Consider the following 57067-nt stretch of genomic DNA (forward strand, 5'->3'; position numbering starts at 1 on the left):
GCCGTCGACATGAAGAAGCTGCTGGTGTTCGTCGTACTGCTGGCCGCGGGGGCCGGGGCGGCGTACCACTTCGGCTACCTCGACCGCCTGCTCCCGGGCGTGTTCGGCGCGAGGCTCATCCCCAAGGACTCGAAGCTGCTGGCCTACTTCGGGCCGGACACCCACGAGCTGGGCATCCTTCAGATGACGGAGGTGAACTTCCCGCTCTCCGACGAGGCGCGCCAGAAGCTCGAGAAGGATGGGCGCGAGCTCTACGACAAGACGGGCATCAACGTGCGCCAGGACGTGGACGCGATCGCCGGAGTGGACGGGCTCGCCGTCGCCCGCGGCCGCTTCGACTGGAGCAGGCTGGGGCCCTACCTTCAATCCGAGGGCTACACCCTCGCCGAGCTGGATGGGGTGCCCGCGGCGATCAAGCCGCACGCGGCGGACCTGGCGCTCGATGGGAACTACCTGCTGATGGGCCCGAGCACGGAGCTGAAGAAGGCGCTCGCTCGCAAGCGGGAGGGTCACGGCCTCGAGAGTGGCAGCCCGATCGTGAAGGCCATCGACGAGCTCGGCTGGAAGCACGCCCTGGTGGGCGGAGTGGTGTCCGGCTCGCGCTTCTCCTCGGAGGCCCCGGGAAACCTCCAGGCACAGGCTGTCGTGGGAGCCATTGACTCGGCTCCGGAAGGCTTCGAGCTGCGCGCGGTGGCGCTCACCGGAAGCAAGGAGCAGGCAGAGGCGATGCAAACGTGGCTGGAGGCGCTCCGCAAGACCGCCCTCCTCCAGATGGCCGTCATCCCGAAGCCCGAGCTCCGCACGGTGCGCGACTCCCTGGAGCGCGCCACGATCGAGACCGACTCGCAGGGGCGCCTGCGCGGCGCCATCCGCTTCCCGTACGCGCTGGTGGATCAGGCCTCCGCGAACCTCTCTCAGGCGCAGCTCCCGTCGGCGCTCCAGTCGATGCAGCTCGCGGATGAGGGCGAAGAGGCCGAGACCACTCCGGCTCCCGCTGTCGCCGCTCAGCCGCCCACGAAGGACTCCTCCGCTCCGGCGGCGGCCGCGGTGTCCCACCGGCTGGACTGGAAGCCGCCCGTGTTCGGTGTGGTGCTGCTGGTGCTCACCCTGCTGACCATGGGCGCCAAGGCGCGTCCAGGCCTGTTCAACGTGCTGCTCCACCCGCTCTACCTGCTGCCGTTCCTGGTCGCGACGCTGGGCGTGTTCGTGTTCCGGTGGACGGGGTACTCCGGCGGCGTGTTCGAGCTGCTGCAACTGCCGATGCCCGAGTGGCACCGTTTCCTCTCCGTGCCGCTGGCCCAGCCCGTGGCCCTGAGCGCGGCGATCCCCATGGTGCTCGCCATCCTCTCGGGCCCCGTGAAGCTGCTGAGGCGGTTCGCGGCGGGGCTCGCGGTGGGCTTCAGCGGCTACCTCGTGACGGAGGCACTCACAGGAGCGAGCGTCGCGCTGATTCCTCCCGCGTACACGCTGCTCTGGTTCGCCGGGAACGCGCTGGCCGCGCTGCTGCTGGCCCGGCTGACGATCCCGCCCCGGGTGAGCAAGAAGTAGCCCCGCAAAGAGTACTGCCCTCGTCGCCGGTCGGGGAGCAACGAGGGCAGCAGGTGGTGTTGATGCGAGAGGGAGAACGCTCCCGAGAACCCGGCCAATCGGGCACTCAGGTCTCCTTCTCATTTGGATTGTCGAGGATCGCTCCAAAGAGTTGCGTCGCAGAGAAAACCCCAGGTGCTCCGCGGCTTTACTCCAGGGCCTGCACTACGGGTCGACACTCCAGGCCTGCTCCACGAGCGCCTCCAGGCCGGCGGATGACTCCTGCCAGCCACGCATGACGGCGTTGCCCATGGAGCGCTTCCAGATGAAGGTCCGCAGCACATCTCGGACCCGTTTGACGTCCGGCCCGTGGGCTCCTTGATCGGCCCGGCGGGCGCGCTCCCGGAGGCGCTCCCACGCCTCATCCGGCAGACGCGGTGGATCCTCGGGGCCGTCCGGGCGCAGGAGGATCCGCAGCTCGTAGGCCAGCTCGATCAAGCCCGCGCGTCCATCGCTCGCCACATCCGAGGCAGGCAGCCGGGCCTCGGGCACGAACTCGACGGCACAGAGCCACCACGCCACCTTGATGCGCTCCGAGGCCGTGGGCTCGATGGGGCGTACGCGCGTGCGGACCAGCAGCTCCAGGTGCTTGCGCACCAACGTGCGCCAGTACTCGGCATGCAGCAGGTGCTCGGGGCCATTGCGTGGAGGCTGCAACGGGGCTCGCTCGGCGCGCTTGCGGAGCTCCCCCACCAGCCCACCCGTCCGATCCACCCTGGAGAGCCGAGACCATGCCGACGCCAGGGCCGCCTCTCCGGGTGACCACCGTCTGCGCAGCACGCCCAGCTCGTCGACTCGGAACGGAAGCCGGGCCTCTGGATCGAAGGGCCTCACGAAGAGGGAGGCCAGGAACCTGCCGAACGCGGAGACCTCCTGGAGCAAGGGGAGCTCCTCCGGGAGCAGTTCGAGGGCCGTGGCCCAACGTTGCTCGGGGGCAAGCTCACGCGGAGCGGTCAACGCCTGCTCTTCCAGCTCCTTCAACAGCCCGACGAGCGACTTCTCCGAGCCCCGAGCGGCACGCTGGGCGACGCTGAGAACCAGCTTCTCGCGGAGCACCTGCACGTCTCGCAGGAGCTGAACGGTCGGACTGGGCGAGGGCCAGGCCTCAGCCTGGGCCCGGCGGAGGGCGGCGGTGAGCACCTCGTCCACGCGGGCCTGATCCTCCGCGACCTCTCGGAGCAGCGCGACGTTCCTCCGAAGCCGCTCCTCCCACATCTTCGCGCTCAGATCCTCGAGCAGGGTCCGGTAGCGGAGCCGGGCGGACTCCAGCAGCTCCGCCCGGCCCTCCAAGCGCAGCCGATACTCGTCCGCGACGGGCCGTCCCATGACTGGCGACTATATGCCGCACCGGTCCGCCTCTTCGCGCTCACGCTGGAGCGGCTCGATGAGCTGGCGTAGCACGGCAGCGGGAAGCCCCCAGTGCTTCTTCCCGCCCGGCCCTCTTGATGGCCTCAGTGCAGCGTCCGCTTGAGCCGGCTCAGCCGCTCGTGGGTGCGCTTCTGGGCCGGCAGCAGCTCCATGCGGACAAGGCGGCGAGCGTCTCCATGCACCTGAGCCGCATCCCGCTGGTAGTCCGCCAGGCCATGGTCCTCGCCCTCTTCGAGCGCCTGGACGGCTGCCTTCTCTCCAATCAAATCCGCGCCGCCCTGCACCAGCTTCGCGAACACTCCCCAGGGGCCTGAGCCCTCGGCTGGCATCCCCCCGAGCTTCTCGATGCGCTCCCGGATCGCCGCCACGCGCTGCTCATGGTCCTTCTGGCATTCCTCCAGCTGCGTGCGCAGCCGGTCATCCGAGATGCGGCCAATCGCCTGACGATAGGTCTCCACGGCGGAGATCTCTCCGCGCAGAAACGAATTGAGCGTCTCGACGTCGTTCTGGGCCATGGGAATCCTCCTCGTGCGGGTATCCGCGCAAAAGTGAGGCATTCCCCTGTTCCGGCAACGAGCGCTCCCTCCACCCCTACGCCCTGCGAGCAACGCCCAAGGCGTCCGCCCGCCCGCCTCCACTCACGGCTTGCCCAGCAGCTCCAGGGCCGCGCTCACCAGCGTCGTCACCCCCGTGCGAATCGTCCGCTCCCGGTCCGGCGCGAACACTCCCGAGTGGAGCGAAGGCAGCGTCTCCCCCGCCTTCTGCGCCGCCTGGAACCGCGCCGGCTCCACCGTGCCGATCCACAGCATCACCGCCGGCACCCCCGCGCGGCCGTACTCCGAGAAGTCCTCCCCTCCCATGGTGGGCGTGCCCTCGCGGACGTTCTCCGCTCCCAGGCTCCGGCTCACCGCGGGCACCACCCGCTTCATGAGCTCCGGATCGTTGTAGGTGGCCGGCGTACCCTCGGTGATGGCGATGGAGGGCGGGCGCGGCGAGCCCGCGGCAATGGACTCGCCCTTGGCGATGCGCTCGATGGCGTCGAGGATCTGCTGGCGGACCTCGGGCTTGTAGCTGCGCACGGTGAGCTGGAGCTTCACCTCATCGGGGATGATGTTGTGCTTCGTGCCTCCGTGGATGGAGCCCACGGTCAGCACCGCGGGCTCCAGCGGATTGCGCTCGCGGCTGATGATGGTCTGGAACGCGAGCACCGTCCGAGCCGCGAGCAGCACCGGATCCACCGTGGTGTGCGGATAAGCCCCGTGCCCACCCTTGCCATAGAGGGTGACGTCGACGGAGTCCACGCTCGCGAGGGCATAGCCTGGCACGTACTCCACCGTCCCGGACGCGCCGTTGGCCAGGTTGTGCACGGCCACGGCGAAGTCCGGCCTGGGGAAGCGCTTGAAGAGGCCGTCCTCGAGCATCTTCCGGGCCCCCGAGCCCGACTCCTCGGCGGGCTGCGCCACCATCATCACCGTGCCCCGCCAGCGGTCCTTCGAGCGGGCCAGGAGCGTGGCGGTGCCCACCCAGGCCGTCATGTGCACGTCATGCCCGCAGGCGTGCATCACCGGCACCGTCTGCCCCGCCGCGTCCTTCGTCGTCACCTTACTGGCATAGGGCAGCCCCGTCTTCTCCTCCACTGGCAGCGCGTCCAGCTCGGTGCGGATCATCACCGTGGGGCCTTTGCCGTTGCGCAGCAGGCCCACCACCCCCGTGCCGCCCACCTTCTCCGTCACCTCGAAGCCCAGGGCGCGAAGGCGCTCGGCCATCTTCGCGGCCGTCTGCTCCTCGTGGCTGGAGAGCTCCGGGGACTGGTGGAGGTCCCGGTAGAGCGTGTCGAGCTGGGGGTAGAGGGCCTCCAGGCCTGGGAGCGGCTGGGGCGCGGAGCGGGCAGGCTCGGCGGCGAGCGCACTCCCTCCGAGCGCAAGAAGGGAAACCACCCACCGAGTCGAACGTCGCAGCACGCTTCCTCCCATGGCTGAATGCGCGCGGAGGATTACACCACACCCTTGTCCAGGGTTCGGCCTGCCTCCACTCGCCAGGTCGCCTATTTTCCGCGTAACCGGGATGCAGTAGGGTCCCTGCCCCATGCGCCACTGGTGGTTGTTGTGCCTGCTGCCTGCTCTGTGTTGGGCCGATCCGCTCAAGCTCGCCGTTCCGGGTCTGTCCGTCGTGGACGTGGACCCGCAGCGGACCTCTTTCCTTGCCGAGCACCTCGCCCAGCAGCTCTCCGACGAGGGGGCGCAAGTCGTGAGCGCCCAGGATCTCGCCGTCATGCTCGGCCTCGACCGCCAGCGGCAGCTGATGGGCTGCACCGGCGGCAAGTGCGTCACCGAGCTGGCCAGCTCGCTCGGCGTGGACGCCCTGGTCACCGGAGACGTGGCCCGGCTGTCCGGTGAGCGCTACCAGCTCAACCTGCGCATGCTCGACGCGACCACGGGCTTCCGCGTGAAGACCCACACCAAGCGGGTGACCGGCTTCGAGGCGCTGCTCGACGAGATGTCGAAAGCGGCGCGGAGCCTGGTGCTCGCGGGCAACAAGAAGTTCGGGCGCAATTCGTCCTCGCAGGCGCCGGCGCCGGCTCCGCGCGTGGAGACCCCTGCCCCGCAGCAGCCCACGCCCGCCCCGGTCGCTGAGGCGGCGCCGCCCCCTCCCGCCCCGGAGGCCACGGCACCGGAGCCCGCGCCCGCGCCCGCGCCCGAGTCGACCTTGACGCGAGCCCACGCGCAGCCCCAGGGAAACTCGCTGCGCAAGTGGGCGTGGCTCCCGGCCGCCGCGGGCGGCGTGACCGCGGGAGCGGGCGTCTACTTCTTCCTCGGCTCCGAGAAGAAGTACAAGGAGCTGTCCGATGGGACTACCCGTACGGAGGGGGCTGCGAAGCAGCTCTCGAGTGACGGCAAGAGCCAGCAGAATCTGGCTCGGGTCTGCCTGGGGGCGGGGACGGCCTTGCTCGTGGCGGGGGGGGCGATGGCCTTGTTCGGCTCGTCGCCCGTGGAGCCCCAGGTGTCCTTGAGTCAGGATCATGTCGCGGTCGGCTTCGCGGGAGAACTGCCATGGTGAAACCCGATGTCTTGAAGCACGGCTTGTGGCTGGGGGCCGTAGCCCTCGTGGTGGCGTTCATCGGCTGCCGGGACTTCGACGCGGCGCTCGAAAAGTGCCAGACCGACCACACGTGCTCGTTGGACGGTGGCTTGCCGGATGGTGGCTTGCCGGATGGTGGCTCGCCGGATGCTGGCCCGCCAGCAGACCCGTTCGAGGGCGAGCCCCCGGGCACGTGCTCCCTGGATGCGGGCCTGTGCCTGCGCAGCTCCAAGGAGCTGCTCTACAACAACGGGCCCACCTTCACCTTCCGCGGCCTGTGGGGCAGCAGGCCGGATGACGTCTTCCTGGCCACCGACGATGGCAAGAACGTGATGCGCTTCGATGGAGGCTTTCCGAACATCGACAGCGTGGCCTATCTGAACATCTACGTCCAACGGCTCCACGGCACGGACGCCACCAATGTCTGGGCCATCAGCAACCAGTCCTACTACGGCCCCTGTGGAGGCATGCCCCTCATGCCAGTGCCCAACCCCAGCGGAGGCACCTGCCCCACTCCCGTCGCGCGGTACGATGGGCAGGGCTGGCTCCAGCTCACGCAAGCCGATGATGCAGGCGTCTCCATCACCCCTCCCGCCCTCTACACCACCGGGCCCAACTCCACCTGGGTCGCGACGAGCAACTCGGGCGCCCTGCGCTGGGATGGCCAGACCTGGGTCGAGGAGCCTGCTTCCACCTCCTCGTATTACTCCACGATCAAGGCCTTCTGGGGTCCGCCCGCCAGCGCGCCCACCTTCGCCGTGGGTGGCGGCTACAACTACGGTGAATACGGGGACTACTGGCGCCGTGGCAGCGACGGCGGCTGGGACGGGCCGAATCAGATCAACGTGGCCTCCAACATCCTCGTCGCCATCGCGGGCCCCAACGAGCAGAACCTCTATGCGGTGGGCGGCCAGAACCTCGTGCTGCAGTGGGATTCGCGCAACAACGCCTGGCGCGCCGAGACCCTGCCCACGCTCCCCCCGCTCAACCCTCCTCAGAGCAACCGTCAGGCGCAGGATGTGTGGGTGAGCGCGGACGGCACCGACGTCTGGGTGACGCTCGACACCAACTACGTGCTGCGCAAGCACAATGGCTCCTGGTCCGTGGTGACGCTGCCCGTGCCGCCCGACTTCCAGGCCGTCCAGGTGACCGGCTTCGAGAACGGAGATCTGTGGTTCACGGGTGTCCGGAACAGCTCGGGCATCGAGAACGGGACCACCGCGTACCGCTTCCGTCGCCTCAAGTAGCGGCAGTCTGGCGAGATCGGGGGCTCTGCCCCCGGCACATCCGCTAGCATGTCCCCCACCGCAGTGGCTCCGCCCGCCGCGGCCATGCTCACCTGGGGGACTGCGCTGATGCTCACCGGACGGATGATGGATTTCCCGCTCACCCTCACCCACTTCCTGGAGAGGAGCCGGACCTTCCACGGCAGCACGGAGATCATCAGCCGGCGGCCGGACCGCTCGTTTCACCGCTATACCTACGCGGACTTCTACCGCCGCACGTGCCGGCTGGCGGGAGCCCTGCGGCGGCTCGGAGTGAAGCCGGGCGATCGCGTCGCCTCGCTCTGCTGGAACCACCACCAGCACCTGGAGCTCTACCTCGCCGTGCCCGCCATGGGCGCGGTGCTCCACACGCTCAACCTGCGCCTGCACCCGAACGATCTCGGCTACATCGCGCGCCATGCCGAGGATCGAGTCCTCGTGGTGGACCGCTCGCTGCTGCCGCTGTTCGAGAAGTTCGCCGGCGCCGTGCCCTCCATCGAGCGAGTCATCGTCATCCCGGATGACGGCCCCACGCCGAGCGGCCGGCTCGACTACGAGCAGCTGCTGGAGCCCGAGCCGGACACCTTCGACTTCCCCATGCTGGAGGAGCGCGCCGCGGCGATGCTCTGCTACACCTCCGGCACCACCGGCAACCCGAAGGGCGTGCTCTTCAGCCACCGCTCCACCGTGCTGCACACGCTGGCCATATGCATGGCGGACGTGTTCGGCATCCGCGAGGCAGACACGGTGCTGCCCGTCGTGCCCATGTTCCACGCGGCCGCCTGGGGCCTGCCCTACGCCGCGGTGGCCACCGGCGCGAAGCTCGTCATGCCCGGGCCGCACCTGGATCCCACCTCGCTGCTGGATCTGATGGCCCAGGAGCGAGTGACGATCGCGGGCGGAGTGCCCACCATCTGGCTCGGCATCCTGGCGCTGCTGGATCAAGAGCCGAAGCGGTGGGATCTCAGCTCGATGCGCACCATGGCCATCGGCGGCTCGGCGGCGCCGCCCGCGCTCATCGAGGGCTTCCAGGAGCGGCATGGGCTGACGGTGGCGCACGCCTGGGGCATGAGCGAGCTCAACCCGGTGGGGACGCTCGCGCGCCTGAAGCAGCACCACGCGCAGGCGGACGAGGCGACGAAGCTGTCGTTGCGAGCCACCCAGGGCTTCCCGGTGCCCTTCGTCGAGCAGCGCCACGTGAGCGACACGGGCCAGGTGCTCCCCTGGGATGGGTCGACGATGGGCGAGCTGGAGGTGCGAGGGCCGTGGGTGGCCTCGTCGTACTACGGCGGCGAGGGCAAGGATCGCTTCACCAAGGACGGCTGGTTCAAGACGGGGGACATCGTCACGATCGATCCCGAGGGCTACCTGCGAATCACGGATCGCTCCAAGGACGTGATCAAGTCAGGCGGAGAGTGGATCAGCTCGGTGGCGCTGGAGAACGCGCTGATGGCGCACCCGGCGGTGCTCGAGGCGGCGGTGTTCGCGGGGCGCCACGCGAAGTGGGACGAGCGCCCGCTGGCGGCGGTGGTGCTCAAGCCGGGCCAGAGCGTGGCGAAGGAGGAGCTGGCGGCCCACCTGGAGAAGCACTTCGCCAAGTACTGGCTGCCGGACGCGTACCTCTTCGTGCCGCAGATCCCCCGCACGTCCACCGGCAAGTTCCTCAAGTCGAAGCTGCGCGAGGAGTACGGCGACTATCTGCTCAAGCATCCCCAGGAGTAGCCTGCGAGCCAGGCCCAGGGTGACGGCTCACGCGGGGTTCAGTTGTTGAGCGCGTTCGCGAGGATCCACGAGCGGATGCGCGTGATGAGCCCCGGGTTGTCGGCGAAGTACTGAGTGTCGTTCTGCGGCATCCGCGTGCCGCAGCTGCCTTCGATCTTCTTCACCAGCAGGGAGCTATCGGGCAGGCCGGGTCTCACGCGGCGAAGCGCCGTGGTCGCGCCGCACTTGTTGTTGCCGGTGATGTTGACGAGGCTGGCATAGGACTGCCCCTGCGACAGGTCCATCCCTCCACTCGGCGACGCGCCGCTGTGGCAGGTCGTGCACTTCTGGGTCCAGATGCTCTGGATGTCCGCGGCATACGTGGGCACATTGGCCTTCACGGTGACCGAGCGCGAGACAGAAGCCACTCCGTCGGACACGGTGACCTGCAGGGTGTAGTTGGTGGCAGCCGCGATGTCCGGCGAGCGCCAACCCGTGGAGGCTCCACTCGTGCTGGAGAAGGTCCCTCCGTTCGTCGTGGGATTCGTCGTCTTCCACGTATAGGTGAGCGGATCCCCATCCGGATCCGTGGCCCCGATGGACAGCGTCGCGGTGTCGCCGGCGAGCACCGAGGTGGCGGACGCGGTGATGGCGGCATCCACGGTGGGAGCACGGTTGGCGGACGCCACATTGGCCACCTGTACATCCACCGTGCGCTGGGTCGTTCCTCCCTTGCCATCCGAGACCGTGACTCGCAGCGTGAAGGTCGTCGTCGCCGACAGCAGGGGCGCCTTCCACGTCGGCGTCGCGGTGTCCCCGTTGGTGAAGGCCCCCACCGGAGCAGCAGGCGACTCCTGGGTCCAGGAGTAGGTGAGCACATCTCCCGTCTGATCGCTCGCGGTCACCGAGAGGGACGTGCTCTGTCCCTCGTTGATGTTGGTGGAGGTGGCGCTCAGCGTGGAGATCGTCGGCGGCACGTTCACGCCGATGAAGAAGGGAACGGGCTGGGAGATGGAGGTGTTGCCGGCGGCGTCCTCCGCCACGGCGACGAGCTGATAGCTCCCTTCGGGGGCGTTGCCCGTGCTCCAGGTGCAGGAGAAGGTAGAGCCCGAGTCCCGCGGGGTCTTGTCCACGCAGGCCAGCTTGTTCGACACCAGGAAGGTCACCTTGGCCACCTGCCCAGAGTCGTCCTCCGCGACGGCCTCCAGCGTCGTCTGACCCGAGAACGTCGTCCCCGCCTTGATGCCGCCGGTGATCTCGATGCGGCTGGGAGCCATCTCGTCCACGCTCACGGGAGGCGGCTCCTCCTCCGAGCCGCAGCTCATCGCGCTCAATCCCAGCAGCGCTACCGTACAGGACAGCGCCTGCCATCTACCGCGGGGCCAAAGACGGAACTCGCGCATAATTGCTCCTCCCCGAAAGCGAGGACCGCTGTAGCACGCCAGCCCCCGTACACGCGAGCCAGTGCTCCGGGTTTCCAGTGCTTTGAGATCCACCAGCCCTTGGTCGTGACATGTCGCGTCAACAAGCGAGCTGCCAGCGGGGCTCCTGTCTCCAGGAGCCGTAACTCGGCCTTGCATCCGACCGGCTTTACGTATTGGAAGAGGCGGCATGAACAACACCACCGCCCTGACATCCTCCGATGCCATCTGGGAGAAGGAGATCCTCCCCCAGATCGAGCGCTACATCCGCATCCCCAACAAGTCCCCCGCGTTCGAGCCGGACTGGGTGAAGAAGGGGCACATGGAGCAGGCGGTGAAGCTCATCGCCGACTGGGCCCAGTCGCAGGCGGCTCACATCCCGGGCCTCAAGGTCGAGGTGGTGCGGCTGAACAACGACAAGGGCGAGCCGCGCACCCCCGTCATCTTCATGGAGATCCCCGGCGAGGGGAAGGACACCGTCCTGCTCTACGGCCACCTGGACAAGCAGCCGGAGATGACGGGCTGGCGCCAGGGGCTGAGCCCGTGGGAGCCGGTGCGCGAGGGCGACAAGCTCTTCGGCCGTGGCGGCGCGGATGACGGGTACTCCTCCTTCGCGTCGCTGGCGGCCATCCGCCTGCTGAAGGAGCAGCAGCAGTCCCACGCCCGCTGCGTGGTGCTCATCGAGGCGTGCGAGGAGAGCGGCTCGTACGATCTGCCGGCCTACATCGAGGCCCTGGCGCCGCGCATCGGCCAGCCGTCCCTGGTGGTGTGCCTGGACTCGGGCTGCGCCAACTACGATCAGCTCTGGATGACCACGAGCCTGCGCGGCCTGGTCTCGGGCAACCTGCGCGTGGACATCCTCACCGAGGGCGTGCACTCGGGTGACGCGAGCGGCCTGGTCCCCTCCTCGTTCCGCATCCTGCGCCAGCTGCTGGATCGCGTGGATGACGTGGCCACGGGCCGCGTGCGCATCGAGGGCCTGCACGTGCAGGTTCCGCCCGCCCGTCTGGAGCAGGCCAAGGCGGTGGCGCAGGTGCTGGGCCAGGAGGTGTACAACCGCTTCCCGTGGGTGCCCGGCGCTCGGCCGGTGGCCAATGACGGCACGGAGCTGATCCTCAACCGGACGTGGCGTCCGGCGCTCTCCGTCACCGGCGCCGAGGGCATGCCGGCGCTGGGGAGCGCGGGCAACGTGCTGCGGCCGTACACCTCGCTGAAGCTGAGCATGCGGATTCCCCCGCGCCTGGATCCGGCGGCGGCCACCAAGGCGCTCAAGGAGGCGCTGGAGAGCAACCCGCCCTACGGCGCCAAGGTGACGTTCGAGGGTGAGAAGGCGAGCGCGGGCTGGGACGCGCCAGCGCTGGCGCCGTGGCTGGAGAAGGCCACCGCCGAGGCCAGTCAGGCCTTCTTCGGCAAGCCCTTCATGGCCATGGGCGAGGGCGGCACCATCCCCTTCATGGAGATGCTGGGCAAGCGCTTCCCCGAGGCGCAGTTCCTGATCACCGGCGTGCTCGGGCCGGGCTCCAACGCGCACGGGCCCAACGAGTTCCTCCACATCCCCACCGGCAAGAGGCTCACCGCCTGCGTGGCCAGCGTGGTGGCCGCGCACTTCAAGCGGTAGCGCGCGAGAGGCCCGGCTCGGGACGCTTCACCGCTCCGGAGCAGTCATCACAACCCCACGTAGAAGCGATCCCAAGCCCGGCTGGAGTTGCCCTTCCCATCCGACAGCTCCAGCATCCAGGTATAGGTCCTGTACTTGCCGAGATCGCTCGTCTGCCCGTTGAGGTAGGTGGCTGAGCTCTGGGACACGGGCATGTCATAGAGCCACTTCCCAACATTGATGCGCAGCGAGAAGGCCAGAGAGTCCACCACGCTGGTGGCGCGCACCTGGGCCTTCCCCTCTTGAGGGGGCGCGGTGTACAGGCCCTCGCCGTCCACCGTGCCCTCGCCGGAAGTCACCTCCCAGCTCAAGCGCGTGTCGGAGGTTCCCTTCACCGTGGCTTGGAGGCGGACGCTGTCCCCGGGAGCCACTTCCACCATCACCGGATCCACCGTCACTTCGATGACGTCTTGCTCATTCTTGGAGCAGGCCAGCGCCAGCATCAGCACCGCCGGCACCAGCACAGGAGAGACAAGGACAGCGCGCGATGGGACTCGGAAGGGAGACGGAGCAGCCATGAGAGCGAAGTCTGCCCAAGGGCTGTGGCCTCGTCATCGTCCTCCGCTCACCGCAGCAGCAAGGCGCAAAGACTTCCAAAACCTACAGCTCCAACGGTGAGCCAGGCCACATAGTCTCCCACGTGACCACTGTGAAGTTCTCGCAAAGGGTACAGCCCTGAATCGACGAGCTGCGCCACGGGCCGCCGCACGGCTTCCGGGAGGGACTTGCGGAACAGCGTCAGCGCCGCCAGCAGCGCCGCGCCCAGCGTGACGAGCACCCCGCGCACGGCCGAGGCCCTCAACGGCTCGGGAGGCGCCAAGATCGGCGGTGCGAGCGTCGTGCCCTCGAGTACCCGAGCCGCGAGGCCCGCCGTGTCTCGCATGCGCTCGGCCTGAGCGTCCGCCTTGTGGCGCAGCCCAGGCCAGGCCGCCATCACCAGCCCCAGCAGCAGGAGCGCCGCGGCCGGAGCCACCATGGAGACAGGGAGCCCCTTGTGAGGACCGGCCGTCTCGGGTTTCTCGCTCGTCTCGCCGCCCACGCCCGGCACCTCCTCCTCGGGGGGGCCCAGTCCCAGGAAGATGCGCCCAGCGGCGCGCAGGACCGCGCCGCCCGTGAGAATGGCCGAGACGGCGAAGACCCAGGAGAGCCAGGAGTATCCAAGCTTCTCGGCGGCCTCCTCCATCGAGCTCTCCCCCAGGAAGGTGCCAAAGGGCGGCAGGCCCGAGAGCCCCAGGCCACCGAGGGTGAGCAGCAGTCCCAGCGTCGGCAGCTTCTTCCCACGCCCGCGAAGGGGAATCTCATCCACGGTCTTGAAGCGGTGCAGCAGCAGGCCCACGCACAGGAACAGCGAGGCCTTGATCAGTCCGTGCCCCAGGGCATAGACGGCGGCGCCCGCGAGCCCTCCCTGCGAGCCCAGGCCGAAGCCCATCACCATCAACCCCATGTGACTGATGGTGGAGAAGGCGAGCAACCGCTTGAGGTGGCGCTGCGCGAAGCACATCGCGCCCCCGACGAGCGCGGTGGCCACGCCCAGGCCAATGAAGAGCGCCCGCACCTTCGCCTCGTGCGGGCTCAGCGGCCCGGCGAACAGAGAGCCATAGACCCGGGCGACGGCGTACAGGCCCGCCTCCACCATCACTCCCGAGAAGAGGATGCACACCGGCGTGGGCGCCACCGCGTGCGCGTCCGCCAGCCAGAAGTGGAAGGGAATCACCGCCGCCTTCACGAAGAAGCCGCAGACCACGAAGGCGAAGGCGACCAGCACCAGCCCGTCGTGCGCCGTGCCCAGCCCCCGGGACATCTGGGCGAGGTTGAGCGCTCCGGTCCGTCCGTAGATCAGCGCGATGCCAGTCAGCACCAGGAAGGCGCCAATGGTGTTGGTGACACCAAAGTTGATGGCTCCCTGCAGGGGGCTGGGCTCCTCGCTCTTGTAGCCGCAGAGCGCGAAGGCCGAGGCGCTCATCAGCTCGAAGAAGACGAACAGGTTGAAGATGTCCCCGGTCAGCCCGAAGCCGCACAGCGCCGCCAGGAAGACCAGCATCAGCACGTGGAACATCGCCCCCAGCGCGTCGAAGTAGCGCACCGAGAAGATGAAGGCCGCCGTCACCAGCACCCCGGTGAGCGCTCCCAGGCCCGCGCCGATGGGATCGATCACGAAGGAGATGCCCACGGCCACGCCCTTGCGCGGAAACCAGCCTCCGAACCAGTAGACGATGGGGTTGTCCACCGACTCCTGCATCAGCCGGATGCAGAGGGCCGTCACCGCGGCAGAGGTCAGCACGGCCAGCGCGTCCGACACGCGGCGGGGAATGAACCTCCCCACCGCCGCGAGGAAGGCGGCCATCAGCAAGGGAATCGCCACGGGCAAAGGAGGCAGGTTCACCGCGTCACCCCTTCATGATCCGCATCTCTTCGGGATCCAGCGAGCCTGTCCGCTTGTGCGCCTGGACCGCGAGCGCCAGCAGCAGCGCCATCACGGTGGCCTCCACCACTACGTCCGTCAGCATGAGCGCCTGCACCACGGGATCGACGGCCGGTGTCCCCGTGGGGATGTCCGAGAAGATGGGCGCCACGGCGCCAACCTGGTAGCCGATCGCCAGCAGCAGGACGTAGGTGGAGGACTGGAGGATCGCCACACAGATCACCAGGTGCACCAGGTTCCGGCTGGTCGTCACTCCATACAGCCCCCAGAAGAACAGCCAGATCGCCACCATGTAGGGCGCATGATCCAAGAGGAGCTTCAGCATCACTTCTCCTCACGCTCGTGCTTGAGCCGCTTCTGGAGGGTCTGCTCGAGGAAGACCGACAGCAGGAGCACGAACCCCGCCGCGACCTCCAGCCCCGTGGTCGCGCTGATGAGCGGGATGGTCCCCCCCGAGGTGATCTTCCCGTCGGGAGGCCCGAGCGGCACGACGTTCTGCAGGAAGGCCGCGGCCCGGAGCAGCCCCAGCAACCCCAGCAGCACGAAGCCGGTAGCACCACAGGACTCCGCCACCTCCACCAACGTATGGGGGACAATGCGCAGGAACCGCCGGGGATCGCCCGCGAGGTACACCAGCAGCGGAGCCGTGGCGAGGATCACCCCCCCCTGGAAGCCTCCACCCGGGCTGACCTGCCCGTGGGTGATGATGTAGAGCCCGAAGACTACGTTGATCCCCACCAGCCCCACTCCCAGCGTCCGGACCGCGTCGCTGGGAGGAGGCGGGCGGCGGCTCGCGGCCTTGTCCTCGCCAGAGTCCTTCGAGTCCTCCCCCTGCTCCGCTTCATCCTTCTGCTTGCGCAGCAGCAGGGCCGCCCCGATCACCGAGGCGAAGAGGATGAACTCCTCTCCCAGGGTGTCGAAACCCCGGTAGTCGAAGTTCACCGAGGTGACGATGTCCGTGGAGTGACGCTCGGTGACGGCCACCTGGTTGAGCACGATGCCGTAGGGTCCATGGTACACGCCGGCCGGCGGTAGCCCGCTTGCGCCCCACAGGTAGAGCGCCGCGAGGCCCAGGCCTCCCGCGATCACGGCCACCTTTCGGCCCCGAGCGCTCATGGCTCCGCGGGCTCCTTGCCGCTCTTCTCGCCTTTCTGCTCCTCCGTGTTCCGGCGGATGCGGGCCATGGCCAGCAGCAGCATCAGCGGCAGCGCCACCGCTCCCACGGTGAGCTGTGAGAGCGCCACGTCCGGGGCCTGGAAGAGGAAGAACATCAACGCCACCAGCAACCCGTACAGGCTGACTCCGATGGACTGCGGCACAGGATCGCGGGTGAGCACCACCCCCGCCCCCATGCCCGCCACGAAGATCAAGATGCCCAGCTGCATGAGCTGCACGACGAGGGGCTCCGTGCTCATGCCTCTCCTCCGGGCCGGGAGTCCTCTGCCTGGCCCACGAAGCCCTGCTGGCCCACCAGGGGGATCCGCTCGCTCGGCTCCACGGACAACCGGCCCAGCTCGCGGATACGGGCAGCCCGGGCGGTGGCGTGGGTGATGACACCATTCATGGTGATCAACACCACGGTGGTCAGCAGCATCTTCAGCCCTGCAACCTTCTGCGGCTCATCCAGGAACACCGCCAGGTTGATCAGGATGGCGCCCACGGTGGTGGGCGGCCCGATGTAGTGCAGCCGCTGGTACGGATCCTTCATGACCAGCACGCCCACCGAGGACAGCAAGGTGATCAGCACCGCGAGGCCCAGCAGCAGCGCCACGCTCCACTGGTGCACGCTCATAGCCACCGCTCCAGGAAGCGCGCGAACACCAGCCCACTGCCAAACGAGAGCAGCGCCAACGTCAACGCCAGATCGTAGAAGGGAATCCGGTGAAACCCCTGCGCGAGCAGCACGAGCAGCAGCGTCGTGACGACCCCTGCCATCTCCAGACTCGCCAGTCGATCAACCGGCTTGCCACGCAGACAGGCGATCACGCAGGGCACCAGCGACAGCATCATCCCCGCGGCGGCCAGCAACCAGAGGTTCATGGCTTCGCCCCCAGCTTCCGGGTCATCTCCGTGAGCTCGCCCTCGTTCAACCGGTGGAAGAGCATCAACCGCTTCTCCCGATCGATATCCACCACCACGAAGCTCGGGGTGATGTTGGTATAGGTGATGGCGAGCGCCCTCATGGCGGCTGCATCATCGGAGGAGCCGCAGGCCTCGTAAGGAACAGCGCGCAGCAGGGACTCGGCCTTGTGGCGGGTGAAGAGGTGGCGCAGCAGGATCCCGAGCACCTCGCAGGTGTCCGTGACCATGTAGAGGGGCAGGCGCCACCCCTGGGCGACCCATGAGAGGTGAGCACCAAAGCGTGCCAGGTCGGTAGCCCAGGCAATGGATGAACCGGTGGCAGCCATCGCCGCGGCCACGCTCCCGGCGAGCAGCTCCGCCAGCTCCAGCTTGCCCACGAAGAGCAGCCAAGCCCCGAAGAAGAGGACCCATTGGGTCACCCAGAGCAGCACTGCCTTCCAGCGTGGTGTCCTCTGCTTGTCCTGCTCAGACCTGATCATAGGGGACTGGCGCGCGGGAGTTCAAACCTCTACGCCAGGCCGCTAGGTAAGCACTCGCCCCGGGATTGGAAAGCCCTCCTGGATCCATTGACCGGGCCACACCGCCGAGCAACCGAACGTCAGCGGACGGACGCACTGGACCTGGGTACAAGCCGAGCGCCTCAACCTCGCGGCGCCGAGTGACCATCCTTACCTTTGGCAGGCATCCAACCTGGGAGGTTACCTTGGGACTCTTCGACATGCTCGCCCGCTGGCCCGTCCTCCGGCAGCTGAAGGAGGGAGATCTCAAGGGGCTGGGCGAGACGTCCATGAGCGAGCGCAGCCGCACCCTCGAGCCGCGCACCGTCCAGGCCGACAAGGTCGTCAAGTCCGTCTGCCCCTACTGCGCCGTGGGCTGCGGCCAGGATGTCTACGTCAAGAACGGGCGCATCCTCGACATCGAGGGCGATCCGGACTCGCCCATCTCCCGCGGGCGGCTGTGCCCCAAGGGCGCCGCCACCTTCCAGCTCGTCACCGGCAGCCACCGCGTCCAGGACGTGCTCTACCGCCGCCCCGGCGGCACCGAGTGGGAGGTGATCTCGCTCGAGAAGGCCATGGACATGGTGGCCGAGCGCGTGAAGCGCACCCGGGACGCCACCTGGGAGGAGAAGGACTGCAACGGCCTCGCCGTCAACCGCACGCTGGGCATCGCGCACCTGGGCGGTGCCACCCTGGACAACGAGGAGAACTACCTCATCAAGAAGCTCTTCACCGCGCTGGGCATCGTGCAGGTGGAGAACCAGGCCCGAATATGACACTCGTCCACGGTGCCCGGTCTGGGCATCTCGTTCGGGCGAGGTGGGGCCACCACCTTCCAGCAGGATCTGCAGCACTCGGACTGCATCCTCATCATGGGTTCGAACATGGCCGAGTGTCACCCGGTGGGCTTCCAGTGGGTGATGGAGGCCAAGGGGCGAGGCGCCACGATCATCCACGTGGATCCGCGCTTCACGCGCACCAGCGCCATGTCGAACCTCCACGTGCCCCTCCGGCCCGGCACGGACATCGCGTTCCTGGGCGGCCTGGTGCACTACGTCCTGGAGAACGAGCGCTACTTCAAGGAGTACGTCGTCCACTACACCAACGCGCCGACGATCATCCATGAGGACTTCCAGGACACCGAGGAGCTGGACGGGCTCTTCAGCGGCTACGAGGAGGACAAGAACAAGTACGACATCAAGTCCTGGCAGTACGAGGGCGTGGAGGGGGCGGTGCCCGCCGCGGGCCACAAGGAGATCTTCGGCGAGCCCGGCGCGGGCGCGGGTGGCACGGTGCGCGGCACGGACATCACCGAGCAGAGCCAGGACCACACGCTCCAGCACCCGCGCTGCGTCTTCCAGATCCTCAAGCGCCACTTCTCCCGCTACACGCCAGAGATCGTCTCCCAGGTGTGCGGCGTGCCGAAGGAGCTGTTCCTGAAGGTGGCCGAGGCGCTGTGCGACAACTCGGGCCGCGAGCGCACCAGCGCCTTCTGCTACGCGGTGGGGTGGACGCAGCACTCGACAGGCGTGCAGAACATCCGCGCCGCCTCCATCCTCCAGCTCCTGCTGGGCAACATCGGCCGGCCCGGCGGCGGCATCCTGGCGCTGCGCGGCCACGCCTCCATCCAGGGCTCCTCGGACATTCCCACCCTGTACAACCTGCTGCCCGGCTACATCCCGATGCCGCACGCCCAGCAGGCCCACTCGCTGAAGGAGTACATCAAGGACAACGAGGCGGGCGCCGGCTGGTGGAGCAACTTCCCCAAGTACGCCATCTCTCTGCTCAAGGCGTGGTTCGGCTCCGCGGCCCACGAGGGCAATGACTACCTCTTCAGCCACATGCCTCGGCTGTCGGGGAACCACTCGCACATGCAGACGGTGGCCGACATGGCCGACGGCCAGGTGAAGGGCTACTTCGTCATGGGCGAGAACCCCACCGTGGGCTCCATGAACGGCGCGCTCCAGCGCAAGGGCCTGCGCCAGCTGGAGTGGCTGGTGGTGAGGGATCTCACCCTGATCGAAACCGCCGAGTTCTGGCGCCGCGCCCCGGAGCTCCAGCGCGGCGAGGTGAAGACGGAGGACATCCAGACCGAGGTCTTCTTCTTCCCGGCCTCCGCGCACACGGAGAAGGACGGCACCTTCACCAACACGCAGCGGCTGCTGCAGTGGCACCACAAGGCCGTGGAGCCGCCCGGACAGGCGTGCAGCGAGCTGCACTTCATGTTCCACCTGGGCCGGCGGCTCAAGGCGCTCTACGCGGACTCGAAGGAGGAGAAGGATCAGCTGATCCAGGAGCTGACGTGGGACTACCCCACGCACGGCGAGCACGCCGAGCCGAGCGCCGAGGCGGTGCTGAAGGAGATCAACGGCTACACGGTGGTGGACAAGAAGCCCGTGGGAGGCTTCACGGAGCTGAAGGACGACGGCTCCACCGCGTGCGGGTGCTGGATCTACTCGGGCTGCTACAAGGACGGCGTCAACCAGGCCGCGCGCCGCAAGCCGGGGCGAGAGCAGACCTGGGTGGCGCCCGAGTGGGGCTGGGCGTGGCCCGCCAACCGGCGCCTCCTCTACAACCGCGCCTCGGCGGACGTGGATGGCAAGCCCTGGAGCGAGCGCAAGAAGTACATCTGGTGGGAGCCGGAGCAGCGGAAATGGGTCGGCGAGGATGTGCCGGACTTCCTCGAGGACCGGCCGCCCGAGTACCGCCCACCGGTGGGCACCACGGGCATGAACGCCATCGGCGGAGATGATCCCTTCATCATGCAGGTGGACGGTAAGGGGTGGCTCTACGCGCCCAGCGGGATGATCGACGGCCCGCTGCCCACGCACTACGAGCCCATGGAGTCGCCGGTGCAGAACGGGCTCTATGGGCAGCAGTGCAACCCGGCGCGCGAGGAGTGGCCGCAAAAGGAGAACCCGTACCACCGGGCCTGGGGCGATCCGCGCTACCCGTTCGTGCTCACCACCTACCGCCTCACCGAGCACCACACCGCGGGAGGCATGAGCCGCTGGCTGTCCTGGCTGAGCGAGCTGCAGCCCGAGCCGTTCTGCGAGGTCTCCCCCCAGCTCGCCCAGGAGCGAGGGCTGGAGAACGGCGGCTGGGCCACGCTGCGTACGGCGCGCGGGGATCTCGAGTGCCGGGTGCTTGTCACCGAGCGCATCACCCCGCTCAAGCTGGATGGGACGTGGGTGCACCAGATTGGCCTGCCGTACCACTGGGGCGAGACGGGGCGCACGCGCGGGGAAGGAGCCAACGAGCTCATCGCCTTCGTGGCGGATCCCAACGTGGACATCCAGGAGTCCAAGGCGCTCACGTGCGACATCGTCGCGGGGCGGAAGGCCACGGGGGCCCGGGCCGCCACGGGCGACACGGTGCCCGCGCTGCCGCCGCAGGTGCCGGAGGTGCCGCGGGATGGCCCGCTGGCCGGCACTCCCTCGCACAGGCAGTGGCAGGAGAAGAAGGGGCAGGAGAAATAGCCGATGGGACAGAAAGGCTTCTTCACCGACACCACCCTCTGCATCGGCTGCAAGGCGTGCGAGGTGGCCTGCAAGCAGTGGAACCAGTTGCCGGATGACGGGTTCCACTTCACGGGCATGTCGTACGACCACACAGGCCACCTGGGCGCCTCCACCTGGCGGCACGTGGCCTTCGTGGAGCGCCCCATTCCGCTGCCGGGGCAGCAGACGGGAGTAGGCGACTTCTCGTGGCTGATGGCGTCGGACGTGTGCAAGCACTGCCAGCGGGCCGGGTGCCTGGAGGCGTGTCCCACGGGTGCCATCATCCGCACCGAGTTCGACACCGTGTACGTCCAGCCGGACGTGTGCAACGGGTGCGGCTACTGTGTGGTGGCGTGCCCGTTCGGAGTGATTGATCGGCGGGACGATGACGGGCGCGCGTGGAAGTGCACGCTCTGCTACGACCGGCTGGGCGAGGGCATGACGCCCGCGTGCGCCAAGGCGTGCCCCACCGAGTCCATCGTCTACGGAGATCTGGACGAGCTGCACGCTCGGGCGCGCAAGCGGGTGGAGCGGCTGCACGAGCAGGGCGTGCAGAGCGCGTACCTGTACGGCATGGACGCGGAGAACCAGCCGGGCACGGGGGGCCTCAACTCCTTCTTCCTGCTGGTGGACAAGCCCGAGGTCTACAACCTGCCCCCGGATCCGGTGGTGCCCACCAAGAAGCAGCCCGGCGCGTGGGCGGCGGTGGCGCTGGGCTCGTTGGGCATGGCGATCGCGGCGCTGAGCGTGGTGTGGCTGGGCCGTCAGGAGGGCGCATGAAGCGAATCGAGGGTGGCACCCCGTTGATCGACCAGCTCGAGCGCGCCTCGGACGGGCGCAACGTGAACCCGGCGCAGGGGGTGCTGATCGGTGAGGCCGCCGGGCAGCAGGTGAAGGAGCTGGAGATCGCGCATCCCGTCCCCAAGCTGCTGACCACCATTCCCTCGCGCTCCGGGCCCGCTGAGGCGCATCCGAGCTACTACGGGGCTCCGGCCATCAAGTCGCCGGTGTGGCTGCCCACCATCCCCCTGTACTTCTTCGTGGGCGGCATGGCGGGCGCGACGAGCACGCTGGGCGCGGCGGTGGAGCTGCTCGATGGGCACAAGCTGGCGTCGCTCAGCCGGAGGTGCCGGTGGGTCGGCATGCTGGGGGACATGGTGAGCAGCGTGCTGCTCATCCAGGATCTGGGGCGGCCCACGCGCTTCCTGAACATGCTGCGGGTGTTCCGGCCCACCTCGCCCATGAACATGGGAGCGTGGGTGCTGGCGGGATCCGGCGCGATGAACACCGCCTCGGTGCTGACCCTGTACGCAGGCCGTGGCGGCGTGGTGCAGAAGCTGGGCGATGCGGCCTCATGGGTCGCGGGCGCGCTGGGCATGCCGCTGGCGGGGTACACGGCGGTGCTCCTGTCGAACTCGGCGGTCCCCACCTGGCAGGGCACCCGGCTCACTCTGCCGCTGCTGTTCATGTCCTCCAGCATGGCCAGCGCGTCGAGCCTGCTGGAGCTGTTCCCTCCGGGCTCGGAGCGGGAGCGGAAGACTGTGCGCCACTTCGGCTTGATCGGGAAGGTGGCGGAGCTGGCCACGGGCTTCGCGGTGGAGCGAGAGGCCGCACGCTCGGAGGAGATCGTCCGGCCGCTGCGCCAGGGACTGTCGGGGACGCTGTGGAAGGCAGCGAAGGTGTGCACTGCGGCGGGGCTGGCGGTGAGTCTGCTGCCGGGCCGGCAGCGCTGGAAGCAGGTCACCGCGAGCGTGCTGACGCTGGCGGGGGCATTGGCCACGCGCTACGCCATCTACGAGTCGGGCAAGGTGTCCGCGAAGGATCCGCACGCCACCTTCGTGCCGCAGCGTGAGGGCCTGGGAGCCGCGGAGGTGACGGGGAACACGGTGGCCTCGGATGGCCGGCCGTTCAAGTTTCCCCTGCCCGTGGTGAGCTGACGCCTGTGCAGACCCAGCCGCTCACTCCACAGGCGGTCCGGCCTGCTCCGGAGGAGGAAGCTCGGGCCTCCCGGAGGGAGATCCCGCTTGGATCGCACGCAGCCGCTCCACCCGCTCCCACTGCTGGTTGATGATCGCGTCCAGGCGCTCGACCTCCGCCTGGTCCCCACGGACCCGCGCCGCCACGCGCTGGCGCTCCAGTTCCTGCACGCCCCTCTCCGCCAACTCGGCCGCGCGCCCCGGGAGAGCTGACCACTTCTGCTGCAGCTCGCGCCTCGCGTCCGGCCCTATGTCCGTCAGCGGGGACACCGTCACCGGAGCGGGCGGCACCGCGCCGCTCTGAGGCTGCGCCACCACGGGAGCCGGAGTCGCGACCGGAGGCCGGGCCGCGGGTCTGGCCGGAGGAGGCCTGGGAGCCGGCGGGGGCGCGGGCACCTCCGTGGCCACCGGCGCAGGCAAAGCGGGTGGTGCCGCGCTCGGGGAAGGAACCGTCGGCGCCGGCCACAACCAGGAGCCCAGTAAGGCGGCCGTGAGCGCCACGGCGCCGAAGATGGGCAACAGGACGTAGGCAGGGAATCTCATGGCGGGAAGCAGCTCGCGAGCTGACTCCCTCTTACTTGAGGAACAGACGCACCGCCAGAGCGAGCGGGGCCTCCCCTGCCCCCTCGCTCGCCTGCTCGCGGCTCAGTCTTTCTTTGGCGCCAGCTTGTCCACCATCCCCTTGATGGACTGCCGCAGGATGCCTCCCGCGTCCGGGTCGCCCTTGAGCACCGACTGGGCGAAGTGCTTCGCCTGCTCGAAGGTGATGTGGGGCGGCAGCGGCGGCACGTCCGGATCCACATAGGCCTCGAACACCACTGGCCGGTCCGCACTGAGCGCCTCATCCCACGCCCGCGCGAGCTGCTCGGGCTTGTCCACCCGGATGCCCTTCAGGCCCAGCGACTCCGCGTACTTCGCATAGGGGAAGTCCGGCAGATCCTGCGTCACCGGCAGCTTCGGGTCTCCGGCCAGCACGCGCTGCTCCCACGTCACCTGGTTCAGGTCGCGGTTGTTGAGCACCAGGATGATGAAGCGCGGGTCCTTCCACTCCTTCCAGTACTTGGCCACGGTGACGAGCTCGCCGTTGCCGTTCATCTGCATGGCGCCGTCTCCCACCATGGCGATGACGGGGCGGTGCGGGAACGCGAACTTCGCTCCGATGGCGTACGGCACGCCGCAGCCCATGGTGGCCAGGTTGCCGGACAGCGACGCCATCATCCCCTTGCGGATCTTCAGATCCCGCGCGAACCAGTTGGTCCCCGAGCCCGAGTCCGCCGCGAGGATCGCCCCTTCCGGCAGCTTCGGAGACAGCTCCCAGAACACCCGCTGCGGGTTGATGGGGTTGGCCGAGTTCATGGCTTGGGCCTCGGTCGTCTTCCACCACTGCCGGATGCCCTTCTCGATCTGCTCCCGCCAGCCGCGATCCTGCTTGCGCTGGAGCAGCGGGATGAGCGCCCGGAGCGTCTCCTTGCTGTCGCCCTGCAGCGCCACCTCCATGGGGTAGCGGATGGCCAGCATCCGGCCATCGAGATCGATCTGGACGCCGCGCGCCTGCCCTTCCTTGGGCAGGAACTCCGAGTACGGGAAGCTGGTGCCCACCATCAGCAGCGTGTCGCAATCCATCATCATGTCCCAGCTGGGCTTGGTGCCCAGCAGGCCGATGGAGCCCGTCACGTACGGCAGATCATCCGGCAGCACCGCCTTGCCAAGCAGCGCCTTGGCCACACCCGCGCCGAGCAGCTCCGCCACCTCCATCACCTCGTCGGCCGCGTTGAGCACACCGGCGCCCACGAGCATGGCCACCTTCTTGCCGGCGTTGAGCACGTCCGCGGCGCGCCGCAGGTCCTCGTCCTTGGGGAGGATGCGGGGAGCGCTGTAGCCCACGCTGGAGTGGATGGTGCCGTGTGCGCGCTCTGGCTTCTGGTACTCCAGCTCCTGGACATCGTTGGGGATGATGACGCACGTCACCGTGCGCTCGCTCCGAGCGATGCGCACGGCCCGGTCGACGGCGTGGCGGATGGCGGAGGGCTTCGTCACCATGGTGACGTACTCGCTGGCCACATCCTTGAAGAGCGTCATCAGGTCCACTTCCTGCTGATAGTGGCCGCCGAGCGCGGCGCGGGCCTGCTGACCGACGATGGCCACCACGGGCTGGTGATCCAGCTTCGCGTCATAGAGGCCATTGAGCAGGTGGACGGCGCCCGGACCTGAGGTGGCGAGGCAGACGCCGACCTCGCCGGTGAACTTGGCATGAGCGCACGCCATGAAGGCAGCCATCTCCTCGTGGCGGACCTGGACGAACTGGAGCTCGGTGTTGCCCTCGAGGGCGCCGAGGATGCCGTTGATCCCATCTCCGGGATATCCATAGATACGGCGGACGCCCCATTGGGAGAGGCGGTAGAGCAGATAATCGGCAACGGTAGCGCTCATCGGCATTCCTCGGCTGGAGTGGGTTTCTCGGGGCGAGACGACGGCGCACCGCACGGGCCCACGCGCACCACCTCTCGTGTGTCGCCCCGCTCACGCGTCATGTCCCACCTCTGGACCTCAAACTGCGCACCCTGAGCAAAGGAGGGAAGACGCGCATGGGTGCACGGACTTCATCCATTGCTCCCCTGCCTGCCCTCGTCCGCTGGACACTCATCGGGCCAGGAGTGCGGGGCCACGTCGGCTCACGCGCAGGCCCAGGATCACCGCGCCGGCCGCCAGCAACGCGGTGCCTGCCAGCGCGCCCCAGCGGCCCCCCAGCGGCAGCGCGCGCTCGGCCCGGGACTCCTCCTCACGAGCCGCTTCCAGCAGCGCGGCCTCCGGCTTGTCCTTGTCCAGCAATTGCTGCTTGCGCTTGAGCGCCGCCCACAGCACGTGCGCCAGGTGCACTGGCATCCGCCCCGTGCCCTGGGAGATCTGCTCCCGGCAGCTGAAGCCGTCCGCGATGAGGAGCGTCCCCTTCTGCGACTCACGCACCTTCGGGAGGATGACGCGCTCGCCGCAGGCCTGGCTCGTGTCGTAGTGGGACTTCTCGAAGCCGAACGCCCCCGCCATGCCGCAGCAGCCCGAGTCCGGCTTCTCCCAGTCCAGGCCCGTCTTATCCAGCGCCTTCTTCTCGGCCTCGAACTTCAGCACTGCCTGGTGGTGGCAGTGGCCCTGCACCAGCGCCCGGCCGCGCAGCTTCGGCAGCTCGAAGTCCGGCGCCTTCTTCTCCAGGAGCTCGCTCAGCACGAACGTCTGCTGGCTCAGCCGCCTTGCATCAATGTCCTCCGGGAAGAGGTTGATCAGCTCATCGCGGAAGACCGTCGCGCAGCTCGGCTCCAGCACCACGAAGGGAACCCCCGCGCGAATCTCCGCGCGGAAGCGCTCCAGCGTATGCCGCAGCAGGGCCTTCGCCGTGTCCAACATGCCGTAGTCGTAGAGCGGCCGGCCACAGCACACGAAGCCCTGCGGCACCCGCACCTCGAAGCCCGCCGCCTCCAGGACTTCCAGCGCGGCTCGGCCCGTGTCCGGGTGGAAGAAGTTGTTGAAGGTGTCCGGGAACAGCACCACCGGCCCCCGAGTGGTCGGCGTGGGCTTGCGCCCCTTCACCATGCGCTGGAACGAGCGCGGCGCGAACTTCGGAAGCTCCCGCGCCGGGTGCACCTCCGCCGCCCACTTCGCCAGCCGGCTCAACCCCGGCGTCTGCGTGAAGGCGTTCGCCAGCCGCGGCGTCAGCGAGGCCAGCCGGGCCCAGAACATGATGAGCCCGAAGGCGTACGCGTGCCTCGGCCTCGCCTTGCCTGCGTAGTAGTGACTGAGGAACTCGGCCTTGTACGTGGCCATGTCCACGTTCACCGGGCACTCGCCCTTGCAGCCCTTGCACGCCAGGCACAGGTCCAGCGCCTCCTTCACGTGCTCGCTGCGCCAGCCATCCTTGAGCGGCTCGCCCTGTAGCATCTCGAAGAGCAGGTGCGCCCGGCCACGTGTGGAGTGCTTCTCCTCGCGCGTCACCATGTAGCTGGGGCACATGGTACCGCCCTGCTCGCGGCGGCACTTGCCCACGCCCACGCACCGCGCGGTGGCTCGCGCGAAGCTGCCCTTGTCCTCCGGGTACAAGAAGTGTGTCTCCTGCGGCGGCGGCGCGTACTGCGTGCCCAGCCGCAGGTTCTCGTCCAGGCGATAGGGAGACACCTTCTTGTGGGGGTTCATCTTGTTGTCTGGATCCCACAGCGCCTTGAACTCACCGAACGCCCGCACCAGCTCCTCACCGAACATCTTCGGCAATAGCTCCGCGCGTGACTGGCCGTCCCCATGCTCACCGGACAATGAGCCGTTGTGCTTCACCACCAGGTCCGCCGCCTCCTCCACGAAGCGGCGGTAGTTCCGGATGCCCTGGCGAGTCTTGAAGTCGAAGTTGATGCGGCAGTGCACGCAGCCCTGGCCGAAGTGCCCATAGAGCGCCGTGTCGTAGCCGTGCTTGCCCAGCAGTTGCTTGAACTCGCGCAGGTACGCTCCGAGCTGGTTCGGCTCCACCGCCGCGTCCTCCCAGCCCTCCCACGTATCCGGCTCGCCCGGGATGAGGGCGGTGGCCCCCAGTCCTGACTCCCGCGCCTCCCAGACCAGGTGCTCCACGTCCGGCTTGTCGTAGAGGCGCATGGTGGGCGCGTCTCCGTGGAGCTTCAGCCTTGCCATCAGCTTGCGGGCCTTGTCATCTGCCTCCTCCTTGGAGTCCCCGCCGAACTCGACGACGAGCCAGCCATGGCCCTCGGGCAGCAGCTTGATGTCGTCCGGGTGCAGGCCCTTGCGGCGCATGCCGTTGATGAGGTGCTCGTCGAGCCCCTCCAGCCCGATGGGCTGAGCCTCGAGCACCTGGGGGATGTGGTCCGCGGCCTGGTACACGTCCGGATAGCCCAGTACGAGCAGCGAGCGGCACCGGGGCTCGGGGATCAGCTTCAGCAGAGCCTCCAGGATGGTGACGCACGTTCCCTCAGTACCCACCAGCGCCCGAGCCACGTTGAAGCCCTTCTCCGGCAACAGCTCGTCCAGGCTGTAGCCGGAGACACGCCGGGGAATCTTCGGGTAGCGCTCGCGGATCAGCGGCGCGTAGCGATCCCTCAGCGCCCTGAGCCCCGCGTAGAGCTGCCCGCGCCGCCCCCCCTCGCGGATGATGCGCGCCAGCCCCTCGTCGGAGGTGGGGCCCACGCGCATCCGCAGCCCGTCGTAGGTGAGGACCTCCAGCTCCACGGTGTTGTACTCCATGCGGCCCGCCATCTGCGCGTGCGTGCCGCAGGCGTTGTTGCCCAGCATGCCTCCCAGCGTGCAGCGGTCGTGCGTGGAGGGATCCGGGCCGAAGGTGAGCTGGTACTTCTCGATGGTGTGCCGGCGCAGGTTGTCCAGCACCAAGCCCGGCTGCACGCGCGCCAGCCGCCGCTCGGGATCCACGTGCAGGATGCGGTTCAGGTAGCGCGAGAAGTCCATCACCACGGCCACGTTGCACGTCTGCCCCGCGAGGCTCGTGCCTCCGCCACGGCTGAGCAGCGGGGCACCGAACTGACGGCACAGGCGCACCGTCTCCATCACGTCCTCCACCGAGCGTGGACGCACCACGCCCAGCGGGACCTGCCGGTAGTTGGAGGAGTCCGTGGCGTAAAGTGCCCGGCTGCCCGCGTCGAACTCCACCTCGCCCTCCAAGCGCTCGCGCAGGGCCTCTTCGAGCCCCTTCACGTCCACCTCCGCTCGCTCGCGGCGCTCGGGAGGCTGCTCGGGCCGCCGTCCTCGCTTCAGCCGGCGCTGATCGATGAGCGTATCGAGCAACGAGAAGGTCCTCATGTCCGCGCCCCCATGGCGTAGCGAGCGGCATCCGCCCGTTTCAGTTCCAGCCCCAGCCCCGGGCGCGAGAGATCCGGCACGAGGGCGCCGTCCTTCAGCTCGGGCACGCCGTCGAAGAGCATCCGCTCCAGCCGGGCGTGGTCGTGGAAGTACTCCAGGTGCACCAGCCGCCGTGCCGCGCACGCCGCGTGGACGTGGAGCGCCGGGGCGCAGTGGCCTGAGAGCGGCACGCCGTACGCGTCACACAGCGCGTCCGCCTGGAGGAAGCCGGTGATGCCCAGGCATCGCGTGACGTCCGCCTGCAACACATCCACCGCGCCAGCCTCCAGCATGCGGCGGAAATAGAGGCCGCCATCGCCATACTCGCCCGCGGCCACCGCCATGCCCGCTGGGGCTCGCGCCCGAATGCGGTGCAGGCTCGGGAGATCGTCGCTGGAGACGGGCTCCTCGAACCAGGTGACGCCTTGCTCGGCGAAGCGCTCGGCGAGCGCCAGGGCCTGCGTGGCCGAGTACGCGCCATTAGCGTCCACGAAGAGCTCCGCGTCCTTCCCGATGGCTTGCCGAGCGGCCCGGACCCGCGCCACGTCCTGCTCGGGATGGCTGCCCACCTTCATCTTCACGCGGGGGATGCCCTGCTCCACCCAGCCGGAGAGCTGCGACTGCAGCTTCTCCACTGAGTACGAGGTGAAGCCTCCACTGCCGTAGACGGGGACGCGCGCTCTCGCGGCGCCGAGCAACCGCACCAGCGGCACCCCGAGCAGCCGGGCCTTCACGTCCCACAGGGCGGCATCCACGGCGGACAGCGCCATGGAGATCAGCCCGGGCCGCCCCAGGTTCCGCACCCGCCGGAGGAGCGCGATCATCCGCGCGGGAATATCCATCGCATCCTGGGAGCGAAGCTCTTCGGCGAAGACGCGGGAGATGAGCTCCGCGGCCACCGCGTCCGTGTACGTGTAGCCCAGCCCCCGCTGGCCGCCGGCTGTCAGCTCCACGACGACGAGCGTGGTCGAGTTCCACTCGAAGGTCCCATCCGCCTCCGGCGCATCCGTGGGGATCTTGTACGCGGAGGCCTCCACTCGCTCGATGCGAGCAACGGCTTCGCCACGTTGCATCCCCTCTGCCGTCACCGAAGCCCTCCAAGGACCGCCGGCCCCCGTCAGTCCCAACCAGAAAGGTAGGTTCGAGCAGCAACTATCGGCACCCCTCATTCGACGCCTGCCTGCTGAGCAGGGAGGACAGCAGGCTCTCCCGAGCGACGTTCACGCCGGGTCCTGCACGCCGCGCGCATCAGGTCCAGCTTTTCAGAGAGAGGGACAAGACATGCCAACCACCATCGGCCGCAAGGTATGGGCCATCGCCGAGGGCTACATCCCCGGCAAGAGCACGGGGCAAGGCCGAGCGATGGAGAGCCACGAGACGGCCTGTCTACTCAACGCGTCCGACCAGGACGCCCAGGTGGAGATCACCCTCTTCTTCAAGGACCGGGAGCCGGTGGGCCCCTACCGAGTGACAGTCCCGGCCCGGCGCACCCAGCACGTGCGCTTCAATGATCTGAGCGATCCCGTGCCCGTTCCTCGCGACACCGACTACGCGAGCGTCATCTCGTCCAATGTCCCCATCGTGGTGCAGCACACCCGGCTCGACTCGAGGCAGGCTGAGCTCGCGCTCATCTCCACGATGGCCTTCCCCATCGACTGACGGAGGGCCCCATGGAACGCACCCAGCACGCCAAGCAGGTCATCGAAGCCACGCGAGAGGAGGCGGAGCACTGGAACCTCTTCCGGGATGTGGTGGTGCCGGGAGCCATCGCGGGGATGCTCGGCGCCGTGGTCATGGCGGCGTTGGCGCTTCCCCTGGGAGTGCTCACGCATGGGGACCTCTGGTACGCGGCCCGGCTGGCGGGAGGTGTCTTCCAGCGCGAGGCTCCGAACGGCACACTCGCGGTGCTCCTCGGGCTGGGAGTGCACGTGGCCACCGCGGGAGGACTGGCCACGCTCTTCGCGATGTTGCTTCCGCGCGGGGGCACCGGGACGGCGGCGCTGATGCTCGGGGTGCTGATGGGCTTGGCGCTTCAGGTCGTCATGCCCGCCCTGGTGATTCCGTGGGCCTCGCCTCCGCTCGACCGAGAGATGCCGCATGCCGCGCTGCTCCTGCTGCACCTGGCCTTCGGCGCGTCGCTCGGAGCGGTGGTGCCGGCGCGCGGGCTCGTGACGACGCTCGACCGGATGCGCCGAGCCGTCCACGGTGCTCGCCACGCGGTGGGCTGATCTCCTGCTTCGGACTCAGGGCGTCTGCTCGCTGGGAGGCTCGCGATTGAGCGCCGCCTTGGGCTCGTCCTGAAGCCCCGGGAGTGTCTCGGCCGAGAAAGGCCCTGGTGGTAGCACGCTTGTGGGACGGTCGCTGGCCTCCACGAGGATCAGCCCCACCAGGATGACGACAAAGGCGAGCGAGGTAGCCACCACCAGCCGAGGCCCACCCGGGCGCTCCGACAAGTGCATGAAGAAGAAGGCCACCAGGGTCGCCTTCGTCACCGCGATGGCCAGCGCCACCACGACTCCCCACTGCCCCAGGTGCAGGTGCGCCAGCCCATACGAGAGCGTGGTGAGGGCCAGCAGCCCCACGCCCACGAGCAGGGCCTTGCCGAAGCCACCGTGGGGCTTGTGCTTCTCGCTCTCGCTCCGAGTCCCTGTCATGCGCGCATCCTCCGCATCCCGTCACGCCAGATAGAGCAACGGCCAGAGGAACAACCAGACGACGTCCACGAGGTGCCAGTACATGCCGCCCAGCTCCAGCGGCGTGTGGTAGGTCGCGTTGAACTTCCCCGAGAGCGTCTGGAAGCTCAGCACCGAGAGCACTCCAATACCCACCGTCACGTGTACGGCGTGGACGCCTGTCATGATCCAGTAGAGGGTGAAGTAGAGGCTCGCGCCCGGCACGGCGAACTTGTGGAAGGCGTAGTGGGCACCGGGCAGGGCCTTGTCGCGCGCGTGGTGGGCGTACTCCACGCCCTTGATGCAGAGGAAGGTGATGCCCAGCAGCACCGCTCCCACGAGGAAGGCGCTGGCGGCCAGCTCCCTCCCGCTCCGGATGGAGGCGATCGCCAGCGCCACGAGCACGCTGCTGCTCACCAGGACGTATGTGTTGATCGTCCCCAGCGTCACTTCCATGTGCTCGCGCGCCTGGTGGAATATCTCCGGATATGCCAGCCGGTACATCGCATACGAGGCGAAGAGGCCCGCGAACAGCAGCACCTCGGTGGCCAGGAAGATCCACATGCCCAGGTGCGCCGCGTCCTGGCGCGACGCCTCATCGCCGAAGTGCTCGGCCTGCGGCACCACGGGCCTCATGGCTTGCTCAGGCTGCACGGCCCACCTCCGGAGAGACATCGGGCCGCGAGTAGTCGTGCGGCGGATGGGGGAACGCGGGCTGCTCGTGGAAGTTGGACTCGGGAGGAGGCGACTCGCTCACCCACTCGTAGCCGCGGCTCTCCCACGGGTTGCGCCCCGCCACGCGCCCGTAGCGCAGCGACCAGCCCAGGTAGATGGCGATGATCAGGAAGCCAAAGCCCAGCAGCGAGGCGCCCGCGGTGGACGCCACGTGCAGCGACTGGAACCGCTCGGGGTAGTCGGCGTAGCGACGCGGCATGCCCATGTTGCCCAGCAGGAACTGCGGCAGGAACGTGGCGATGAAGCCGAAGATGATGAGCCCCGCCGTGCCAATCCCCAGCCCCTCCGGGTAGCGCCTGCCGAACATCTTCGGGAACCAGTAGTGCAGCCCCCCGACGAAGGCCATCAGCGAGGCGCCCACCATGATGAAGTGGAAGTGCGCCACCACGAAGTACGTGTCATGCCAGTGGATGTCCGCCGAGGTGACGGCCACGGCCACCCCGCTCATGCCTCCGAAGAAGAGCAGGAAGATGAACCCGAGCACGTAGATGAACGGCGCGGTGATCGAGATGCTGCCCCGGTACATGGTGCCCAGCCACGTGAAGATCTTGAGCGCGGTGAAGATGGCCACCAGCATGGACAGCACGCTGAAGGCTCCGGCGCCGAGCGCGGACTCGCCCGAGACGAACATGTGGTGGCCCCAGGTGAGGAAGCCCACGAAGGCGATGCCCACCGTGCTCACCACGATGACCTTGTAGCTGAACGGGTTCTTCCGGCAGAAGGCGCACACCATCTCGCTGATCACGCCCATGCCCGGCAGGATCATGATGTAGACGGCCGGGTGGCTGTAGAACCAGAACAAGTGCTGGTACAGCAGCGGGTCGCCGCCCCGAGCGGGATCGAAGAGGCCCACGCCGGCCACGCGCTCGAGCATCACCAGCACCAGCACCATGCCCAGCACCGGCGTGGCCAGCACCTGGATGATGGACGTGCCGTAGATGGCCCACACGAACAGCGGGATCTTCATCCACGTGATGCCCGGGGCCCGCATGGTGTGCACGGTGGTGATGAAGTTGAGGCCCGTGAGGATGGTGGAGAACCCCACCACGAAGACCCCCAGCAGCACCGGCAGCACCGCCGTCCCCGTGGCGGTGCTGAACGGCGTGTAGAAGGTCCACCCAGTGTCCGCGCCGCCCTCGAACATGCCCCACAGCGCGATCGCCGCCCCGAGCACGTAGAGGTAGAAGCTCGCCAGGTTGAGGCGTGGGAAGGCCACATCCTTCGAGCCGATCATCAGCGGCAGCAGGAAGTTGCCGAATGACGACGGGATGGAGGGGATCAGGAACAGCCACACCATCACCACGCCGTGCAGGGTGAAGGCGCGGTTGTAGGCCATGTGCCCCATGATCGTCCGTCCGGGGGTGAGCAGCTCGATGCGCAGCGCCATGGCGAAGACGCCGCCCAGCAGGAACATGAGCAGCAGCACGCCCAGGAACATCAACCCGATGCGCTTGTGATCATGCGTGGTGAGCCATGACCACACGCCTCGCTCGGCGTTGAGGTAGTGCCGCTCGGGCATCGCCGGCTCAGCGCTGGGCTGGGACATACTTGGGCTCCTGCGCGGCCGGAGGCACGGGGCGCTCGGGTCGCAGTGTCTTGATGAACTCCACGATCGCGGCCGCCTCAGCCGGGCTCAGCCGCCCGTGGAAGGTCGGCATCACCGGGTTGAAGCCCGCCACCACCTTGGCCGCCGGGTCCATCATCGACTCGGTGAGGTAGGCCACGTCCGCGCGGATCCGCTCGCCAGACTGCAGGGGCTCCTCGCGCTGGTAGAGCCCCAACCACGTGGGCCCGATGTGCGGTGTTCCATCCACGGTGTGGCACTGGAAACACCCCTTCCGCATCGCCACCGTGCGCCCGAGCTCGGCCATCGGCCCCGGCGCGTCCGAGCCGGACTCCACCACGGGCGCCTCCCCCGCTCCGGGCGTGGGCAGCGGCTTCTGCCGGGCGCGCCACGCCTCGAACTCGCCCGGCTCCAGCGCTACCACCTCGGCGCGCATCTGCGAGTGATCCAGCCCGCAGTACTCGGCGCACAGCACCTGGTAGCGCCCTGGCGCCTTCACCTCGAACCACGTCTCCGTGTAGCGCCCGGGCAGTGCGTCCTGCTTGAGCCGGAACTCGGGCACATAGAAAGAGTGGATGACGTCTCGCGCTGTGAGCAGCAGCCGCACCGGGCGCCCCGCCGGCACGTACAGCTCGTTCACGCTGCCAAGGCCGTCCGGGTAGGCGAACTTCCACATCCACTGCTTGGCCGTGACGTAGACGTCCATCGCCCCCGCGGGCGGGCTCTTCGCCCAGACGTAGTCGCGGAAGCCCATCACGCCCCAGAGCAGGAAGAAGAACAGGGGCACCCCGATGAAGAGGCCCTCCAGCCACATGGGAGCCTCCACCTTCGGCGTGAAGGTGAACGCGTGCCGGCGCCGGAAGCGGATCAGGAAGACGAGCCCCGTGAGCCCGATGCACGTCCCCACCACGAAGGTGGTGATGATGACGAAGAAGTGGATGCGGTCCACGCGGTCCGCCAGCGTGGAGCCCGCCCGGGGCAGGAACAGGAGGTGCCGCAGCAGATTGCTCATGGCCCTCTCCCCTCCTCCGCCAGCACCTGCTCCATGGCGCGCTCGATGGGCACGTGGATGACGCCCGCTTTACGGTCCACCCAGCCGTAGCTCTCCAGCCGCGCCCCCTGCTCCGCTCGCAGGCTCGAAGCCTCATCCTCCAACGCGAAGGGCCGCTGGTTGACGATGCCAATCTCCGCCTCGCCCATCCGAGACGGAGTCCCGGCCCGCTCTCGGGGCTGGCTCTTGCCCTCCCACCACCGGACGGCCAGCACCGCCAGGACGACGAGCACCAGCCAGCCTCCTCCCACGATGAGGATGAGCCGGCTCGGCAGCCGGTCGTGCTGCGGCGGAGTGGGCGTGAACCCTTCACTCATGGCTCGGCACCCGCAGCGAGTGGAGGAGGAATGGATCGCGCACCGGCACCGTGTAGCCCCCGCGCGCCAGCCACAGGCAGGCCGCCACGAACAGGCCGCCCACGCCGATGAAGGCCGTGAGGCTCGTCCAGTGCGGATACCACTGCCTCGGGTGCAGCGCTGGCAGCACCAGCCAGTACATGTTCACCGCGTGCATGAGCAGCAGCCACGCGCACACGAGGGCAAACCGTCGCGGACTCTCCTTGATGCGCCGCTGGAGGAGCAGCAGGAAGGGCACCGCGAAGTGCCCCACCGCAAGCAGCGCCGCCAGCCAGCGCCAGCCACCGTCCAGCCGAGCGCGGTACCACCGGATCTCTTCCGGCAGGTTGGCGATCCACATGAGCAGCAACTGCGAGAAGGCGCAGTAGGCCCACAGGCACACGAAGGCGAGCAGCAGCGTCCCCAGCTTCCGGAAATGCACGGACCTCATGAGCGCGCCGAACTGCCCTTGCCCCTGTCCCGCGGCCGCCAGGATGCCGATGACCGACATCGCGCCCACCACCGCGCCGCACCCCACGTAGAGCGCGTAGACGGTGGACTCCCAGAACGGCTCCAGGGACATCATCCAGTCCAGGACGGCGAACGACAGGCACACCACCACCACCGGCAGCGAGCCCGCCGCCAGCCGCCGCTGCCACAGCGTCATCCGCACCAGGTGCTCGCTGCGCTCGGGCTCCGAGTCCTGGCGCACCGACCAGCGGTAGAGCAGCAGCGAGGCGGCGCACCACACCCCGAAGTAGAGGACGGCGCGGACGAAGAACGCGGGAACGTTGAGGTAGGGGCGCTTGTGTTCGAGCAGGTGGAGCGCGTGCTCGCCCAGCTCCGGCGAGGGCGACACCCAGGGGAACAGGTGCGGCATCGACACCGCCACCGGCACGAAGAGGAGAATGAACAGCGGGCAGCACGCCGCCATCACCTCCAACGGCCGCCGCAGCACGGTGGGCCAACGCGCACGCGCGGCGTGGAAGGCGGACAGGAGGATCAGCGCCCCGAGGCACAAGGACAGCCAGTAGGCGAAGGCGAACAGGTAGCCGTGGGCCGCCTCCCGGGGGTTCACGAAGCCACCGGCCAGCGTGGCGGCCAGGCCCAGCACTCCCACCACGAACGAGACACCCAGCTCGCGCCGGCCGCCCTCGAAGCGAGGAAGCACCGTGGTCATGGAGCACCTCCCGTGTTCCCCTGCTGGAGCGAGGCCTGTACCGCCGGCGGCGCGGCCGACACGGGCGCCAACTGGCTGAAGGCGAGCGCTCGCAGATAGGCCACCACGGCCCAGCGCTCGGAGGGCGTGAGCGCGTCCGCGTAGGAGGGCATCAGTCCGTACCCCTCGGAGATGACCGCGAAGTAGAAGCCCGGCGGATGCGGCAGCGCCTCCCAGCCCGCCGGCACCGGTCCGGTCCATCCCCTGCCCGCTCCACCGCTGGTTCCGGACACCACGCCCGCGTCCCTCAGCCCTGCATCCGGGCTGATCGCGGACCCTGGAATCTCCGCCCAGGCACCGGCGTCTGGAGTGCCTCCATCGAGCTGCGAGGCGCTGAGCGACGGGTGCACCCGGTGCAGCGGTCCGAACATCGCGGGCGCGGGCCTCAGCTGCATGTTCTTCGCGACCACGCTCTGGCCATCCGCCAGCAGCCCATGGCACGGAGCGCACCAGGTGTCGAAGTGGCTCCGGCCCTGCTCGAGCAGCTCGCGGCTCAGCGCCACTGGAGGCCTCGCCACCCAGCCGGCATCCGGGCTCTGGTGGACCATGAACGCCGCCTGCTGGCGATGCCACTCCTGCGCCACCGTGCCCCGCACCGTGGGCCGCATGGCCCGTCCATCCGGAAAGTAGGAGTCGGCGGAGAAGGGATCGTCGCGCTCCTGCTGCTGCATCGGGTCCCGGTCCACACAGGCGGCCAGGCCCAGCGCGGTCACGACAGGCAGGAGCAGGCCCGTCCTCATTGCCCCCCCTCCACTTGCGACACCTGCGCCGCTCCCAGCGTGCGCAGCGTCTCGGACACCGTCTCGCGCTGGGACGCCTCGTCCACCGCGACGCTCACCCAGAAGCCGTCCACGCTGGCGCTGCGGAAGGACTCCAGCTCGAACACAGGGTGCGTCACCCGCGGCAGGCCGCAGGCCACGAACACGCCGAGGAAGACCGCGCCCGCGGCGGCCAGCACGGCCGACTCGAAGGTGATGGGGATGAAGGCCGGCGCGGCGTGCAGCGGCCGTCCTCCCACGTTGAGCGGCCAGTCCACCCCCTGGGTGAACCACTGCACCAGATAGGCCCCCACCGCTCCCGAGAGCCCCGCCACCAGCCCCAACGCGGGCAGGCGCGAGGACTTCAGCTCCAGCACCTCATCCAGCCCCTCCACAGGGAACGGCGTATGGGCATCCAGCCGCACGAAGCCGCGCTCGCGCAGGGCCCGCGCCGCCTCCACCAGCCGCTCGGGCGAGCGGAACTCTCCGAGCACCCAGTGCTTCATCCCGCCCCTCCGGCCGTCTCATCCCGCGCGGAGATCTCCCGAGCGAAGGCCTCGGACGCCTCCAGCTCGTGCTGCAGGTGCTTCACCTCGCTGGCCGGCACCGGCGGCAGCAGCTTGAGGAACAGTAGGAAGCCCAGGCCGAACAATCCCAGCGTCCCCGCCAGCAGGCTCAGGTCCACCCAGGTGGGCGCGTAGGCCCTCCAGCTGCTCGGCAGGAAGTCCTCGGTGAGCGGAGTCACGACGATCATGTAGCGCTCCAGCCACATGCCCAGGTTCACCAGCAACCCGGCGATGAAGAGCACCACCGGCTGGATGCGCAGCCTGGGGCTCCAGAAGAGCTGAGGCACCAGCACGTTGCAGAAGATGACCGTCCAGAACAGCGGAGCGTACGGGCCCACGCGCAGCATGCTCATCGCGTGCATCTCGTACTCGTTGCCGCTGTACCAGCCGAGGAAGTGCTCCTGCATGTAGCCGTACGCGACGAAGAGCCCGGCCACGAGCAGCAACCGCGCGAGCGCATCCAGGTGCGCGTCCGTGATCACATGGTGCAGCTTGAGCACCCGCCGCGCGGGGATGAGCAGCGTGAGCACCATGGCCAGCCCGGAGAAGATGGCGCCCGCCACGAAGTACGGCGGGAAGATGGTGCTGTGCCAGCCCGGGAGCTGGGCCACCGCGAAGTCGAACGACACGATGGTGTGCACCGAGACGACCAGCGGCGTGGCCAGCCCCGCCAGCACCACGTACGCCGCGCGCCACTGCAGCCAGTGCCGGGCGCTGCCTCGCCACCCCATGGCGAGGAGGCCCCAGGCGCGGCGCTTCCACGTCTCCTTCGCGGTGTCTCGCGCCGAGGCCAGATCCGGCAGCATCCCCAGGTACCAGAACAGCACCGACACCGTGAGGTACGTGAGGATGGCCACGATGTCCCACGTGAGCGGCGAGCGGAACTGCGGCCAGACGCGCAGCGAGCTCGGGTACGGCACCAGCCAGTAGAACTTCCACGGCCGCCCCAGGTGCAGCAGCGGGAAGAGGCCCGCGCACGCCACGGCGAACAGCGTCATGGCCTCGGCCATGCGGTTGACGGAGCTGCGCCACTTCTCGCCGAACAGCAGCAGGATGGCCGAGATCAGCGTGCCGGCGTGGCCGATGCCGATCCACCAGACGAAGTTGATGATGCCAAAGGCCCAGGCCACCGGGATGTTGTTGCCCCAGCTGCCAATCCCCTTCACCAGCGTCACGCCGATGGCCACCACCAGGAGCCCGACCAGCGCCGAGCAGAGGCCCACGAGCACCCACCACCCGCGCCCTGGCGGAGCGAGCACCGGCCGCAACAGCGACGCGTTGAGCTCCTCATTCGAGTGGCGGCCCAGAATGAGCGGATGCGCCACGAGCGGATCGGCCGTCACGGGCGCCTTGGGAGCGGGCTGGGTCATCCGAGCGCCTCGTCGGGGTTCTTCAGCCGCACCAGGTGCACCGTGCGCGGCTCGGTGCCCAGCTCGTGCAGCAGCTTGTAGTGGCGGGGATCCTGGTGCAGGCGGGTGACGGCGGCCTGCGAGTCATTGAGGTCCCCGAAGACGATCGCCTCGGTGGGACAGGCCTGCTGGCAGGCGGTGCGCACCTCGCCGTCGCGGATGGGGCGGTGCTCCACGCGAGAGGTGATCCGGGCGGATTCGATGCGCTGCACGCAGTACGTGCACTTCTCCATCACCCCGCGCGAGCGCACCGTCACCTGTGGGTTACGGTACATCCGGTCCTGTGGACGGTTCGGCTGATAGTCCAGGTAGTTGAAGCGGCGGACCTTGTAGGGGCAGTTGTTGGAGCAGTACCGCGTGCCGATGCAGCGGTTGTAGATCATCTGGTTGAGCCCCTCGTCCGAGTGTACCGTCGCGTTGACGGGGCACACGTACTCGCAAGGGGCGTATTCGCAGTGCACGCACATGAGCGGCTGGGTGATGACGCCTGGGTCGTGCTCGTCCCCCAGGAAGTAGCGGTCGATGCGCAGCCAGTGCATCTCCCGCCCGCGCCGCACCTGCTCCTTGCCCACCGCGGGGATGTTGTTCTCCGCCTGGCAGGCCACCACGCACGCGCTGCACCCGGTACAGCGGTGCAGATCGATCGCCATGCCCCAGCGGTAGGTGGGCTGCTGGAGCGGCGGGGGTGGCGGATAGAGGTGCTCCTCGGGCTCCTGCATCCCGTGGAGCGCGTCCGGGTGGGCTTGGAACTCGGACTGCTTCGTCTGGAGCGCCAGCGGGCGGCCCTCCATCCGCCAATGGTCCTGCGCCAGCGCGAACTCGTGGGGCACTTCCACGGGAGTCAGGCGCACGCCGCTGGCGGCTCCGAGCGCGTCCTGAGGCCGCAGCGCATACGCGTTGAAGCCCACCCCCACGGCCACGGGGCTGCCTCGGGTGCGCCCATAGCCCAGCGGCAGCGTCACCGTGTCATCGGCCTGCCCGGGAGCAATCAGCACCGCCGCTTCCAGGGAACGGCCTCGCAGCTCCAGCCGGACTCGAGCGCCGCGCTTCAGGCCCAACCGTTCGGCGGTGGCGGGGCTCACGCAGGCCGCGTTGTCCCACGTGAGCTGGGTGAGCGGATCCGGCAACTCCTGGAGCCACGGGTTGGAGCCGAAGCGCCCATCGTAGAGCTTGAGGTCCGGCACGAAGTGCAGCTCGAGGCCCTCGCTCGCGGGAGCCGCCAGGGCGCGCACGGCCGTGAGCACGGCCGCCCCGTCCACCCGCGCTTGCACCTCGGGCAGCTGTGTGCCGGGGATGACTCCCTCCGCCAACCAGCCCTCCCATGTCTCCTGGAAGCGCTCGGGCTGGGCGGACCTCCCGCGCCACAGGGCCTGGAGCCGCTCGTAGGGAGACGCCGCGAGCTCGCCCGTGAACGCCGCCATCACGTCCAGCGGGGGAGTCGCGGCTTCGAACATCGGAGCGATCAGCGGCTGAAGAATCGTGGTGGTGCCATCCGCGGCCCGGCCGTCTCCCCAGTCCTCGTACGGGTGTGTGGAGGGGACGAACCAGGAGCACGCGGCGGCCGTCTCGTCTTCCTCGAGCGCGCAGTACACCGCGTGCTCCACCCGGCTGAGCGCCTCGGCCAACGGCACATCCGCCGGAGCGCGGTACACCGGGTTCCAGGCAGTGATGAGCAGCGTGTCCACGGCCCCGGCGTGCAGCTCCTCCACGAGCTTCGGCAGCGCCGAGGCGTCAGGCCCGGGGACTCGTGTCTCCTCCACCAGCCGCAGCGTCCGGGCAGAGCCCAGCGAGTCATTGAGCAGGTGCGCCAAGGCGTGAACCGCGGGTGGCTGCCCTTCCCCCACCACCACGAGCGCCTCGCCTGCATGAGACGTCAGATCCCGAGCCGCCGCCGACACCCAGCGCCGCTCCGGCTCGCTCAAGCCCCCTGCCCCTTCCGCCAGCCCCGTGAGCCCCTGCCGCCCGAGCGCACGCCCCACCTCCGCCGCAAGCGCACGCGCCAGCAGCGGCATCCGAGAGGGCCGCACCCGCAGCCGTTGATCCGCGAAAGCCCCCGTGAGGCTCAGGTGGCTCTCCGCCACCCACAGCCGGTTGAGCCGGGCCGCACGGCCCGAGACGAACTCTCTGGCCGAGCGCGGGCTGCCCGGCAGCGTGGACAGGAAGTCCTCCTCCAGCGACACCACCACGCGCGCAGCATCCCAGCGCGGCAGCATCCTGAGCGGGCGTCCGAAGGCCAGACGGGCGCCCTCACCCGCGTGCCCCACCTCCGCGGCACAGAAAGGCACCACGCGCGCGCGTGGGTAGCGCTCCAGCACGCGCGAGAAGGTATGGGCCCACAGCGGCGAGGCCGTGGGCTCCACCAGCAGCCGCAGCCCGGCCCCTCCATCCGTGCGCTGGGCCAGTTGCTCGAGCCGAGCGAACAGCTCCGCGCGAGAGGCCGCCGCGCCCCGGTGGCGCACCTCGCGAGCACGGTGCGGATCGTACAGCCCCAGCAGCGAGGCCTGCTCGTGCGCGCCCGCGGACCCGAGGCTCTCCGGGTGGCTGGGATTGCCTTCGACCTTGGTGGGGCGGCCCTCGTTGCTGCGCACCACCAGCCCGCGCACGTGGCCCGCAAGCTCCAGGCCCGTGGCGTAGTGCAGCGCCACACCCGGCGTCAGCTCGGGGGGCTGCTGCGAATACGGCAGCACCTTCTCGGGCGCGGGGCGGAAGCAGCCCGAGAGCCCGAGCGCCGCAGACCCGAAGGCCGCCAGCTCCAGCAAGGTCCGGCGAGAGACTCCTTGCGGCGGCTCGGAGGCTCCCGGTGGAAACTCATCCGCTCCCGGCGGCTCGCTCCCGCGACGCTCCTCCACACTGCGCCACGCCGAGGGCGCATCCGACAACACCGGCAGCGGGAATCGATCCTTCAGCGGTGGCATGTGATGCACTCGGTGCGAGGGGCGACATCCAGCTCTTGGGCCACCCGGCGGCCCGTGTCTCGAGGGTCGCCGGCAGGCCGCCAGGACATGTCGGTGATGTGCTCGAGCGGCCGGAGGTGCGGGGTGGGATCCCGATGGCACTCCAGGCACCACTCCATGGTGAGCGGAGCCACCTGCTGCACCAGCGCCATCTGATCCACGCGCCCGTGGCAGCTCACGCACCCCACGCCCTTGTGGACGTGGATGGAGTGGTTGAAGAAGACGAAGTGCGGCAGCCGGTGGACGCGGTTCCACGCAATGGGCCGGTCCTTGAAGTAGCTGTCACGCACCGGAGCCAGCAGCGGGCTCTGGTTCCAGATCTGCGCGTGGCAGCCCATGCAGCGGCTGGTGGGAGGCACACCCGCGAAGGGCCCCTCCCACGCACCCTCATGGCAATAGCGGCAGTCGATCCCATCATCACCCACGTGGTGACGGTGATCGAACTTCACGGGCTGCTCGACAGGCTCGAACGAGGCAGTCCCCAGCGGACTGCGGGCCATCAGCATCAACCCGGCGGTCGCCACCACCGGGACTCCAGCCAACACGGCGAGCACGCCGCGAAGCACATTGTCAGTGGCCGGAGGAAAAAGCCCCATACACCGCCGCGAAGAAGTGGACCTCTTCCACTTAACGGAGGTGCGGTGCTTGGGGATGCGACTTGTTAGAGCCCCTGTCGGTTAGGCCACGCTCGCTGAACCCGCGGAGTCGGACAGTCCACACACCTGGGCCATCCATTGGACGAAAGTCGTAGCCGCCATCGTCCCCGTCCAGCTCAGTGCAGCCCCTGCACCCACTCGCGGATCATCGTCAGGCTGGTGTCGTCCGTGATCTTCGAGGCGATGGGCGGCATCTGCTCCGTCGTCCCGCGAATGGACATGCGGTGCACGATGCAGCTGCCGTCCGGGTTGCCCGGGTTGACGCGCATGGTGACGCCCGGCGTGACGAACTTCTCCACCGGCACGCCCAGGGCCGTCTTCCAGAGCCCGGTGTCCTCCACGGTCGCGTCGTTCACCGAGAGCCGCAGGGTGAACGGGTTGTTGAACTCGATGCCCTGGGGGTTGTGGCAGTTGCCGCAGTTGGCGTGCAGGTAGCCGAGCGATGCGGACGTGAGCGCGTCACCGGGCACCTTCATCTCCGGCACCGGCGTGCTGAGCCGGCCCTCCGCCACCAGCGTCTTGAGCGTCACCCCAGGCCCCTCGTGGTTGAGCTGCAGGGCGCTGAAGCCCAGCGCGCGCTCTGGCAGGTAGCCGTGGCACGTGGTGCAGAGCTTGGCCGCGGGGATGTTGTGCGTCGTCCCCTGGGCGTTGACGACGCCGTACTGCGTATAGTCCGCGTCAGACCCATCCTCGCGCCACGCGTACGCCGCGAGGATGAAGTCCTTGGGCCCCGTCCCGTAGCGCGCGATGAAGCGTGTCTCCACGAGCTTCCCGTCGACAGTGAAGTCCTTCCACAGCTTCGCGCCCACCGGGAGCACCCAGTGATCCATGTCACTGGTCTCGATGGCGCACCCATCCGGCAGTTGCACGTACCGGACCTTCTCGGCTGCATCGGACCAGAGCTTGTAGGTGGGCTCGAACGTGCGCACACCCGGCGCGAGCGTCCGAGCCTTGATGTCCTGGAAGAGCCCCGTCGCTGACAGCGTGGGCGGTACCGCCCCTCCCTCGAGCCCCGTTTGCAGATCCCCGCAGGCGACATTCGTCGGCGGGGGAGGATCCACGATGGTCGTGTCCGAGGGACACGCCACGAGGAGGCACGCCGTGAACAGGCATGCCAGGGACAGGGCTTGCTTCACCCCAGAGGGGCAACGCTCAGCAGCAGCGACGGGGTTCTTCATGGCAGCTTTCTAGATTCTAGAATCCAGCGCACACAGGGGTCGTGGGCGCCGCGCAGTGGCCGGCAGAGCAGGTCTGGCAGGCACCGCAATCCGGGTCCGCCGAGCAGGTCGCGCCCACGCACTCGTTGGTGGGGACGTTGCAGGACTCGCCGCTGTTGCAGTCCGTGTCCGCGGCGCAGAAACGGGCCGGCTGCTGGGTGAGCTTGTCACCCGCGCCCGAGATGGGAGTCTGGTTCTTGATGTAGCTGAAGATGGCCTTCAGGTCATCGTCGGTCGCATTCTTCAAGACCGCCACGGCATCGGACATGGGGAAGGCGATGTCCCGGGTGACGGAGCCGTTCGTGACCTTGCCCGTGTCGATGATGGTCTTGAACTGATCGAAGGTCAGCTTGGGAATGACGCCGTGGGTGGCACCCAGCAGGTTGGCCGACATGGAGCGCGTGTAGTGCTGCGCCGCGTTCAGGCCCGGCGGCAGCGTGAAGACAAAGCCGCCCGTGAGGAAGCGGTCCGTGGGGATCTTCGCGTTGCGCGGGTCACGCGACGGGTTGGTGTGGCACCCGTTGCAGTCGGACACGGCGTTCACGATGTAGCTGCCGCGCGCGTACAGGGCTTTGTCGTCGGCGCTCAGGCTGGTGAGCCCCGGCGGATCCACCAGCGTCTGGAGCGCCAGGCCGCGATCCTCGTTGAGCGTGCCAGAGTCGGCCGGCAGCGGCCGGACCACAGCGCCATCGGCGTACGCGTTGGGGAAGGGCACCGGCTGCGCCGCCGCCGCCGCGCCCTTGATGTCGGCGGGCACCGGGTTCTTGATGGCCGGGACCTTCTGGAGGTAGGCGTAGATGGACTTGATGTCCTCGTCGGTCATCCACCGGAAGGTCTGCCAGGGCATGACGATGAGCTGCTCGTTCTGGGTGTCGCTCTTGAAGTCCTTGCCCGTACGGATGGCCTCGATGAACTGGGCCTCGGTCAGCCGCAGGCCGGTGTCCGGATCGGACGTCAGGTTGCGCGCGTAGACGACCTCGCCCGACGGACCGATCGGGAAGGACACACCGCCGCTCAGGTACTTGGGCGGGCCGTTTTGCTGGGGCGTCTGGTGGCAGTTCTGGCAGATCGCCAGGCCGTTCAGCAGGTAGCTCCCCGTGCCGATCCGCTCCTTGTCGGCGTTGGTGAGCCCGGTGGTGTCGAGCTGGAACGGCACAATGGAGAGCCCCTTCTCGGCCTGGGCCGAGAGCGGCTTCTCCTCGGGTGGCTTCTCTTCGTCCTTGCACGCCGTGGTGCTCAGCAGCGCGCCCGCCAGCATCAGCGAAGAAAAGGAACGCAGCCAACGCCCACCGGAAAGTGCGCGACGGTTGATCAGTCGATCATTCTGCACAAGTGACTCCTCTATGGGGTAAAGCCCTCGAAGGCACGCGCGACCCAGCCGCTCCTCGGAAGGAACCGCAGGCTGCCCTAAGTCCGAATCATCCTCAAGCGAGTGAGGGCTCACCCCACTGAGCGCGAGGCCCGGCGCTCACGACTCGTCGATGAAGGACGGCTTCCAATAGAGCTCGAAGAGTCCTCCGAGGAAGAAGCGCCCGAAGCGGCCCACCGCCGAGAGCTGCTCCTGGACGGTCGGCGCGTGCATCACCCGGATGGTGGAGACCTGTCGGGCGAAGTCCTCCACGGAGATACGCAGCACGCCCTTGTAGGCGGCAGGCGCTTCGGGCCCGTCACCGCGCCGCACGGTGACGAAGAGGGTGGTGGTGTCTTCCCAGAAGTCGATGCCCGGGTCGTCCGTGAGCTGCTTGAAGCCCTCGAGGAAGAAGCGCTCTCCGGCCTCGGACAGCAGCTGAAGCCCGTAACGCAGTTGCTTGTACTCGGGGCGCTTCGGGTCCTCCACGAGCACGTTGAGCACGCCGCGCGTGATCGTGAGTGGTTTGTGGGACAGCGCGGGCGCCATCACACACCCTGTCACCGCCATGGGGTGCCGAGTGTCCGCCAGCATGGCGTCCAGATCCTCCACGAGCACGGTGATGACGAAGCGCAGCTCCGAGGCCCCGGGGCGATCCGGGTTGGCCGCCTGCCGGTAGTCCACGTCCACCGCGGGGGAGATGGTGCCGCGCAGGCTCTCGGTGAAGCGCAGCCCCGTGCTCACCCGAGGCTCGGGCCCTGGCTGCTCCTGGAGGGGCGCGTAGTCGATGTTCCACCCGTGGCGCCGGGCCATCCGCGCCGAGAAGCGCTCGGCCACCGCGGAGATGGTGAGCAGCGGGTTGGCGCCGAGCGAGCGAGGGATGACGGCGGCGTCGTTGACGTAGAGCCCCTCGTGGACGGCGGTGCCCTGCTCGCCCGCGAAGACCCGGCCCTCGTGGTCCACCACGCCGCGCGCGGCGTCCTCGCCCATGGCACAGCCGCCCAGCGGGTGGGTGATGAGCAGGGCGTTGTCCAGCAGCCGGGCGCCCACGGGGTTGCGCACGAAGGTGCCGCCCAGCGCCTCGACCGTCTTGCGGATGTTCTGCTCCGCGCGAAGGAAGCTCTCCTGCCGCCCCGCGCCGGGCCACACGGCGCGCAGCCCGTCTCCCTCCAGCCGCAGCTCGCCGCCCGCATCATCGTGCGTCATGGCGAAGAGCGTCTGCGTGTTGCGGATGGCGCCGTGGTACGGCCCCCGGACCAGGCTCTCGGCCACGCGGGCCTGCTCCTGCACGCCGTCGATGAAGCCCTCGTCGGTGTCCTCGCCGATCAGCGGCGCCACCGCGGCGAACAGCGCGGGCAGGTAGCTGGCGATCGCCGCCGGCACCCCACCCTCCTCGATGACCATGCCCTCGTTGAGCTTCTCGGTCTTCCGCAGATCGATGACACCGGTGATGTTGGGCCCCACGGGCTCGGCGCCCTTCTCGGGGTGCTCGCCGTGGCCGATGGCGTTCACCGGCACGTCCAGGTTGTACCCGAACGCCATCACGTCCCCGTTGCCGGAGAAGTGCTTGCCCAGCTCGCCCGACAGCGGCAGCCCCGCCGCCCGCGAGCGCAGGAGCAGCTCCGTGCTGCCCAACGCACCGGCCGCCAGGATGACGTGATCCGCGGTGAGGAACTGGAGCGGCGCATCGAACAGCTCGCGCCCCATCCCAATGAGCCGGTAGTACACGCGCCAGTGGCCCGGGCCGCGCTCCAGGTGGTGCACAGCCACGTGGGTGAACAGCTCCGCGCCGTGACGCTGCGCATCAGGCAGGTAGTTCATGTTCACCGTGTTCTTCGAGCCCACATTGCAGCCGGTGGCGCAGTCTCCACAGAGGGTGCAGGCGCGCTGCCGCACTCCGGCGGCGTTGACGCCCTCCTGGAAGTGCACCGCCAGCGGCAGGGGATAGAAGGAGGCGCCCATGTACTGGGCGGAGTGCCGCAGCGCCTCCATCTTGCGCAGCTTGGGGTGGGTCTCCGGATAGGCGTTGGGCGCCAGCATCCGCTCGGCGTGGGCGAAGCCGTCGGCGACCAGTCCCTGGAGATCCTCGCGGAACGCGGCGGGCCAGGACTCATCCTCGAGCACGCGCGGATCCGGCCGCAGCACCACGCTGGCGTTGACGAGCGAGGTGCCACCCAGACCACAGCCGGAGATGACGGCCAGGTCTCCCAGCAGGTGCATGGAGATCAGCCCCGTGGGGGAGCCGACCTTCAGCTTCCCCAGGAACGAGCCTCCGGGCCCCAGGAGCTGGGTCTCCCGAAGGAACTGGGAGTTGGTGCGCGGGAACTCTCCCGGCAACCGCTCCTTGCCGCGCTCCAGGACACAGACCTTCTGCCCAGCGCGCGCCAGCCGGGACGCGGCGATGGCACCTCCGTAGCCAGAGCCCACGACCACCACGGGCCAGTGCCCGCCCAACTTCTCTACAGGAGACGACAGTCGCCGCATCGTTTGTCTTCGCTTCGCGAGCCCTTCTAGCGGCTCGTCCACCAGTTCTTGAACTGCTTCCAGGAGATCTTCCCTGTCCGATCAGTGTCGATGATATCGAAGGCGATCATCAATTCCTCATCGGTGATGTTCTGGCCGAGCGCCTCGAGCAGGCGAGCAAACTCGGCCTGTTCGATAGAGCCGGTGCGGTTGCGGTCGTACTTCTGGAAGATGTCCAGCAGCTCGTTGCCGGAGCTGGTCAGATCATCCACCGCGGCGTGCTCGGGCGCCAGGGCCTGGATGCCGGCGGAGGTGGTCTCGACCGTCTCGACGGTGGGCCGCTCGGTCTGCACCAGCGAGCGGGTGGACTCGGGCTGCTCGGTCCGCACGGACATCCCGGACGAGGTGGCCGGAGCCTCCGCCTTGGGAGCGCGCGTCCGGGCCGCCGCCTTACGGGGCGACTTCGAGGCCGCCTTCTGGGCAGGTTTCTGAGCAGGCTTCCGAGCAGGCTTCCGAGCAGCCGTCTTTCCGGCCGCCTTGCGAGCCGCGGGCTTGCGGGCGGTCTTCGCCGCGGCTTTCCGGGCTCCCTTCTTCGCCGCCGCCTTGCGGGGCGACTTCGAGGCCACCTTGCGGGGCGACTTCGAGGCTGCCTTACGGGCGGCCTTCTTGGTGGTGGACGTGCGCTTCGCGGTCTTCTTCTTCGCGGCAGCGGCTTTCTTGGCCGGCTTCTTCTTCGCCATCGTGCTCCCCTCCAGAAGTACTCGGGCCATCGTAGCGGGATGGCGCTGTCAGCGTCATGCATTCGGTGGGCTTCGTGCGTCCCCCCGGAAGCAGCCGCGTCCACGTTCGACGCAAGTCCGAGGGCGGAAACCGCATGGCGTCCATGCGGAAAGCGCGCGCTTCCGGCGGATACGCACCGGCGGCCGGCGGGTCTCTTTCCCACCCCTCTTCTGCCGCTTCCCTCCTCGTATCTGCTCGAAAAGCTTGGGGACTTGGGGGTTGCGGCGGCTGGCGCGGAGCGTGGCAGCCCCCTTGCACAAGGGCCTGGGCAGGAAGGAGCCGCCCATGCCCCGCATCGCGAACACCGAGATCATCGCCCCCAAGTCCCTCTCCCCCGAGGCCCGCGCCCAGCTCATCGACGCGCTCTACGCGGTCCACAACGAGATCTTCGACGGGGTGGAGCGGGAGTCCTTCGCCAAGTACGTGGTCGAGTCGAAGGCCGAGCACACCTGGCTCCAGGTGCACAAGAGCGAGGCGGGGGAGATCGTGGGCTACTTCGCCTTCCACATCTTCGAGCGGGAGCTGGGCGGGGTGCCCACGGCGGTGTTCCGGGCGGAGGCGGGCACGCTGCGCGAGTACCGCGGTGGCAACGTGAACGCGCGCTTCGGCCTGTCGCTGGCGCTGCGCTACATGCTGAAGAACCCGGGCCGCAAGGTGTACTACCTGGGCTCGCTGGTGCACCCGTCCAGCTATGCGGTGTTCGTCAAGTACTGCGGCGAGGTGTGGCCGCGGCGCGAGGTGCAGACGCCTCCGGAACTCCAGTCCTTCATGGAGGAGCTGGCCGCCGAGTTCGGGCTGGAGAAGGTGGACGCGGCCCGGCCGCTGGTGCGCAAGGTGGGCTGGAAGACGCGCGAGACGGAGGCGGAGCGCGAGTACTGGCAGCACTGCGACAAGCCCGCGGCGCGCTACTTCATCGAGGCCAACCCGGGCTACGTGGACGGCAACGGCCTGGTGACGGTGGTGCCGGTCTCGGCGGGCATCCTGGTGCGGCTGTTCCGCGTCATGAGCGAGACGAAGCTGCGCAAGCCGGTGGAGGCCCTCAAGTCGCTGGCGTACCGGCTGCCGCTGGGCTCGCGCCTGCTGCGCTCCGAGATCGTCCGCCAGCTCCAGGCCGCGCCGATCTTCTCCCAGTTCGATGAGGGCACGCTGAAGAAGCTGGCGGCGCGGGCGGAGATCCTCCGGATGCCGGCCGGGCGCCACGTCTTCCGCCAGGGGGACGCCAGCCACGAGCTGTACCTGCTGGCGCGCGGGGCGGCGTACGTGCTGGAGGGCGGCGAGGAGCAGGTGGTGAACGAGCTGGGCAGCGGGGCGGTGTTCGGAGAGATCGCCATGCTCGCGGGCGAGCGCCGCTCGGCCTCCATCCGCACGGCCACGGCCTCGACGCTGGTGCGCATCCCCCGTGAGGCGCTGCTGCCGCTGATGGAGGCCCACGCGGCCCTGAGCGAGCACGTGTGGAAGACGTTCGCCGAGCGGCGCTTCGATTCCCTGGTGCGCGGGGTGGAGCGGTACGGGCACCTGGGGCGCAAGGATCGGCGCTCATGGCTGCACCAGAGCGAGCACCGCGAGCTGGCGCCGCGCCAGGTGCTCACCGTGGAGGCCGGCTCGCACCTGCTGGTGCTGTCGGGCTCGGTGAAGCTGGCGCACCCCACGCTCCAGGTGGCGGCCCACGGCGCGCTGTTGATGGAGGTCGAGCACACCGTGCGCGTGATGGCGCAAGAGCTCTCGCGGGTCGTCCTCCTGCCGCGCGAGACGGTGCTGCCCCATGGAATGCCGCTGGCCCAGGCGGCGTGAGAAAGCCCAAGGAGTGAGGGAGCTCAACCCTCCGTCTGGGTCTCGGCCATCATCCGTCGAATGGGGATGATCAACGCCCCGAGCACCACCGCGGACGCCAGCAGCAGCAGCGTCGTCCGGGTGAAGAGCGTGGGCATCTCCGCTGGGTTCTCCGGGTTGACGTGCCCTCCCACCAGGCCCGCGATGATGTTGCCGAGCGCGGCGGCCATGAACCACACCCCCATCATCTGCCCCGTGAACTTGCGCGGCGCCAGCTTCGTCATCGAGCTGAGGCCCACCGGGCTCAGACACAGCTCCCCGATGGTCTGGAAGAAATAGCTCACCACCAGCCACCACGGGGACACCTTCACCACTCCCCCGTCCTGAATGCGCTGGGCCGCGAAGATCATCACCGCGAAGCCCATCGCGGCGAACAGCAGGCCCAGCGAGAACTTGGTGGGGCTGGAGAGCTCCTTCCCCCGGCGGCCCAGCGCCCCCCAGAGCGCGGCGAAGATGGGCGCGAAGAGGATGACGAAGAACGAGTTGGCCGACTGGAGGAACAGCGCCGGCATCTCCCAGCCGAAGACGACCCGGTCCGTGAAGTCCGCCGAGAACAGGTTGAGCGAGGTGGGTGCCTGCTCGAACGCCGACCAGAACACCGTGGCGAAGATGAAGAGCACGAGGATGGCCACCACCCGCTTCTTCTCCACACTCGTCAGCCTGGCGAATGTAAAGAGATACAGGAAATAGAGCACGGCCAGGGCGGCGATCACGTAGCTCATCGACTTGCCAACGGCGACCGAGTCAATGTGCAGCACGCCCGACATCCCCAGCGCCAGCAGCAGCGCCAGGACGGCCAGACCCGCGCCCAGGCCCTGCTTCATCCGGCGCTCCTGGCGTGCCTGCACCTGGGGATCGGGGTTGCGGGTGATGTCGAGCCCCAGCGGGCCCAGCCAGCGGGAGGTGAACCGATACTGGATGACTCCCAGGATCATCCCCAGCCCCGCGGCGCCGAACCCGTAGTGCCAGCCCACCTTCTCGCCGAGATAGCCGGTGGCGAGCGGCGCCAGCAGCGCGCCGATGTTGATGCCCATGTAGAAGATGGAGAAGCCCGCATCCCGGCGGGCTCCACCCTCGGGATAGAGATCTCCGACGATCGCCGAGACGTTCGGCTTCAGCAGGCCGGTGCCCAGCACGATGAGGATGAGGCCCAGGAAGAACGCCGTGCGCCCCAGCACCGCCGACAGCCCGATGGAGATGTGCCCCGCCGCGATGAGGCACCCGCCGTACCAGATGGAGCGCCGCAGCCCGAGCAACCGGTCCGCCACCCACCCACCTGGGAGCGAAGCCAGGTACACCGAGGCCGCGTAGATGCCCACGATGGCGGAGGCCTGCTCGCGCGGGAAGCCAAAGCCGCCCCGGCTCAGCGCGGCAGACATGAAGAGCACCAGCAGCGGCCGGATGCCGTAGTACGAGAAGCGCTCCCACATCTCCGTGAAGAAGAGCGTGGCGAGCCCGCGCGGGTGCCCGAAGAAGTGGGTGTCCGCGGCAGCGGCGGACGCCGGGGGCACCGCGGGAGAGGAAGCTCTTTCCATGAAGGCTCCTGGGACGACGACGGACGGCGTCCAGCAGCGCCCACGCATAGCACGGGCGGAAGCCACGCTCGCTCCAGAGTCCAGCCCGCCCCAAGCGGAGAGTGCATGTCTGAACCAGGCGCCACCTCGCTTGTCTGGTGTACGCCAGAGGTTTCGCGGCCCCTCCAAATCGCCCAGGTGGTTTCACAGCCCGTGGAATGCCTTCGCCCGGCCCGCGAGATTGGAAGCACTCCCCCTGCCCCCAGGCCGCATCTCCAGGTACAAAGACGCCGTCGACACTCTGGACGCTCGGCGCACAGACAGAACGAGAATGACCATGATTGCTTTTCGAAAGCCCGCGAAGCTCCTCACCGCGCTCCTCGCCGCCGTGGGAGTGCTCCATGCCGCGCCCTCGCACGCCGCACCCGTGCCCGTGGCCAATCCCAGCTTCGAGGCGCTGGCCGGCTCGGGCCTGCCCACGGACTGGACCGTGTCGGGCCAAGGCCAGGTGAGCGCCGCCACCGGAGTCCACGCCGAGGGAAGCCACAGCCTCTCCATCCAGAGTCCTCCCGGCGGCGCGGAGACCACCGTCCAGTCCACGCCCCTCCAGCTCCAGGTGGGCCACCTCTACCGCCTCAGCGCCTGGGTCCGCACCCGCGACGTCCGGGCGGATCCCACCGCGCGCTACCCCACTGCCCTGGGCGCCTGCCTCTCCATGCAGAGCTTCCCCTTCACCAACTGCTCGCCCGCGTCAGGCTCCGAGCAGGGGGGCCGCGCCTCGGTGCTCTTCTTCGCCACCCAGAGCACGGATCAGGTGCAGGTGCACCTGGGCCACAACGGCAAGGCCACCGGCACGGCCTGGTTCGATGACGTGCGCCTCGAGGAGGTGGACGACATCACCGCCTACGCTCCGCTGGAGTCCGTGCGCTGGGCCGGCAAGGGCTTCCGCTACGACGACGGCGGCTGGATCTACGTCCACATCGAGGGCGAGCCCTACGAGCGTGGCCGCCAGTTCGGCGAGCTCGTCTCGCAGGAGATCGTCCGCTACATCGAGAAGCTGGGCATCCTCAAGGACAAGACGGACGCGGCCAAGGGCTGGGCCCAGGTGCGGCTGCTGACGGACTCGCTCTTCCTGCGCAAGTACGATCCCGAGTTCCTCGAGGAGATGCGCGGCATCGCCGACGGCGCGAACAAAGGCGGCGCGAAGTTCAAGGATCACGAGCTGGATCTGCTGGACATCGTCGCGCTCAACTCGGCGGTGGACCTCAGCTCGCTCGAGTCCGCCAACAACGTGACGGCCACCCCGCTGTCGGGCCGCACCTTCCTCAAGGCCGAGGACGAGGCGGAGCAGGCCGGCAAGGGCGATCACTGCTCCTCGTTCGTCGCCACCCGATCCGCCACCCAGGATGGCCGCTTCGTCATGGGCCAGCTCTTCATGTGGAACGGCTACACGGGCATCCACTGGGACGTGGTGCTGGACGTGCAGCCCACTCGCGGCCACCGCTTCGTCATGCAGACGTTCCCGGGCGGCATCCACAGCGGCGCCGACTGGTTCATCAATGACGCGGGCCTCGTCATCGGCGAGACGACGGTGGGCCAGACGCCCTTCAACGTGAACGGCACTCCCCAGAGCAACCGCATCCGCAAGGCGATCCAGTACGCCTCCTCCATCGACGAGGTGGCCCGCATCCTCAAGGACAAGAACAACGGGCTCTACACCAACGACTGGACCCTGGCGGACACCAAGACGGACGAGGGCGCCTGCTTCCTGCTCGGCACGCAGAAGACGCGGCTGTGGCGCACCGGCGGCAAGGGCTCCTCCGGAGACACGCCCGGCAACCTCAAGGACTTCATCTGGGCCGACAACAACAACCGCGATATCGAGGTCCGCAAGGAGTACGTGCCCAACCCGAACAACGCCCCGGTGGATCTGGCCTTCAACACCTGGAACCGGGACATCGCCTTCTGGCGCTTCTATGATCAGTACGGCAAGGGCGGCTTCAACCTGGACACCGCCACTCGGATGATGGCCACCAGCCCCATCACCCGCCCCCACGCCTGTGATGGCAAGGTCACCACCAGCGAGATGGCCGAGAAGCTCATGTTCCTGGCGCACTACGGCAAGCCGACCTTGCGCGAGAACATGGTGGGCAGCCGCTTCGTCCCGGATCTCCCGGGCGCCACGCCTCGCCTGTCCCTGGGCTACACCGCCTTCAGCCCCCTCTTCGTCGCGGACAAGCTGAAGGCGGCCCACGCCGCCGCCAAGGCTCCCGCCGAGCCCACCAGCCCCAAGCGGGACTTCGCCCACCTCCAGGAGGCCATCTCCTTCGACAAGAAGCTGCTGTGGGCCAACACCGTGTTCCCCACGAGCGATGGGGACAACTGGCTGGTGAGCGGCTCGGCCGCCTACTGGAGCCTCCTCAAGGACCTGCCCGAGGGCGCGGACAAGGCCGACAAGGCCTTCGAGCAGCAGCGCGATGCCCTGGCCGAGCTCAACTCGCGCTACCTCACCATCACCTCGCGGGAGGGGGATCTGTCCCCGGCCTCCGCGCGGACCTCGTACGATCGCTACGGCACCTACCTGGTGCCGCGCATCAAGGGCACCTTCGCCCTGCACCAGCTCCGGCTGCTGCTGGGCAACAAGGCCTTCTCCCAGGCCATGAAGACCGCCTACGAGCGCTACGCCAACCGGAACGTCACCACCGCGGACTTCATCCAGAGCGTCTCCCAGTCCTCGGGCAAGGATCTGCGGCCCTTCCTGTCGCAGTGGCTGGAGCGCAGCGGCCTGCCCGAGCCGCGCATCCGCTCCAGCGTCTCCAAGGCCAAGGACGGCTACGACGTGACGCTCAAGGTGGAGCAGGCGGGCACGCCCTACCACTTCGTCACCGCCGTGGAGCTGTGGACCGAGAAGGCCCGGATCCTGGAGCGCGTGGAGGTGAAGGGCCCCACTGACACCTTCACCTTCCACACCACCGACAAGCCGTCGCGGCTGGTGTTCAACCCCTCCAACGACCTCCCCGTGCGCCGCGAGCGCTACTACACGCTCTCGCAGATGCTGGAGGAGTTCGATCGCCTGCTCTTCGTCTACGGCACCGCCCACCAGGTGGAGTCCGAGCGGACGCTGGCCACCAACTACCGGGACGTGGTGGCGGATGCCTCGGTGGAGATCCTCCCCCCGCTCAAGCCCGACGCCGAGGTGACGGACCAGGAGCTGGCCGAGCACGATCTGATCCTCTTTGGCGGCGCCGAGGACAACGCGCTGGTGGCGCGGCTGGCCGCGGAGAAGAAGCTGCCCGTGGAGATTGGCCGGCGCTTCTTCCGCTGGCAGGGGACGACCTATGGCCGCTCGGATGATGGCCTGGCCGTGGCCCTGCCCAACCCCTGGAACCCCCAGCGGGTGCTCTACCTCTACCTGGCCAACAGCGCGATGGAGCTCTACCACATGACGCACGGCTTCCAGCGCGGCCTCCAGAGCTGGGCCCTCTTCCGTGGCCCCGAGGTGAGCACCAAGGGCTTCCACGAGCTCGACGCGCTGGCGCAGGATCTCAAGGAGTCCCCTGCCCCCGTGGTAAGCCAACCCACGCTCTGAGCCCCGAACCCAGGCCCGGAGCCGGGCCGGGGGTGTCCGCGTTCCCAGGGAGGGGAAAGTCCATGGCGGCCAATGATCCGAAGGCCCGGCGCTCCGCGGGCCCGAGCAGCACGGCTCGAAGCGAAGCGGTGAGCAAGGAGCTCGCCGACCAGACCCGCGCCCTGCTGGACCAGGGGCAACATGACGAGGCGCTGGAGCTGTGCGACGAGCTGCTCCGGCGCTTCCGCGGCGCGAGCGCGCTGCCGGTGCGGATCCAGGTGACCCGCGCGCTCCTGGGCAAGGCCTTCGCCCTGGCGGAGCTGCACCGCTTCGACGAGGCCCTCCCCCTCTTCGATGAGATCGCCCAGCAGCCGGGGGGAATGCGCGAGCCGGAGCTGCGCGTCCTGGTGGCCAAGGCGCTCGTGAGCAAGGCCGATGTCCTGGGACAGCTGGAGCGCTTCGAGGCGGTCCTCGCCGTCTGCGACGAGGTGCGCCGGCGCTTCGACGGCTCGAGCGAAGAGGCGCTGCGGGTGCCCGTGACCGCGGCCATCTTCTACAAGGCGCGGACCCTGGCGCTCCAGGAGCGGCTCGAGGAGGCGCGCACCGTCTATGACGAGGTGATCCGCCGGGCCGAGGGCTCGGACAATCCCATGCTGCTTCAGCCCATGGCCTGGGCGCTGCTGGGCAAGGCCGCCAGCCTGTGGGTGCAGAACCGCCCCGCCGAGGCGCTGCCCCTCTACGGCGAGCTGGTCCAGCGCTTCGGAGAGGCCCAGGACGAGGAGCTGCGGGGAGTGGCGGCCACGGGGCGCCGCAGCAAGACCGAGCTCCAACAGCACCTGGAGGAGGCCGGCGAGCGGCTGGTCGAGCTGGAGGCCTTCCTCCACGCTCCGGACGGCGCCACCGAGCGGGAGAAGCAGGAGGGAACGGCTCGGGCGCTCGTGGACAAGGCCCGGCTGCTGACGCTGGTGGGCCGGCACCCGGAGGCCCTGGCGGCCTTCGATGAGGTGATCCGGCGATATGAAAGCGCGAGCGAGCGGGAGGTGCGCCTCCGCGTCGCCCTGGCGCTCTTGGACAAGGCGATCCTCCTGGAGAACCGGAAGGAGCCCGCGCCGTCGCTGGCCGCCCATGACGAGCTGGTCCAGCGCTTCGGCCTCGCGAGCGAGGCGGAGCTGCGGGAGCTGGTGGCCCGCGGCCTCCTCCGCAAGTCCGCGTTCCTCGGGAAGCTGAATCGGCGCGAGGAGGAGCTGGCCGTGCTCGACGAGCTCCTCCGGTGGTACGGCGGCGCGAACGACGGGAGGGTGCGCATGGAGCTCTTCAACGCGCTGATCCGCAAGGGAGACCTCCTGGCCAGACGGCACGAGCTGGAAGCGGCCCTGGCCGCGTACGAGACCGTCGTGAGCCGAGCCTCCGAGCCAGGAGACTGGCGAGCAGATGGGGCCTCCTACGAAGCCCTCACCCACGCGGGGCTGGCGCTGATCCGTGAAGCCAAGCGGCACTGGTGGGAGGAGCGCGAGCAGGCGTGGGCGCTCCTCGAGAAGGCGCGGGCGAAGCTCGTGGCCGCGCTCGTGTGGCGCCCTGGCGGCTCGGCGCTCTGGAACACGGGGTACATCGCCTTCCTCTACGGGCGGCACGAGGAGGCGCGCTCGCTCGTGCTCAGGGCCGTCCAGCGCGAGGGCGAGGAGTTCCGGCGGCGCTCGCTCCAGGAGCCTCGTCTGCCCGCCATCCCAGAGGATCGGGAGTTCCGAGCGCTCGCTCAATCGGTTTAAGCCACTCCTGAAAATCCCCTGAGCACTGAAAACTCACTCAGAGGCCATGTGATGGGATATCAGCCCTCCGTTTCCTCCAGTCCGCAATCCCGCGGCTGGCTACCCCAAGGCCCTAATGACAACTGCTCTTCACCAGCGCATCGCACCGAAGTCTTCGGAAGTCCGCCCCCGCTATGGGAACACCAAGGTTCCCATCACCACCCTTATTGACGACTACATCCACGAGCGCATCGACATCCAAGGTGATTTCCGCGACTTCATCCAACAGCG

The 57067-nt window shown here is 68.7% G+C and carries 46 protein-coding genes (1 of these 46 cut by a window edge); 14 read left to right on the forward strand and 32 right to left on the reverse strand.

Annotated elements, in window-relative coordinates; all coding sequences use genetic code 11:
- Window positions 1–9 precede the first annotated feature (9 nt).
- Window positions 10–1548 carry a hypothetical protein gene (locus ACJ8AT_RS07045; protein ID WP_407736849.1) on the forward strand — a complete coding sequence of 513 codons (1539 nt, stop codon included), beginning with the start codon at window positions 10–12 and terminating at the stop codon, window positions 1546–1548.
- Between the two features lie 204 nt (window positions 1549–1752).
- Here ACJ8AT_RS07045 and ACJ8AT_RS07050 read toward each other — a convergent pair whose 3' ends face one another.
- The 3 genes from ACJ8AT_RS07050 to ACJ8AT_RS07060 form a co-directional block, all read right to left on the reverse strand.
- Window positions 1753–2913: a hypothetical protein gene (locus tag ACJ8AT_RS07050; RefSeq protein WP_407736850.1), complete on the reverse strand. Its 1161-nt coding sequence runs from the start codon at window positions 2911–2913 to the stop codon at window positions 1753–1755.
- Between the two features lie 125 nt (window positions 2914–3038).
- Entirely contained in the window at window positions 3039–3470 is a 432-nt protein-coding gene (locus ACJ8AT_RS07055) for a DUF2383 domain-containing protein (RefSeq protein WP_407736851.1), read from the reverse strand.
- A gap of 123 nt (window positions 3471–3593) precedes the next feature.
- Complete coding sequence (locus ACJ8AT_RS07060) at window positions 3594–4892, reverse strand: amidohydrolase (RefSeq protein ID WP_407736852.1); 1299 nt, start codon at window positions 4890–4892, stop codon at window positions 3594–3596.
- 148 nt (window positions 4893–5040) lie between these two features.
- On the opposite strand from ACJ8AT_RS07060, the gene ACJ8AT_RS07065 reads away from it, so the two are divergent.
- From ACJ8AT_RS07065 to ACJ8AT_RS07075, 3 genes are all read left to right on the forward strand, one after another.
- The gene (locus ACJ8AT_RS07065; RefSeq protein WP_407736853.1) at window positions 5041–6012 is read left to right on the forward strand and encodes a DUF2380 domain-containing protein; all 972 of its coding nucleotides are present in this window, start codon (window positions 5041–5043) and stop codon (window positions 6010–6012) included.
- On the forward strand, window positions 6006–7280 hold the full coding sequence (locus ACJ8AT_RS07070) for a hypothetical protein (protein ID WP_407736854.1): 1275 nt from the start codon (window positions 6006–6008) through the stop codon (window positions 7278–7280). Before ACJ8AT_RS07065 ends, ACJ8AT_RS07070 begins: the two co-directional genes overlap by 7 nt.
- 108 nt (window positions 7281–7388) lie before the next feature.
- Entirely contained in the window at window positions 7389–9020 is a 1632-nt protein-coding gene (locus ACJ8AT_RS07075) for a long-chain fatty acid--CoA ligase (protein ID WP_407736915.1), read from the forward strand.
- A 38-nt stretch (window positions 9021–9058) separates the two neighbouring features.
- Here ACJ8AT_RS07075 and ACJ8AT_RS07080 read toward each other — a convergent pair whose 3' ends face one another.
- A complete protein-coding gene (locus ACJ8AT_RS07080) occupies window positions 9059–10324 on the reverse strand; it encodes an Ig-like domain-containing protein (RefSeq protein ID WP_407736855.1) in 1266 nt (421 codons plus the stop codon).
- Window positions 10325–10610: 286 nt separating this feature from the next.
- On the opposite strand from ACJ8AT_RS07080, the gene ACJ8AT_RS07085 reads away from it, so the two are divergent.
- Window positions 10611–12038, forward strand: coding sequence for a M20 family metallopeptidase (locus ACJ8AT_RS07085; RefSeq protein WP_407736856.1), 1428 nt, complete (start codon window positions 10611–10613; stop codon window positions 12036–12038).
- 47 nt (window positions 12039–12085) lie between these two features.
- On the opposite strand, the gene ACJ8AT_RS07090 is transcribed toward ACJ8AT_RS07085, so the two are convergent.
- The 8 genes from ACJ8AT_RS07090 to ACJ8AT_RS07125 are packed head-to-tail and all read right to left on the reverse strand — an operon-like array spanning window position 12086 to window position 17000.
- Window positions 12086–12595 (reverse strand): hypothetical protein, encoded by a 510-nt coding sequence (locus tag ACJ8AT_RS07090; protein WP_407736857.1) that lies wholly within the window; start codon window positions 12593–12595, stop codon window positions 12086–12088.
- A gap of 47 nt (window positions 12596–12642) precedes the next feature.
- Window positions 12643–14439: a complex I subunit 5 family protein gene (locus tag ACJ8AT_RS07095; RefSeq protein ID WP_407736858.1), complete on the reverse strand. Its 1797-nt coding sequence runs from the start codon at window positions 14437–14439 to the stop codon at window positions 12643–12645.
- 25 nt (window positions 14440–14464) lie between these two features.
- Complete coding sequence (locus ACJ8AT_RS07100) at window positions 14465–14824, reverse strand: sodium:proton antiporter (protein WP_407736859.1); 360 nt, start codon at window positions 14822–14824, stop codon at window positions 14465–14467.
- Entirely contained in the window at window positions 14824–15615 is a 792-nt protein-coding gene (locus ACJ8AT_RS07105) for an MnhB domain-containing protein (RefSeq protein WP_407736860.1), read from the reverse strand. The genes ACJ8AT_RS07100 and ACJ8AT_RS07105 overlap by 1 nt, the downstream gene beginning before the upstream one ends.
- Window positions 15612–15914, reverse strand: a complete 303-nt coding sequence (locus ACJ8AT_RS07110; protein ID WP_407736861.1) for a DUF4040 domain-containing protein — start codon at window positions 15912–15914, stop codon at window positions 15612–15614. Before ACJ8AT_RS07110 ends, ACJ8AT_RS07105 begins: the two co-directional genes overlap by 4 nt.
- A complete protein-coding gene (locus ACJ8AT_RS07115; RefSeq protein ID WP_407736862.1) occupies window positions 15911–16291 on the reverse strand; it encodes a cation:proton antiporter in 381 nt (126 codons plus the stop codon). The genes ACJ8AT_RS07110 and ACJ8AT_RS07115 overlap by 4 nt, the downstream gene beginning before the upstream one ends.
- A complete protein-coding gene (locus tag ACJ8AT_RS07120; protein ID WP_407736863.1) occupies window positions 16288–16539 on the reverse strand; it encodes a monovalent cation/H+ antiporter complex subunit F in 252 nt (83 codons plus the stop codon). The genes ACJ8AT_RS07115 and ACJ8AT_RS07120 overlap by 4 nt, the downstream gene beginning before the upstream one ends.
- Window positions 16536–17000 carry a hypothetical protein gene (locus ACJ8AT_RS07125; RefSeq protein ID WP_407736864.1) on the reverse strand — a complete coding sequence of 155 codons (465 nt, stop codon included), beginning with the start codon at window positions 16998–17000 and terminating at the stop codon, window positions 16536–16538. The genes ACJ8AT_RS07120 and ACJ8AT_RS07125 overlap by 4 nt, the downstream gene beginning before the upstream one ends.
- Before the next feature lie 299 nt (window positions 17001–17299).
- Between ACJ8AT_RS07125 and fdh the strand changes: the two genes are divergently transcribed.
- Genes fdh through nrfD (ACJ8AT_RS07140) form a run of 3 tightly spaced genes read left to right on the forward strand, consistent with a single transcriptional unit; the run spans window position 17300 to window position 22515 of the window.
- Window positions 17300–20557, forward strand: coding sequence for a formate dehydrogenase (gene fdh, locus ACJ8AT_RS07130; protein WP_407736916.1), 3258 nt, complete (start codon window positions 17300–17302; stop codon window positions 20555–20557).
- A gap of 3 nt (window positions 20558–20560) precedes the next feature.
- The gene (locus tag ACJ8AT_RS07135; RefSeq protein WP_407736865.1) at window positions 20561–21358 is read left to right on the forward strand and encodes a 4Fe-4S dicluster domain-containing protein; all 798 of its coding nucleotides are present in this window, start codon (window positions 20561–20563) and stop codon (window positions 21356–21358) included.
- Window positions 21355–22515, forward strand: coding sequence for an NrfD/PsrC family molybdoenzyme membrane anchor subunit (gene nrfD, locus ACJ8AT_RS07140; protein WP_407736866.1), 1161 nt, complete (start codon window positions 21355–21357; stop codon window positions 22513–22515). Before ACJ8AT_RS07135 ends, nrfD (ACJ8AT_RS07140) begins: the two co-directional genes overlap by 4 nt.
- 21 nt (window positions 22516–22536) lie before the next feature.
- Here nrfD (ACJ8AT_RS07140) and ACJ8AT_RS07145 read toward each other — a convergent pair whose 3' ends face one another.
- The 4 genes from ACJ8AT_RS07145 to ACJ8AT_RS07160 all read right to left on the reverse strand — a co-directional run bounded on the left by ACJ8AT_RS07145 (window position 22537) and on the right by ACJ8AT_RS07160 (window position 29465).
- A complete protein-coding gene (locus ACJ8AT_RS07145) occupies window positions 22537–23097 on the reverse strand; it encodes a hypothetical protein (protein ID WP_407736867.1) in 561 nt (186 codons plus the stop codon).
- A gap of 102 nt (window positions 23098–23199) precedes the next feature.
- Entirely contained in the window at window positions 23200–24984 is a 1785-nt protein-coding gene (locus ACJ8AT_RS07150; RefSeq protein ID WP_407736868.1) for a thiamine pyrophosphate-requiring protein, read from the reverse strand.
- A gap of 210 nt (window positions 24985–25194) precedes the next feature.
- Complete coding sequence (locus ACJ8AT_RS07155; RefSeq protein ID WP_407736869.1) at window positions 25195–28353, reverse strand: FAD-binding and (Fe-S)-binding domain-containing protein; 3159 nt, start codon at window positions 28351–28353, stop codon at window positions 25195–25197.
- Window positions 28350–29465 carry an enolase C-terminal domain-like protein gene (locus ACJ8AT_RS07160; protein WP_407736870.1) on the reverse strand — a complete coding sequence of 372 codons (1116 nt, stop codon included), beginning with the start codon at window positions 29463–29465 and terminating at the stop codon, window positions 28350–28352. Before ACJ8AT_RS07160 ends, ACJ8AT_RS07155 begins: the two co-directional genes overlap by 4 nt.
- Before the next feature lie 208 nt (window positions 29466–29673).
- Between ACJ8AT_RS07160 and ACJ8AT_RS07165 the strand changes: the two genes are divergently transcribed.
- A complete protein-coding gene (locus tag ACJ8AT_RS07165; RefSeq protein ID WP_407736871.1) occupies window positions 29674–30051 on the forward strand; it encodes a sensory rhodopsin transducer in 378 nt (125 codons plus the stop codon).
- A gap of 11 nt (window positions 30052–30062) precedes the next feature.
- Window positions 30063–30620, forward strand: a complete 558-nt coding sequence (locus tag ACJ8AT_RS07170) for a hypothetical protein (RefSeq protein WP_407736872.1) — start codon at window positions 30063–30065, stop codon at window positions 30618–30620.
- 15 nt (window positions 30621–30635) lie between these two features.
- On the opposite strand, the gene ACJ8AT_RS07175 is transcribed toward ACJ8AT_RS07170, so the two are convergent.
- From ACJ8AT_RS07175 to ACJ8AT_RS07245, 15 genes are all read right to left on the reverse strand, one after another.
- Window positions 30636–31046: a cytochrome C oxidase subunit IV family protein gene (locus tag ACJ8AT_RS07175; protein WP_407736873.1), complete on the reverse strand. Its 411-nt coding sequence runs from the start codon at window positions 31044–31046 to the stop codon at window positions 30636–30638.
- A gap of 21 nt (window positions 31047–31067) precedes the next feature.
- Window positions 31068–31718: a cytochrome c oxidase subunit 3 family protein gene (locus ACJ8AT_RS07180; protein WP_407736874.1), complete on the reverse strand. Its 651-nt coding sequence runs from the start codon at window positions 31716–31718 to the stop codon at window positions 31068–31070.
- A complete protein-coding gene (locus ACJ8AT_RS07185) occupies window positions 31708–33345 on the reverse strand; it encodes a cbb3-type cytochrome c oxidase subunit I (RefSeq protein ID WP_407736875.1) in 1638 nt (545 codons plus the stop codon). The genes ACJ8AT_RS07180 and ACJ8AT_RS07185 overlap by 11 nt, the downstream gene beginning before the upstream one ends.
- Window positions 33326–34375, reverse strand: a complete 1050-nt coding sequence (coxB, locus tag ACJ8AT_RS07190) for a cytochrome c oxidase subunit II (protein WP_407736876.1) — start codon at window positions 34373–34375, stop codon at window positions 33326–33328. Before coxB ends, ACJ8AT_RS07185 begins: the two co-directional genes overlap by 20 nt.
- A complete protein-coding gene (locus tag ACJ8AT_RS07195) occupies window positions 34372–34731 on the reverse strand; it encodes a hypothetical protein (protein WP_407736877.1) in 360 nt (119 codons plus the stop codon). Before ACJ8AT_RS07195 ends, coxB begins: the two co-directional genes overlap by 4 nt.
- Entirely contained in the window at window positions 34724–35929 is a 1206-nt protein-coding gene (locus tag ACJ8AT_RS07200) for a hypothetical protein (protein ID WP_407736878.1), read from the reverse strand. The genes ACJ8AT_RS07195 and ACJ8AT_RS07200 overlap by 8 nt, the downstream gene beginning before the upstream one ends.
- A complete protein-coding gene (locus tag ACJ8AT_RS07205) occupies window positions 35926–36708 on the reverse strand; it encodes a c-type cytochrome (RefSeq protein ID WP_407736879.1) in 783 nt (260 codons plus the stop codon). Before ACJ8AT_RS07205 ends, ACJ8AT_RS07200 begins: the two co-directional genes overlap by 4 nt.
- Complete coding sequence (locus tag ACJ8AT_RS07210; RefSeq protein WP_407736880.1) at window positions 36705–37232, reverse strand: DUF3341 domain-containing protein; 528 nt, start codon at window positions 37230–37232, stop codon at window positions 36705–36707. Before ACJ8AT_RS07210 ends, ACJ8AT_RS07205 begins: the two co-directional genes overlap by 4 nt.
- On the reverse strand, window positions 37229–38662 hold the full coding sequence (gene nrfD / locus ACJ8AT_RS07215) for an NrfD/PsrC family molybdoenzyme membrane anchor subunit (RefSeq protein WP_407736881.1): 1434 nt from the start codon (window positions 38660–38662) through the stop codon (window positions 37229–37231). The genes ACJ8AT_RS07210 and nrfD (ACJ8AT_RS07215) overlap by 4 nt, the downstream gene beginning before the upstream one ends.
- The gene (locus ACJ8AT_RS07220) at window positions 38659–41616 is read right to left on the reverse strand and encodes a TAT-variant-translocated molybdopterin oxidoreductase (protein ID WP_407736882.1); all 2958 of its coding nucleotides are present in this window, start codon (window positions 41614–41616) and stop codon (window positions 38659–38661) included. The genes nrfD (ACJ8AT_RS07215) and ACJ8AT_RS07220 overlap by 4 nt, the downstream gene beginning before the upstream one ends.
- Window positions 41604–42251, reverse strand: a complete 648-nt coding sequence (locus ACJ8AT_RS07225; protein ID WP_407736883.1) for a cytochrome c3 family protein — start codon at window positions 42249–42251, stop codon at window positions 41604–41606. The genes ACJ8AT_RS07220 and ACJ8AT_RS07225 overlap by 13 nt, the downstream gene beginning before the upstream one ends.
- A 176-nt stretch (window positions 42252–42427) precedes the next feature.
- Window positions 42428–43489 carry a hypothetical protein gene (locus ACJ8AT_RS07230; protein ID WP_407736884.1) on the reverse strand — a complete coding sequence of 354 codons (1062 nt, stop codon included), beginning with the start codon at window positions 43487–43489 and terminating at the stop codon, window positions 42428–42430.
- Between the two features lie 16 nt (window positions 43490–43505).
- A complete protein-coding gene (locus ACJ8AT_RS07235; RefSeq protein WP_407736885.1) occupies window positions 43506–44858 on the reverse strand; it encodes a cytochrome C in 1353 nt (450 codons plus the stop codon).
- A 138-nt stretch (window positions 44859–44996) separates the two neighbouring features.
- Window positions 44997–47360 (reverse strand): GMC family oxidoreductase N-terminal domain-containing protein, encoded by a 2364-nt coding sequence (locus ACJ8AT_RS07240; RefSeq protein WP_407736886.1) that lies wholly within the window; start codon window positions 47358–47360, stop codon window positions 44997–44999.
- Window positions 47361–47386: 26 nt separating this feature from the next.
- Window positions 47387–48079, reverse strand: a complete 693-nt coding sequence (locus ACJ8AT_RS07245) for an EF-hand domain-containing protein (RefSeq protein WP_407736887.1) — start codon at window positions 48077–48079, stop codon at window positions 47387–47389.
- A 325-nt stretch (window positions 48080–48404) separates the two neighbouring features.
- Here ACJ8AT_RS07245 and ACJ8AT_RS07250 point away from each other — a divergent pair, with 325 nt between their 5' ends.
- Complete coding sequence (locus ACJ8AT_RS07250; protein ID WP_407736888.1) at window positions 48405–49910, forward strand: cyclic nucleotide-binding domain-containing protein; 1506 nt, start codon at window positions 48405–48407, stop codon at window positions 49908–49910.
- A 23-nt stretch (window positions 49911–49933) separates the two neighbouring features.
- Here ACJ8AT_RS07250 and ACJ8AT_RS07255 read toward each other — a convergent pair whose 3' ends face one another.
- Window positions 49934–51484, reverse strand: coding sequence for a peptide MFS transporter (locus ACJ8AT_RS07255; RefSeq protein ID WP_407736889.1), 1551 nt, complete (start codon window positions 51482–51484; stop codon window positions 49934–49936).
- A gap of 316 nt (window positions 51485–51800) precedes the next feature.
- Between ACJ8AT_RS07255 and ACJ8AT_RS07260 the strand changes: the two genes are divergently transcribed.
- The 3 genes from ACJ8AT_RS07260 to ACJ8AT_RS07270 form a co-directional block, all read left to right on the forward strand.
- On the forward strand, window positions 51801–55052 hold the full coding sequence (locus ACJ8AT_RS07260) for a C45 family autoproteolytic acyltransferase/hydolase (protein WP_407736890.1): 3252 nt from the start codon (window positions 51801–51803) through the stop codon (window positions 55050–55052).
- Window positions 55053–55114: 62 nt separating this feature from the next.
- Window positions 55115–56797 carry a tetratricopeptide repeat protein gene (locus ACJ8AT_RS07265; protein ID WP_407736891.1) on the forward strand — a complete coding sequence of 561 codons (1683 nt, stop codon included), beginning with the start codon at window positions 55115–55117 and terminating at the stop codon, window positions 56795–56797.
- 115 nt (window positions 56798–56912) lie between these two features.
- Window positions 56913–57067 carry the 5' end (the start) of a class I SAM-dependent methyltransferase gene (locus ACJ8AT_RS07270; RefSeq protein WP_407736892.1) on the forward strand. Its footprint extends 1030 nt past the window's final position, so 155 of the gene's 1185 nt are visible here — the first part of the coding sequence; its start codon is at window positions 56913–56915; its stop codon lies off the right edge, out of view.

The organism is Hyalangium sp. (assembly GCF_045802625.1).
Classification (GTDB): Bacteria; Myxococcota; Myxococcia; order Myxococcales; family Myxococcaceae; genus Hyalangium.

Bases quoted from the DNA above. Each gene is read 5' to 3' on its own strand.
- ACJ8AT_RS07185 (WP_407736875.1), bottom strand. From the start codon at position 33,345: ATGTCCCAGCCCAGCGCTGAGCCGGCGATGCCCGAGCGGCACTACCTC.
- ACJ8AT_RS07245 (WP_407736887.1), bottom strand. From the start codon at position 48,079: ATGGCGAAGAAGAAGCCGGCCAAGAAAGCCGCTGCCGCGAAGAAGAAG.
- ACJ8AT_RS07050 (WP_407736850.1), bottom strand. From the start codon at position 2,913: ATGGGACGGCCCGTCGCGGACGAGTATCGGCTGCGCTTGGAGGGCCGG.
- ACJ8AT_RS07265 (WP_407736891.1), top strand. From the start codon at position 55,115: ATGGCGGCCAATGATCCGAAGGCCCGGCGCTCCGCGGGCCCGAGCAGC.
- ACJ8AT_RS07160 (WP_407736870.1), bottom strand. From the start codon at position 29,465: ATGCAACGTGGCGAAGCCGTTGCTCGCATCGAGCGAGTGGAGGCCTCC.
- ACJ8AT_RS07225 (WP_407736883.1), bottom strand. From the start codon at position 42,251: ATGGGGCTTTTTCCTCCGGCCACTGACAATGTGCTTCGCGGCGTGCTC.
- ACJ8AT_RS07105 (WP_407736860.1), bottom strand. From the start codon at position 15,615: ATGAGCGCTCGGGGCCGAAAGGTGGCCGTGATCGCGGGAGGCCTGGGC.
- ACJ8AT_RS07135 (WP_407736865.1), top strand. From the start codon at position 20,561: ATGGGACAGAAAGGCTTCTTCACCGACACCACCCTCTGCATCGGCTGC.
- ACJ8AT_RS07100 (WP_407736859.1), bottom strand. From the start codon at position 14,824: ATGCTGAAGCTCCTCTTGGATCATGCGCCCTACATGGTGGCGATCTGG.
- ACJ8AT_RS07055 (WP_407736851.1), bottom strand. From the start codon at position 3,470: ATGGCCCAGAACGACGTCGAGACGCTCAATTCGTTTCTGCGCGGAGAG.
- nrfD (WP_407736866.1), top strand. From the start codon at position 21,355: ATGAAGCGAATCGAGGGTGGCACCCCGTTGATCGACCAGCTCGAGCGC.
- ACJ8AT_RS07080 (WP_407736855.1), bottom strand. From the start codon at position 10,324: ATGAGCTGCGGCTCGGAGGAGGAGCCGCCTCCCGTGAGCGTGGACGAG.
- ACJ8AT_RS07220 (WP_407736882.1), bottom strand. From the start codon at position 41,616: ATGCCACCGCTGAAGGATCGATTCCCGCTGCCGGTGTTGTCGGATGCG.
- ACJ8AT_RS07210 (WP_407736880.1), bottom strand. From the start codon at position 37,232: ATGAAGCACTGGGTGCTCGGAGAGTTCCGCTCGCCCGAGCGGCTGGTG.
- ACJ8AT_RS07205 (WP_407736879.1), bottom strand. From the start codon at position 36,708: ATGAGGACGGGCCTGCTCCTGCCTGTCGTGACCGCGCTGGGCCTGGCC.
- ACJ8AT_RS07260 (WP_407736890.1), top strand. From the start codon at position 51,801: ATGATTGCTTTTCGAAAGCCCGCGAAGCTCCTCACCGCGCTCCTCGCC.
- ACJ8AT_RS07155 (WP_407736869.1), bottom strand. From the start codon at position 28,353: ATGAGGACCTTCTCGTTGCTCGATACGCTCATCGATCAGCGCCGGCTG.
- ACJ8AT_RS07120 (WP_407736863.1), bottom strand. From the start codon at position 16,539: ATGAACCTCTGGTTGCTGGCCGCCGCGGGGATGATGCTGTCGCTGGTG.
- ACJ8AT_RS07045 (WP_407736849.1), top strand. From the start codon at position 10: ATGAAGAAGCTGCTGGTGTTCGTCGTACTGCTGGCCGCGGGGGCCGGG.
- ACJ8AT_RS07255 (WP_407736889.1), bottom strand. From the start codon at position 51,484: ATGGAAAGAGCTTCCTCTCCCGCGGTGCCCCCGGCGTCCGCCGCTGCC.
- coxB (WP_407736876.1), bottom strand. From the start codon at position 34,375: ATGAGCAATCTGCTGCGGCACCTCCTGTTCCTGCCCCGGGCGGGCTCC.
- ACJ8AT_RS07090 (WP_407736857.1), bottom strand. From the start codon at position 12,595: ATGGCTGCTCCGTCTCCCTTCCGAGTCCCATCGCGCGCTGTCCTTGTC.
- ACJ8AT_RS07200 (WP_407736878.1), bottom strand. From the start codon at position 35,929: ATGACCACGGTGCTTCCTCGCTTCGAGGGCGGCCGGCGCGAGCTGGGT.
- ACJ8AT_RS07150 (WP_407736868.1), bottom strand. From the start codon at position 24,984: ATGAGCGCTACCGTTGCCGATTATCTGCTCTACCGCCTCTCCCAATGG.
- ACJ8AT_RS07070 (WP_407736854.1), top strand. From the start codon at position 6,006: ATGGTGAAACCCGATGTCTTGAAGCACGGCTTGTGGCTGGGGGCCGTA.
- ACJ8AT_RS07145 (WP_407736867.1), bottom strand. From the start codon at position 23,097: ATGAGATTCCCTGCCTACGTCCTGTTGCCCATCTTCGGCGCCGTGGCG.
- ACJ8AT_RS07085 (WP_407736856.1), top strand. From the start codon at position 10,611: ATGAACAACACCACCGCCCTGACATCCTCCGATGCCATCTGGGAGAAG.
- ACJ8AT_RS07065 (WP_407736853.1), top strand. From the start codon at position 5,041: ATGCGCCACTGGTGGTTGTTGTGCCTGCTGCCTGCTCTGTGTTGGGCC.
- ACJ8AT_RS07240 (WP_407736886.1), bottom strand. From the start codon at position 47,360: ATGCGGCGACTGTCGTCTCCTGTAGAGAAGTTGGGCGGGCACTGGCCC.
- ACJ8AT_RS07165 (WP_407736871.1), top strand. From the start codon at position 29,674: ATGCCAACCACCATCGGCCGCAAGGTATGGGCCATCGCCGAGGGCTAC.
- ACJ8AT_RS07250 (WP_407736888.1), top strand. From the start codon at position 48,405: ATGCCCCGCATCGCGAACACCGAGATCATCGCCCCCAAGTCCCTCTCC.
- ACJ8AT_RS07075 (WP_407736915.1), top strand. From the start codon at position 7,389: ATGCTCACCGGACGGATGATGGATTTCCCGCTCACCCTCACCCACTTC.
- ACJ8AT_RS07230 (WP_407736884.1), bottom strand. From the start codon at position 43,489: ATGAAGAACCCCGTCGCTGCTGCTGAGCGTTGCCCCTCTGGGGTGAAG.
- ACJ8AT_RS07115 (WP_407736862.1), bottom strand. From the start codon at position 16,291: ATGAGCGTGCACCAGTGGAGCGTGGCGCTGCTGCTGGGCCTCGCGGTG.
- nrfD (WP_407736881.1), bottom strand. From the start codon at position 38,662: ATGACCCAGCCCGCTCCCAAGGCGCCCGTGACGGCCGATCCGCTCGTG.
- ACJ8AT_RS07175 (WP_407736873.1), bottom strand. From the start codon at position 31,046: ATGACAGGGACTCGGAGCGAGAGCGAGAAGCACAAGCCCCACGGTGGC.
- ACJ8AT_RS07170 (WP_407736872.1), top strand. From the start codon at position 30,063: ATGGAACGCACCCAGCACGCCAAGCAGGTCATCGAAGCCACGCGAGAG.
- ACJ8AT_RS07195 (WP_407736877.1), bottom strand. From the start codon at position 34,731: ATGAGTGAAGGGTTCACGCCCACTCCGCCGCAGCACGACCGGCTGCCG.
- ACJ8AT_RS07110 (WP_407736861.1), bottom strand. From the start codon at position 15,914: ATGAGCACGGAGCCCCTCGTCGTGCAGCTCATGCAGCTGGGCATCTTG.